30 protein-coding genes, 3 tRNA genes and 2 pseudogenes are annotated in these 55,065 nt (G+C 36.3%); 17 read left to right on the top strand and 18 right to left on the bottom strand.

Annotated features, from left to right (window positions below):
- Window positions 1–150: 150 nt before the first annotated feature.
- The 5 genes from ACFILZ_RS01265 to ACFILZ_RS01245 form a co-directional block, all read right to left on the bottom strand.
- A complete protein-coding gene (locus ACFILZ_RS01265) occupies window positions 151–4,569 on the bottom strand; it encodes a Vomp family autotransporter (protein WP_375682327.1) in 4,419 nt (1,472 codons plus the stop codon).
- Window positions 4,570–5,008: 439 nt separating this feature from the next.
- Window positions 5,009–5,614 (bottom strand): hypothetical protein, encoded by a 606-nt coding sequence (locus tag ACFILZ_RS01260; protein ID WP_375610050.1) that lies wholly within the window; start codon window positions 5,612–5,614, stop codon window positions 5,009–5,011.
- A gap of 679 nt (window positions 5,615–6,293) precedes the next feature.
- On the bottom strand, window positions 6,294–10,235 hold the full coding sequence (locus ACFILZ_RS01255) for a YadA-like family protein (RefSeq protein WP_375610049.1): 3,942 nt from the start codon (window positions 10,233–10,235) through the stop codon (window positions 6,294–6,296).
- Between the two features lie 624 nt (window positions 10,236–10,859).
- Entirely contained in the window at window positions 10,860–16,868 is a 6,009-nt protein-coding gene (locus ACFILZ_RS01250; RefSeq protein WP_375610048.1) for a Vomp family autotransporter, read from the bottom strand.
- A 1,066-nt stretch (window positions 16,869–17,934) separates the two neighbouring features.
- Complete coding sequence (locus tag ACFILZ_RS01245; protein ID WP_375610047.1) at window positions 17,935–18,441, bottom strand: helix-turn-helix domain-containing protein; 507 nt, start codon at window positions 18,439–18,441, stop codon at window positions 17,935–17,937.
- Between the two features lie 494 nt (window positions 18,442–18,935).
- Between ACFILZ_RS01245 and ACFILZ_RS01240 the strand changes: the two genes are divergently transcribed.
- Window positions 18,936–19,382 carry a hypothetical protein gene (locus ACFILZ_RS01240; protein WP_375608751.1) on the top strand — a complete coding sequence of 149 codons (447 nt, stop codon included), beginning with the start codon at window positions 18,936–18,938 and terminating at the stop codon, window positions 19,380–19,382.
- A 2-nt stretch (window positions 19,383–19,384) separates the two neighbouring features.
- Complete coding sequence (locus ACFILZ_RS01235) at window positions 19,385–19,654, top strand: hypothetical protein (protein ID WP_012754562.1); 270 nt, start codon at window positions 19,385–19,387, stop codon at window positions 19,652–19,654.
- Between the two features lie 317 nt (window positions 19,655–19,971).
- On the opposite strand, the gene ACFILZ_RS01230 is transcribed toward ACFILZ_RS01235, so the two are convergent.
- Both ACFILZ_RS01230 and ACFILZ_RS01225 read right to left on the bottom strand, forming a co-directional pair.
- Complete coding sequence (locus tag ACFILZ_RS01230; protein ID WP_375610046.1) at window positions 19,972–21,183, bottom strand: MFS transporter; 1,212 nt, start codon at window positions 21,181–21,183, stop codon at window positions 19,972–19,974.
- Between the two features lie 450 nt (window positions 21,184–21,633).
- Window positions 21,634–21,840, bottom strand: a pseudogene (locus ACFILZ_RS01225) (hypothetical protein); the annotation flags it as partial.
- Between the two features lie 1,338 nt (window positions 21,841–23,178).
- On the opposite strand from ACFILZ_RS01225, the gene ACFILZ_RS01220 reads away from it, so the two are divergent.
- From ACFILZ_RS01220 to ACFILZ_RS01195, 6 genes are all read left to right on the top strand, one after another.
- Window positions 23,179–24,369: a hypothetical protein gene (locus ACFILZ_RS01220; protein ID WP_375606231.1), complete on the top strand. Its 1,191-nt coding sequence runs from the start codon at window positions 23,179–23,181 to the stop codon at window positions 24,367–24,369.
- Window positions 24,366–25,571, top strand: a complete 1,206-nt coding sequence (locus ACFILZ_RS01215) for an ATP-grasp domain-containing protein (RefSeq protein ID WP_375610045.1) — start codon at window positions 24,366–24,368, stop codon at window positions 25,569–25,571. Before ACFILZ_RS01220 ends, ACFILZ_RS01215 begins: the two co-directional genes overlap by 4 nt.
- A 165-nt stretch (window positions 25,572–25,736) precedes the next feature.
- Window positions 25,737–25,997: a hypothetical protein gene (locus ACFILZ_RS01210; protein WP_375606208.1), complete on the top strand. Its 261-nt coding sequence runs from the start codon at window positions 25,737–25,739 to the stop codon at window positions 25,995–25,997.
- On the top strand, window positions 25,963–26,052 hold the full coding sequence (locus tag ACFILZ_RS01205; protein ID WP_375606207.1) for a YqcI/YcgG family protein: 90 nt from the start codon (window positions 25,963–25,965) through the stop codon (window positions 26,050–26,052). The genes ACFILZ_RS01210 and ACFILZ_RS01205 overlap by 35 nt, the downstream gene beginning before the upstream one ends.
- Before the next feature lie 68 nt (window positions 26,053–26,120).
- Window positions 26,121–26,291, top strand: coding sequence for a YqcI/YcgG family protein (locus ACFILZ_RS01200; protein ID WP_375606230.1), 171 nt, complete (start codon window positions 26,121–26,123; stop codon window positions 26,289–26,291).
- A gap of 1,365 nt (window positions 26,292–27,656) precedes the next feature.
- Window positions 27,657–28,877, top strand: a complete 1,221-nt coding sequence (locus ACFILZ_RS01195; RefSeq protein WP_375608754.1) for an MFS transporter — start codon at window positions 27,657–27,659, stop codon at window positions 28,875–28,877.
- A 474-nt stretch (window positions 28,878–29,351) separates the two neighbouring features.
- Here ACFILZ_RS01195 and ACFILZ_RS01190 read toward each other — a convergent pair.
- The 4 genes from ACFILZ_RS01190 to rplU all read right to left on the bottom strand — a co-directional run bounded on the left by ACFILZ_RS01190 (window position 29,352) and on the right by rplU (window position 35,755).
- A tRNA-Ser gene (locus ACFILZ_RS01190) sits at window positions 29,352–29,441 on the bottom strand.
- 1,614 nt (window positions 29,442–31,055) lie between these two features.
- Window positions 31,056–33,587 (bottom strand): phosphoenolpyruvate--protein phosphotransferase, encoded by a 2,532-nt coding sequence (gene ptsP / locus ACFILZ_RS01185; protein ID WP_375610044.1) that lies wholly within the window; start codon window positions 33,585–33,587, stop codon window positions 31,056–31,058.
- Window positions 33,588–34,996: 1,409 nt separating this feature from the next.
- Entirely contained in the window at window positions 34,997–35,266 is a 270-nt protein-coding gene (rpmA, locus tag ACFILZ_RS01180; protein ID WP_273723965.1) for a 50S ribosomal protein L27, read from the bottom strand.
- Window positions 35,267–35,278: 12 nt separating this feature from the next.
- Complete coding sequence (gene rplU / locus ACFILZ_RS01175) at window positions 35,279–35,755, bottom strand: 50S ribosomal protein L21 (RefSeq protein WP_375606203.1); 477 nt, start codon at window positions 35,753–35,755, stop codon at window positions 35,279–35,281.
- 285 nt (window positions 35,756–36,040) lie between these two features.
- Between rplU and ACFILZ_RS01170 the strand changes: the two genes are divergently transcribed.
- Window positions 36,041–36,130, top strand: a tRNA-Ser gene (locus tag ACFILZ_RS01170).
- Window positions 36,131–36,484: 354 nt separating this feature from the next.
- On the opposite strand, the gene pgi is transcribed toward ACFILZ_RS01170, so the two are convergent.
- The 3 genes from pgi to ACFILZ_RS01155 form a co-directional block, all read right to left on the bottom strand.
- Window positions 36,485–38,149, bottom strand: a complete 1,665-nt coding sequence (gene pgi / locus ACFILZ_RS01165) for a glucose-6-phosphate isomerase (RefSeq protein ID WP_375610043.1) — start codon at window positions 38,147–38,149, stop codon at window positions 36,485–36,487.
- Between the two features lie 187 nt (window positions 38,150–38,336).
- Window positions 38,337–41,471 carry an efflux RND transporter permease subunit gene (locus ACFILZ_RS01160; RefSeq protein WP_375610042.1) on the bottom strand — a complete coding sequence of 1,045 codons (3,135 nt, stop codon included), beginning with the start codon at window positions 41,469–41,471 and terminating at the stop codon, window positions 38,337–38,339.
- On the bottom strand, window positions 41,468–42,607 hold the full coding sequence (locus ACFILZ_RS01155; RefSeq protein ID WP_375606200.1) for an efflux RND transporter periplasmic adaptor subunit: 1,140 nt from the start codon (window positions 42,605–42,607) through the stop codon (window positions 41,468–41,470). The genes ACFILZ_RS01160 and ACFILZ_RS01155 overlap by 4 nt, the downstream gene beginning before the upstream one ends.
- A 366-nt stretch (window positions 42,608–42,973) precedes the next feature.
- Between ACFILZ_RS01155 and ACFILZ_RS01150 the strand changes: the two genes are divergently transcribed.
- Window positions 42,974–43,050, top strand: a tRNA-Arg gene (locus tag ACFILZ_RS01150).
- Window positions 43,051–43,524: 474 nt separating this feature from the next.
- Here the strand turns inward: ACFILZ_RS01150 and ACFILZ_RS01145 are convergent.
- Window positions 43,525–43,710 (bottom strand): hypothetical protein, encoded by a 186-nt coding sequence (locus ACFILZ_RS01145; protein WP_375682326.1) that lies wholly within the window; start codon window positions 43,708–43,710, stop codon window positions 43,525–43,527.
- A gap of 108 nt (window positions 43,711–43,818) precedes the next feature.
- Between ACFILZ_RS01145 and ACFILZ_RS01140 the strand changes: the two genes are divergently transcribed.
- From ACFILZ_RS01140 to ACFILZ_RS01130, 3 genes are all read left to right on the top strand, one after another.
- Window positions 43,819–45,492 (top strand): formate--tetrahydrofolate ligase, encoded by a 1,674-nt coding sequence (locus tag ACFILZ_RS01140; protein WP_375610041.1) that lies wholly within the window; start codon window positions 43,819–43,821, stop codon window positions 45,490–45,492.
- A gap of 185 nt (window positions 45,493–45,677) precedes the next feature.
- Window positions 45,678–45,911, top strand: a complete 234-nt coding sequence (gene rpsU, locus ACFILZ_RS01135; RefSeq protein ID WP_273717519.1) for a 30S ribosomal protein S21 — start codon at window positions 45,678–45,680, stop codon at window positions 45,909–45,911.
- 1,608 nt (window positions 45,912–47,519) lie between these two features.
- Complete coding sequence (locus ACFILZ_RS01130) at window positions 47,520–48,080, top strand: SH3 domain-containing protein (RefSeq protein WP_375606198.1); 561 nt, start codon at window positions 47,520–47,522, stop codon at window positions 48,078–48,080.
- A gap of 46 nt (window positions 48,081–48,126) precedes the next feature.
- Here the strand turns inward: ACFILZ_RS01130 and irrA are convergent, their stop codons facing one another.
- Entirely contained in the window at window positions 48,127–48,639 is a 513-nt protein-coding gene (gene irrA / locus ACFILZ_RS01125; protein ID WP_375610040.1) for an iron response transcriptional regulator IrrA, read from the bottom strand.
- Window positions 48,640–48,871: 232 nt separating this feature from the next.
- Here irrA and fabA point away from each other — a divergent pair, with 232 nt between their 5' ends.
- The 4 genes from fabA to ACFILZ_RS01105 all read left to right on the top strand — a co-directional run bounded on the left by fabA (window position 48,872) and on the right by ACFILZ_RS01105 (window position 52,817).
- Window positions 48,872–49,381 (top strand): 3-hydroxyacyl-[acyl-carrier-protein] dehydratase FabA, encoded by a 510-nt coding sequence (gene fabA / locus ACFILZ_RS01120; protein WP_375606196.1) that lies wholly within the window; start codon window positions 48,872–48,874, stop codon window positions 49,379–49,381.
- A 57-nt stretch (window positions 49,382–49,438) separates the two neighbouring features.
- Window positions 49,439–50,659, top strand: a complete 1,221-nt coding sequence (gene fabB, locus ACFILZ_RS01115) for a beta-ketoacyl-ACP synthase I (protein ID WP_375610039.1) — start codon at window positions 49,439–49,441, stop codon at window positions 50,657–50,659.
- A gap of 48 nt (window positions 50,660–50,707) precedes the next feature.
- Entirely contained in the window at window positions 50,708–51,526 is an 819-nt protein-coding gene (gene fabI, locus ACFILZ_RS01110; RefSeq protein WP_375610038.1) for an enoyl-ACP reductase FabI, read from the top strand.
- Window positions 51,527–52,625: 1,099 nt separating this feature from the next.
- A complete protein-coding gene (locus ACFILZ_RS01105; RefSeq protein ID WP_375682325.1) occupies window positions 52,626–52,817 on the top strand; it encodes a hypothetical protein in 192 nt (63 codons plus the stop codon).
- 648 nt (window positions 52,818–53,465) lie between these two features.
- Here the strand turns inward: ACFILZ_RS01105 and gpsA are convergent.
- Together gpsA and ACFILZ_RS01095 are read right to left on the bottom strand one after the other, a co-directional pair.
- Window positions 53,466–54,473, bottom strand: a complete 1,008-nt coding sequence (gpsA, locus tag ACFILZ_RS01100; RefSeq protein WP_375610037.1) for an NAD(P)H-dependent glycerol-3-phosphate dehydrogenase — start codon at window positions 54,471–54,473, stop codon at window positions 53,466–53,468.
- Between the two features lie 403 nt (window positions 54,474–54,876).
- Window positions 54,877–55,065, bottom strand: a pseudogene (locus ACFILZ_RS01095) (cytochrome o ubiquinol oxidase subunit IV); the annotation flags it as partial.

The raw sequence follows: 55,065 nt of genomic DNA, 5'->3' as shown, positions 1-55,065 counted from the left end.
TATAGAAAAACCTTCTATAAAACCTCAAAATTTATAGTGTCATCAAATATTATGCTTATCTCTAGATAAATACTGTGCATCTGTAAAAAAATATCCACCCTCATTTTAATAAATAAGGGTGGATATTTTGTTCTGTTTTCGTTGTTCGTATTATTTTATTTTCAGAGTAATTGCACCACCTATTCCCCAATGACCACCAGCACTCGTGGCAGAGAGATTAGAGCGGATTTTCCCGTTTTCAGATGTATAACCAGCACCAAGAGCAAATGCGGATTGTCCACGCCATGCGCCGCTACCAAATGAGACACTCAAAGATCCTGGCTCGTCGAAGTAACGTAGGTTGGATACTGCTAGACCAACGGCGGCTGCTTGCCTTGCCTCTTTGCGTACGCTCTTAATATCATAACTTAAAATATTAAACTTCATATCTGTATATTGGTTAGCCCGATCAACAGCACCATCAATAGCATCAATCCTGATATTATTTATCCGTTGATCTGTGTAGTGCTTCGATTCATCGAGAACAATTTTCATCTGTTCTTGGGTATAGTCATGGAGCTGACCGCCATTAACAGCTTCTTTCGAACCTTGTTCAATGCGACCATTGGCAACATTATCAATCATAACAGGTTCACTTTCATTCCCACCTTGTAGAGTGATCTTATTGGCCTTTTTACCATCAGCATCTTTATCATAGTTAACTGCCCCATCAGCAAGATTATTAACCGTGTTCTCAATATTATCAACTCTGTCTTCAATATTGAAAACCGTTTCACCAATATTCGTAACCGTAGTGGAAATATTGTCGACTCTGCTTTCAATATGTTTAATATCTTTTTCAACGCCAGTGATACGTTCGTTGGTCTCCCAAAGCTGTCCACCATTGACTGCATCTTTTGAACCTTCTGCAATTTTACCATCTGCTACATTGATAATCTTACTTGGTTGACCATCATGGCTAGCGTCATAAGCTTTTTTCTGCTCATTCCAATTTAAACCATTGGACGAGACATTGTTTTCAACATTTTGAATGCGGTCGTTTATCTTAGACATACTCTCACTTACGCCGTCAAAAGCACTGACAACGTCATGATAATCCTTCTTTTCACTAGAGCTCCCGTCAGCCTTGAATTGTGCTATCTTGAAAGTAGGAGCAGTCCATTCTCCATTATTATAGCCAGCGCCACCACCAAAATACGCAGCCAATTGGTTGCTCATAAGATAAAGTTGCGAACCATTTACTGCATCGGTTGAATCTTCAGAAATGTCTCCATTGGCAAGAAATTTAATTTTGCTATTGGCTTTTCCCTCTCCATGCTGTGCCACAAATGCCTGCTCATCATTACTCCACAATAGAGAATCTTTAGAAACACCCTCTATTTTCTGAGTAAATTCATTGGCTACATGTGTTAAGCGGCTATTCACATTGTTGATATTGTCATCAAGCCCTATCAAAGCGTCACCAACATTATTATGGTCTTTAGATACTGCTACGCCATCTTCAGAAATGCGCGATAAATGATAGAGCGGACCGAATAAAATACCGTCGCTAAATTCTGCATTCCCACCCAAAATGTTTGCTACATCTCGAGATATTTTTTCAATCTGCCTACCATTGATCGCATCATGCGAATCTTCAGCAATTTTTCCATCTTTAACATTATGGAGGGAAACTGGTGCTGTAGTCTTATCACCACCCAAAGTTATGCTATTATAATTAACGGTATCGTTTTCTTTATCATAAAGAACTGCAGCAGCACTTGTAAGATTAATATCATTAGAAATCTTCTCTATACTTTTATCAAGCTGAGCTTTGTTAACAGCTTCATTACCATTCACAGCTGTCTTTACGCCAGAAATTATCCTATCGTTGCCTGCATTATTTGCAACATTAATTTCTGTACCCCCCGTTGTCACACCAACGGTAATAGTACCTGCATCTCCTTCCTGCTTAACAAGGCTGTTTTTTGTCGCATTCGTAATCTGATTTTGGATATTCGTGATAGAAGTATCAACAGCATTAAAAGCAGAACCAACATCATTATGAGAATTACCCTGAATTGTGTAAGTTGGTGCTTTACCATTAGATACATCTGTACCACCACCAAAATATTGTGATGTATTTTGAGAAATTGTTGAGAGATTATTCGTAACAGTGATAACATTCTGATTAGTAGCAAAGAGCTGAGAACCATTTACTGCATCGGTTGAATCTTCAGAAATGTCTCCATTGGCAAGAAATTTAATTTTGCTATTGGCTTTTCCCTCTCCATGCTGTGCCACAAATGCCTGCTCATCATTACTCCACAATAGAGAATCTTTAGAAACACCCTCTATTTTCTGAGTAAATTCATTGGCTACATGTGTTAAGCGGCTATTCACATTGTTGATATTGTCATCAAGCCCTATCAAAGCGTCACCAACATTATTATGGTCTTTAGATACTGCTACGCCATCTTCAGAAATGCGCGATAAATGATAGAGCGGACCGAATAAAATACCGTCGCTAAATTCTGCATTCCCACCCAAAATGTTTGCTACATCTCGAGATATTTTTTCAATCTGCCTACCATTGATCGCATCATGCGAATCTTCAGCAATTTTTCCATCTTTAACATTATGGAGGGAAACTGGTGCTGTAGTCTTATCACCACCCAAAGTTATGCTATTATAATTAACGGTATCGTTTTCTTTATCATAAAGAACTGCAGCAGCACTTGTAAGATTAATATCATTAGAAATCTTCTCTATACTTTTATCAAGCTGAGCTTTGTTAACAGCTTCATTACCATTCACAGCTGTCTTTACGCCAGAAATTATCCTATCGTTGCCTGCATTATTTGCAACATTAATTTCTGTACCCCCCGTTGTCACACCAACGGTAATAGTACCTGCATCTCCTTCCTGCTTAACAAGGCTGTTTTTTGTCGCATTCGTAATCTGATTTTGGATATTCGTGATAGAAGTATCAACAGCATTAAAAGCAGAACCAACATCATTATGAGAATTACCCTGAATTGTGTAAGTTGGTACTTTACCATTAGATACATCTGCACCACCACCAAAATATTGTGATATATTTTGACTTACACCTGCAACGTCGCGATTAACCTGCTCCAACTGAGCAAAATTCACTGCATCATCAGGTTCTTCCCCAGCTGCCACTCCTGTAATCTGCTTATTGCCAGCATCAATGCCATCCACAGTTATTTTAGCCCCATCAGCAAACAAAATGCCATCATCACTGATAGAGCTTCTCCCAGCGGTAACTCGTTCCACTGTAATATTATTAGCTAGATCAAATGTTACATTATTGTTTTCCTCACCTTTTGTAATCTTAAGATTGTCACTTGCAGCCGACAAATCTACAGTATCTTGTACACCAACAGCTTTAGCATTTTTACCCCCAACAGATAGTGTCCAACCTTGGTCTACGTATTTTTGCAATGATTTTAACTGTGCAACATTAACGGCATCAGTGTCGCCACTACCAGCTGCCACTCCTACAATCTGGCGCGTTTTTTCTGATTTAGCATCACCAACACTTACTGCACCTAGTGTACTCGCCCATATCATGTCGTCAGAATCTGAAGGGCCTTTAGTTAAAGAATTATAACCGATAGCGCCCGCAGCAACATCAGCCACAGACTCGCTCCCAAGAGCAACGCCTAAATTTATCGTCGTTTTTGAATAAGCACCAAAAGCTATAGATTCCTCACTGTCCGCCTTAGCACGATGTCCAATAGCAATTGATTCTTCGCCCGTCGCTATTGTACGGCCCTCAGTAGGAATCGGCTTACTACCACTTCTACCTTCACCACCTATTGCGATACTTTTTTTACCTACAGCGTACGCCAAATGACCTACAGCAACAGTAAAGCTATTATCCACCTGCGCGCCATAACCAACAGCAACCGAATCTGGAGCGTTTACTATTATCTTGGCACCAAGAGCAACAATATCACTCTTTCCATGGAGTTTTTCAGCCTTTGTTATATCATTACCAAATATGACATTAGTACCCTCTACGTCACGTTGCAGTCCGGTATCGCGCTGCATTCTAGTCATAGAGTCATTACGCAAAGGATTCAATGCATCAATAATCGCTGTATTCTCACCATTCTGTACACTGATAATCGATTTTTTATATTGCCAGCCTGCATCTAATGTCCTTTCAGATGAATTTTTACCATCTGCCCTCAAAACATTCACAATAGGATCATCATTACTTATAGCAGAAAGGGTTTTGGTTAAAAAATTTACATAGTTATCGGAAGCGTTAACTTTTGGCATCATTGCTACATTCAATGCTGTTAAATAATTTTCCTTATCACCATCATAGTAATCATACGCAGAGATAATGCTTTGCGGATAAACCACGGCAGCATTCTTCACATTTTCAAGAGATGCTTTTGTTAAATCGAAATTTGCTGAAAAAACAGGAGCAGCATTCGATAAAAACAAGGCAACCGCAGTTCCCAACGAAGCTACTTTAAACAATGATGATCGACGATGTGAGCGAGAAAAACTCAAATCACGCAGATTTTGTGTAGTATATAATTTTTTCATAATACCCCCCTTCATAATAATAGATTAAAAACACAAAAAAGGTATGATCTAGAGCTCTAAAGCTTTCCTATTTCCCTTGCGTGTTCCTGCTTTTACAGCGTGTTTTAGGACATCAATAAAATTAAGACGTAAGCTTTTGTTTCTGCAGCGACTTTAAAGAGTAATTAGGGGTAGGTTCATGAAAATCAATTTAAGGAAGGTAAAAAAATACTTAATATTAGAATAGCTTTCGTTTTTTCTATCAAAGGTTGTGTATCGTTTTTTAGCTTTGATCTCTTTGAAAGAGATATAATTTTTGTGCCTATTGATCATCCGCTTAGGCATCAGTTTATTTTTCGTGAATAAGATTTTTTTATTTCATTAGAGGATTTATGAAAGCTTTTTACTAAAATGCCCCATCTATATCCTTACTAATGGTAATGTGTCTCGTTGCTGTATCCTATTTTACAAAAATACTCACTGCTACTTGTTCTTTTATTCCCTTCAGTTGTGAAAAATTCACTGCATCAGTATTGCTAGTTCCTTCTGCAACATTTGTTACTTTTTTACTTGCCGCATTAATATTACCGGTGGTTATTTGCGGGACATCAGTAATTACTAAGCCTGTTGCATCGACTTTTCTTTTCTCTCCTAATGTTATGCTTTTCAATGATATATCATTAGCCAAACCAAATATGAGCTTATTTTCATCGTCCTCATCTCTTTTAACCGTGAAGTTACTTCCTCCAGATGAAAAATTTATTGTACTATCTAGCACCCATATCTTTAGCTTCCTCACCAGAAATAGACAGTTTCCAACCTTTTTTCTTACGACTTCTTCTAAATCCTGCAATTGTCTAAGGTTCATTGCATCGGCAGGTTTGCTACCAGCTGCTACACCTATAATTTGTCGCGTTATGTTCTTACTAGGAACACCAATACTTATTGCAACTTTCATACTTTTCCATTGAGATTCAGTGTTTTTAGCCGGTCCTTGCAGAAGAGACGTATACCCAAAAACGCCATCAGCCCTACCGGACACAGAGTTGTCTCCAATAGCCCCCATCAACCGTCACTTTAGAATAGGAATCTAAAGCGATACTTCCAACCCCATTTGCTTTTGAATAGAAACCCATAGAAATAGCTTCTTGAGCAAATGCATATACACGGGTGACCAAGTGAAATCGAACCATATTCTAAAGTTTTAGAAACAGTTCCCACTACTGTTGAATAATCACTCTTCGCAAGTTGTATAATCATTTTCCCCGTATTCGCTCTTCTTATTATATTCACCACCTATTGCGATCTGCTTTTCTCTAAAGCGTGAGCCATATTGCATACAGCAACGCTCCATTCTTTTTCCGTTTGCGCTCCACTATCTAAAGCAATACTTATGTTTGGAGTACGTTGCATATCTGTAGATCGTTTCATTATAAAGCATACGTTTAAAACTATACGAAAATAAAAGCTAAAACTGTCTCATTTTATAAAGGGTATATTCGTATTTACATTGCGTGAAGCATTTTAACAAATAAAAATAATAGCAATCAATTTTTTGAATCTTTACCACTAAGGTCTTTTATTCTCAACAAAAGTTGTCATAGGCTTTTTATATTCGGATTTTATATAATTACGGGTGTTTTATACATTTAGAATAGCTTTAGAGAGCTCTGGAAGAAAGTAAAATTTTTGCCCTTTTCTTAAATAAGAAAAAGGCAAATCAATTTTATGGATTTAGTCGTTTATTAGTTGAGTATCACATTAACCCCTGCACTTATACCCCAGTGACCTCCAGAAGTGGTAATTGACAAGTTGGAACCAATATAACCGTTCTCTGAAGTATAACCTGTACCAAAAGCAAAAGCAGATTGACTACGCCATAAACCACTACCAAATGCGATAGTTAATTTTCCAGGGATATCACTATAGCGTAAACTAGATACCGCTAAACCAACAGCTGCTGCTTGTCTTGCCTCTTTTCGAACATCCTCAACAACATAACTTAATGTCGAAACCTTCATATCCGTATATGAATTAGCCCCACTAACTCCATCTTTTACAAGATGAGAAATTTGCTCATCCGTATACTTATTGGCACTTTCAAGAACAAAATCCATCTTATCTTTTAATTGACCGCCATTAACCGCTTCTTTCGAATCTTTTTCAATCTTTCCATCGGCTACATTGTCTATTAATACTGGAGAACTGTCATCTACACCAACTAATGTAACTTTATTGGTCTTTTTGCCCGTTTTTTTATCTTTATCATATTGTACAGATCCCTCCGTAACTTTATTTTCAATATCCTTTACCTGATCCGTAATCATCTGCTGAGTTTCCCAAAGCTGTCCTCCATTCACTGCTTCTTTTGAATCTCTGTCTACCTTACCATTCACTACATTGATAATCTTACTTGGACTCTTAACACCCTGAGAATCAACATGAGATGCATCATAGCTTCCTTTTTCTTTATTCCAATTCAGACTATTCGAAGAGGTATCCTTTTCAACTTCTTTTATACGATCGTTGATATTGCTCATGCTGTCATTAACAACATCAAATGCTTCAGAGACACTATTACGCTCCTCTTTATCACCTTTCGTACCATCCTTATTAAAGACCTGAACGTAGAATTTTGGTCCTTGCCAGTTTCCTTCCTTATCATAACCAGATCCTCCACCAAAATATGAGGCAAATGTCTGTTGAAGAGTATAAATCTGACCACCATTAATTGCATCCGTAGAATCTTCTGATATCTTTCCTTTCGCAAGGAACGTGATCTTGCTGTTTTCCTTTTTACCTTCTTCTTCATGCTGTGCTACAAACGCACCTGCATTATCACTCCACAACAACGCATTTTGCTCAATGTTGTCTGAAATCTCATTATGAAGATTCTTGAAAACCTTATTTACACCGGCAAACGCGGCTGCAATGCTATCATAATCTTCCTCTACAAAGCTTCCATCTTCTTGAAAAGTCATTATCTTGAAACCTGGAAGAACCCAGCCATCACCATCATACTTAGCATCACCACCAAAATACTTTGCTAGCGACTGATTCAGATCATAAATCTGCCCGCCATTAACCGCATCACTCGAGCCTGATACTATAGAGCCAGCCGCAAGTGATGTGATCTTGCTTGCTTTTCTGTCATCACCTTCCCCATGCAGAGCGACAAAAGCTTTTTCACCATCGCTCCAAGATAAAGAATCTTGTGCAACTCCCTCTGAGACCTCCTTAATGCGAGCGTTCACATTTTTGATATTCTCATCAAGCCCTTTAAAAGCAGAACCAACATCGCTATGCGGTTTATCTGTTACTTCACCACCTTTATCAATGCTGGATAAATTATAAGTTGGCCCTTTAAAAGCACCATCCTTAAATTCAGCATCTCCACCCAACAATTTTGCTATATCCATTGAAAGGATGTGAACCTGTCCTCCATTGATAACATCCGTTGAGTTGTCCGCAATCGATCCGGAGGCTACATTATGGAGCGCAACTGGTGTAGAATCCTTCCCTTTACCAAAAGTTACATTTGTATAATCAGTTTGATTATCTGTTGTTTTATCGTAAAGAACAACAGATGAACTATCCGACAGAAGGGTATCAGAAAGATCCTTCAAACCTTTATCAAATTGTTTTTTGTTCACAGCTTCATTGTCTTTTTCTGCTGCCTTCACACCAGAAAGGGTTCGATCCTTACCACTCTTGTTTGCGATATTGATTTCACTACCTTCTACTCCTTTACCAATGTTGATAACATCTTCATTTTTCGTAACAAGAAGATTACTGATTACATCGCTGATCGCAGTTTGAACCTTTGTGAAAAGTTTACCCACACCTGAAAATGCATCTGATACATTCTTATAGCTTGATTCAGCTTCAGTGCCATCATCATTGATAATTTTTAGCTTAAAATCAGGAACTTTCAATTCCCCATCCTTATATTCAGCGTCATCAGAGAAATATTTTGCAACCTTATCGCCCAGTGAATAAAGTTGAGAACCATTTACGGCGTCCATTGATTCTTTCGTAATATCTCCTACAGCAAGCGATGTGATTTTACTTGCTTTTCTGTCATCACCTTCCCCATGCAGAGCGACAAAAGCTTTTTCACCATCGCTCCAAGATAAAGAATCTTGTGCAACTCCCTCTGAGATCTCCTTAATGCGAGCGTTAACATTTTTGATATTCTCATCAAGCCCTTTAAAAGCAGAACCAACATCGCTATGCGGTTTATCTGTTACAACACCTTTTTCATCAATATTCGATAATTTATACTCTGGTACTTTAAAGTTTTTTCCATCAAAGGATACATTTCCACCTAAAATTTTTGATAAATCCTCAGTGATTGTATGAATCTGACTACCATTAACAGCATCTGTCGAACTTGTGCTAAGATCACCAGATGTAACACCCGTTACCTTTTTATTTCCAGCATCAATACCACCGGTGGTTATTTTCGGACCATCAGTAATTACTAAGCCCGTGGCATCGAAGGTATTTTTACCTATCTTTACGCTCTCCAGTGCAATATCCTTAGCTAGATCAAATTTTATATTATTGTCATCTCCGCCCTTTGTAATATTTAGGTTGCTACTTCCAGCAGAAAAATCTACTCCGCTATTCATGAGAACAGTGGTAGCATTTTTATCTCCAACAGAGAGTTTCCAACCGTTTTGTCTTACAACTTTTTCTAAGTCCTGCAACTGTCTAAGGTTCACTGCATCGGTAATATTAGAACCAGCAGCTACGCCTGTAATTTGTCTGGTTATACCCTTACTATAATCACCAACACTAACTGAGCCCCGCGTACTTTTCCATTGCGCCTCGATGTTTGTTGCAGGCCCCTGTAACAAAGAAGTGTAGCCAAACTCACCAGCAGCCCTATCGGATATAGAATCGCTTCCTAGAGCAACACCTCCCGCAACCGTCACATTAGAGCTAGCGCCTATAGCAACTCCCTGCAGCGCCTGCTCCTTTGCGTATGCATTGTATCCCATAGCAATCGCTTCATTTGCATAACTATGTGCTTTACTACCGAAGGCTATTGAAAAATCACCAAATGAAACTGTTCTCTCTTTTTCATCAGAACTATCGGTTAGAGAAGAGCCTATTGCAATGCTATTTTTAGTATTTCTACTACTACCAGCTAAAGCAGTTAAGCCGATAGCAATCCCTTGGTCAGCCTTCGTCTGCGCTACCTGCCCGAAAACAATAGCATCATGCGCTTCTCCCTGAGCTCGTACACCATAAACAAGAGGATTACCCAAATCCTGCTTGCTAGTTATCTGATCTCCCTTTACAACTCTTGGAGTTAAATCTGCTCTTGTTATTTTTTTACTTCCAGCATTCATATCAATTGAACGTATCGAATTGCTGGCTTCTGGTAAAACATTCACTATAGGACTATAATCACTTACACCAGTAAGAGTTTTGGTTAAAAAATTTGCATAGTCTTCAGAATTATTCAAACCAGCAACAGAGAGAATGCTTTGTAGATAAGACACGCCGGCACTTTTTACACCTTCAAGAAACGTGTTTCTAAAATCAGGATTTGCTGAAAAAACAGGTGTAACATTCGATAAGAATGTAGCCGCTGTAGCCAACGAAAGAACTTTAACAAAAGAAAAATGAGAAAATTTTAAATCGCTCCCTGCTAATTTTGTATATAATTTTTTCATAGTGAACTCCCCAATGAAAGAAATAACTATAAACACAAAAAAGACACATTTAAACGCTATACAGTCTTTCAAAGTTGTTTTTTCTAAACGTATTCAAAAAATTTAGTACCTGACTGAAAAGATAAAGAAGTTGTTTTTTAAGATTAATACGTTTTGCTCTTTTACATTTTCTAAGAAAGTAAATTTTTGGTGACTGGTTTTTTAATCTTTAAACTTATTGGTTGTTTTTTGCAAGGGGTAGAGTTAATTTAGCGTATTGTTTTATAACTTCTTCCAGTAAAGTTGAAATACATTTGAATGTATAATTTTATCTTAGTAGAAAACTTTTTAATAGATTTGTAGAGAGCAAAAGTTTTTTATCTGTAGAGTGCTACAGATTTTTCAGATTTAAAAATTAAAGAAGAAAATAATGAACTTATAATTTATGAAAGAACTCATTATCTTATTTTGAAATAAGAAGTTCATTTTGTTGAAAGTGTATAGGTTTTTTCTGTTTTTTAAACCTGTATTTATTATTATAGCGCTTATCAATTTGTATACATGTATTTTTACATACGTAACAACAATTCACCCCTGCCTCATGAGACAGGGGTGAAAAGGAATTTTTATATATTTTGTTTATTATCAATTCAATGTCATATTGAATCCCGCCCCTACACCCCAGTGACCTCCAGAAGTTGTTGCGGATATGTTAGAGCGGTATTTTCCATTTTCTGAGGTGTAACCTGCACCAAAGGCAAATGCAGATTGACTACGCCATAAACCAGTACCAAATCCAACGCTTAATTTTCCAGGTGTATCATTGTAGCGTAAGTTAGACACCGCAAGACCAATAGCCGCTGCTTGTCTAGCCTCTTTTTTCACACTCTCAATACTATAGTTTAAAACATCAAACTTCATATCTGTATATTGCTTAGCCCGATCAACAGCATCATCAATAGCATCAATCACAATATTATTAACCCGTTGATCTGTATACTGCTTGGATTGATCAAGAATAATCTTCATCTGTTCTTGAGTATAATCATGGAGTTGACCACCATTTACAGCCTCTTTCGAACCTTTTTCAATTTTACCATCAGAGACATTATCAATCAGAACAGGTTCACTGGCATCCCCCCCCGCTAATGTGATTTTATTGGTTTTTTTGCCGTTTTCATCTCTATCATAACGAACAGCATCCTCTTCAATGTTGTCAACTCTATTATTGATGTTATCAACTTTGGCATCAATATTGATAACTGTATCACCAATATCAGCAATCGTATTGGAAATGTTATCAACTCTGTTGGTAAGATGCTGAACATCTTTTTCAACACCAGTGATACGTTCATTGGTTTCCCAAAGTTGTCCACCATTAACCGCATCTTTCGAACCTTTTTCAACTTTACCATCGGCTACATTGATAATCTTACTTGGTTGACCATCATGGTTAGCGTCATAGGCTCCTTTTTCCTTATTCCAGTGTAGAACATCTGAATCAACCTTGTTGATGACATCATTAATACGGTTATTTATGTTTACCATACCGCCATTAACACCACCAATCGCCTCAGCAACATTATGGTGCTCTTTCTCAACAGTTGTACCATCAGCATTGACTTGAACAATCTTAAAAGTAGGATCTGTCCATTTGCCATTCTCATATTTGGCACCGCCACCAAAATAATTAGCAAGCTTGTTGCTCATGAGATAAAGCTGGTTCCCTGTAATGGCATCCGTTGAACCTTCGGCAATCTCACCATCCAAAAGATATTTCAATTTGCTCTTTGTTTTCTGCCCATCTTTTTCATGACGTGCAACAAATGCTTCTTCATCATCATCCCACAGTAAAGCATCTTTAGAGAAATCTTCAATTTTCTGATTAAACTCATTGGATACATTCGTTAAGCGTTGATTCACATCTTGAACATTTTTATCAAGACCTGTTAAAGCATCACCAACATTGTAAAAATTAGCCTTCCCTACTTCACCACCTACAATAGCGGATAAAGTATATTTCAGCCCTTCAAAAGCACCGTTAATAAACTTTGCACCACCGCCAAAAAACTTTGCAATATCTGCTGATATTTTATTAATCTGACTACCATTGATTGCATCGTTGGAATTTTCAGAAATGCTACCATTTTTCACGTTACGAAGAGCAACTGGTCCGTTGTTCTTATCGCCGCCCAAAGTTACACTACCGTAATTAACACTATTATCGTCATTCTTATCATAAAGAACCGCAGTAGCAGTTACTGTCTCAATATCTTTCGTAATATCCTTTATGCTTTTATCCAGTTGGTCTTTGTTAACAGCTTCATCGCCCTTCTCTGCTGCCTTAACACCAGAAATAGAACGCGCTACACCAGCATATCCCGCAATATTGATCTCAGTACCAGCCGTTTTAGCACCGATAGTGATAATATTTGACGCTTTGTCTTGTTGGACAAGATTATTTTCTTTCATTTCAATAATCTTATTATCAAGATTTGTAATAGAAACATTCACACCCGTAAACGCATCTGTAACATTATTATATACCTTATCCTGAATAAGGAAAGCTGGTTCTATACCTGCAAGCACATCCGTACTACCACCAAAATATTTCGATGTATTTTGAGCAACCTTTTTTAAATCACCTGTTACATCGTTAACATTTTGATTAGTAGCAAAAAGCTGTGAACCATTTACCGCTTGCGTTGATGTTTGAGAAAGTTCTCCATCTTTCACACCGGAAAGTGTTCTTTCTTGATTATCTTTATTTACAAGGCTGATTTCAGTACCACCTGTCGCCTTACCAACGGTAATAAGACCTTCAGAACCTCCTTCTTGTTTCACAAGACTATTTTCTGTTACATTGGTAATCTGACTATAAATATCCGTAATAGAAGCATCAACAGCATTAAAAGCAGAACCAACATCATTATGTGTATTGCCTTGAATTGTATAAGTTGGTGCTATACCGTTAACCACATCCGCATTACCACCAAAATAATTTGATATATTCGTACTTATATTATCAAAATTATCATAGAGATCTTGGATTGCACCATTGGTCTCAAAAAGCTGAGCACCATTCACCGCCTCAGTTGAATCTTCAGTAATCTTCCCACCTGAAACACCAGAAATAATACGAACACTACCTTCATTATTTATGATACTGATTACACTACCACCTGTTTTCGCACCAATGGTGATAGAACCATTCTCTTCTTCTTGCTTAACAAGACTATTTTCTGTCACATTGTTAATTTGATTATAAATATCCGTGATAGAAGCATCGACTCCTTCAAAAGCATTGGCAACATCCTTATACCTCTTCTCAACAATATTACCATCAGCATTGTGCTGAGAAACTTTGAATTTAGGCCCCGTCCATTCTCCATTCTCATATTTAGCACCACCGCCAAAATAATTAGCAATATGATCACCCATCGAATGAAGCTGAGAACCATTTACAGCATCAGTGGAGTCTTCAGTAATGTCGCCATTCAAAAGATAGGTAATCTTACTGTCTGTCTTACGCCCGTCCTTTTCATGGCGTGCAACAAACGCTTGCTTACCTTCATCCCACAATAAGGCATCCTGAGAAAATTTATCAAATTTATTGTCTACATATGTTAGTCGACTATTCACATTTTTGACATTTGCATCAATTCCTGTCAAAGCATCACCAACATTTTCAAAAGTTTTCTGTTTTACCTTACCATCTGCAGAAACGGTAGATAAATTATACTGTGGTCCAATAAAAACACCATTTTCAAATGAAGTACCACCACCAAAGAAACTCGCGATATCTCCAGATATTTTATTAATTTGGCTGCCATTAATTGCATCTGTTGATTCTTCGTGAATTTCCCCATTCATAAGATAGCTAATCTTACTTTTTGTTTTATTACCCTCCCCACCATGCCGTGCAACAAACGCTTGTTCTTCTTCACTCCAAAGTAACGCATCTTGAGAGAGAGTATCAAATCTCTGAGTAAATTCATTAGTAACATTGGCCAAACGATTATTCACACTTTTGACATTCCCATCAAGTCCTTTCAATGCAGAACCAACATCACGATAATTAGCATTTTCTATCGTACCATCTTCAACAATAACAGATAAACTATATTTTGGTCCTTTAAAAGCACCGCCTTCAAACGCTGCATCTCCACCAAAAAATTTCGCTACATCTTGAGAGATCTTATTAATTTGGCTGCCATTGATTGCATCATGCGAATTATCAGCAATTTTACCATCTTTGACATTCAAAAGAGCAACGGAACCATCACTCTTATCTCCACCCAAAGTTACACTGTTATAATTAATACTGCCATCTTCATTCTTATCATAACGAACTGCAAAAGCACTGTCTATCTTAATATTGTTAACAATATCAGTAATATCTGCAATCTGACCATCAAGTTGTTCTTTATTAACAGCTTCATCAGGGCTTACCGCTGCTTTTACACCAGAAATTGTCCGAGCATCACCCGATTTATTTGCAATATTAATTGTTGTGCCACCTCTTTCTTTACCCACAGTAATAGGAGCATTCTCCCCATCTTGTTTCACAAGAATGTTAAGTTTAATACTTTCAGCTGTCTCTCTTATAGTGTCTTCGAGTTGCTTTTTATTAACGGCATCATTATCCTCCACTGCTGCTTTTACACCCGAGATAGTTCTGTCTCCTTCACTGCCTGTAATATCAATTTTCGTGCCATCTTTTTCCTTACCAATGGTGATAAATTTCTTCTCTTCGTCCCATTTAACAAGACTATTTCCTGCCATTTCATTTTTGATTTCGTTCAGTTGTGCAAAATTTACTGCATCGGCATCTTCAGTTCCCCTTGCCACTTTTGTAATCTTTTGATTGCCAGCATCAATACCATTAACAGTTATGCTTGGTCCATTACCATCAGTAAACATAAAGCCATCAGCAGTCATTACGCTTTTTCCTGCTGTAACACTCTTTACACTAATATTATCAGACAAACCAAATTCCACAGTGTTGTCACTGTTTTTGGTAATTTGGATATTCGGGTTACTTTCGCGACCAGCTGATTGTAAATTTACCGCACCGTTTGGACCAATATGCGTAGCATCTTCACCATTAACAGAAAGTTGCCAACTTGTTTTAAAACCATCTTTTACTTCCTTCAGCTGTTTATAATTCACTGCCTCGTCATCTTCAGTTGCGTCTGCGACTCCGGTAATCTGTTGATTGCCAGCATCAATACCATCTATAGTTATTTTTGCCCCATTAGTAATTATAAAACCATCGTCACTCATAGAGCTTTGTCCTGTAGTGACTTTTGTCAATTTAAGAGTATCACTCAAAGTAAATTCAATTTTATGCTTATTATCTGCAGTTTCTCTTTTAATCTTTAAGTTATCTTTTCCTACTCTTGTATCTTTCACTGAAAAATCTATCGTACTACCTGGATTCACGTCTGTAGGATTTGCATCATTAGCAGAAAGTTTCCAAGCTCCTGAAACTAAATCTTTCATGGCTTTTAGTTGCGCCACGTTTACCGCATCGGTATCTTCACTTCCAGCAGCGACCCCTGTAATTTGTCGTGTTAGCGTACCATTACCAGTACCACCAACTTCACCAACGCTGAAAGCGCCTGTAGTGCTTTTCCATGCTATATCGGTTTTTGTCGAATTACCATTCGAGCTAGGGTCATAACCAACAGTCCCCTTTTTTCTATCAGAGATAGATCCTCCACCTACAGCAACACCATCCTTAACAAGCACCTGTGAATTTACACCAATGGCAACCGAATCTTCTGTTTCAGCATAAGCTTGCGTACCTATAGCAATCGCATTTTCAGCATTCGCGATTACTTTTCTGTTAGGATTATTTTCTTCAGTTCTGTCAGAGCGCCTGACCCCTATTGCAATAGAACCTGAAGCTTTAGCTTCAGCATCTGTACCTATAGCAATCGCATAATTACTTTCTGCCTTCACCTTTGTACCTAAAGCAATACTACTGTCACCAGAAGCAGTTGCAAGTCCTCCAATAGCAACAGCAGATTTCCCCGATGCCTCTGAACCAACACCCATAGCAACACTTGCTATACCACTTGCAAGTGCGGAAACACCAAAGGCTTGTGCACCCCCTGCCTTTGTAGTTGCGCCAGCACCAAACGCTGTTGAATAATTCCCCGTTGCAGAAGAACCACATCCAGTTGCAAAAGAATAAATACCAAAAGCCTCAGGTATAGCATTAACACTACCAAAAGTTGGCGCCCCCATATAAGCACCATTATTACTTGTAACTCCGTCACCAACCCAAACAGCCTTTTCTGTAGTCGTACCATAAGGACTACGACCTCCAAAAGTTTTCTCATCAACAAATCTTTCATATTGTTCTTCTGCAGTTATTCGTTGATTATCAGAAACTCCTTCTTGTTGCTTGCCACCACGTCCCTTAACATTATCCGCACCACAGAAGTCATCATCACCAGCAAAAACAATACTTCCATGACTACCATATATGTAAGGAACATCACCAAGATTCGAACTCTGAACAGTCGCTCCTCTAATGGAAAGACCGGCAGCGAAAACAGGAGAAACACTCGATAAGAGTGTCGCCATTACCGTACTAAGAGAGACAACTTTAATTAAATTTGGTGTGGAATATTTTTTCTTCATAAGAACCTCCTCCAACAGAGTTCAACATCATTACAACGCGCGGAAACACTCATGGCAAAACCCTCAGTTTGCGCACTTCAAAAACCAATAAATCAAGACAAAACCCTCCCCCTACGATACCGCTATTTTTACGGCATCGCCCTAAAATCTTTGCAACAACATCGAATCTAGAAAAGTCCCCAACCCTTTTAGCTAGAGGGATTCAAGCTAAAAAATAAATAAAAACACAAAACTTTGAAAATATACCGTTCTCTCCATTCAAAAATACTGCGATTTATCTCTTAACAAAAATAGTTTCACTAAAGAGCAATTCTACTTTTCAAATAAAGCGCATCAGAAGAATGGCAAGAGTGTAAAAATTATTTTTTATAAATTTATAAAAATACTTCTCAATAAATTAGCTGTTCTTATAAGCACAAATTTATGATTTTTTAACTTATAGCATAATGTAATAATGACGATTATCATGATAATCTCACTTTTTGTTGCGAGGTAAACTGTTTCAATATATTATATATCTCTTTGAAAGAAATCTGTCTTAAATATAATGATGCACGCTCTGTAAAAAGTTTTAACGTGCTCATCTTATCATCTTCATAAAAAGACAAAAGCGCGCCTATAAATAGTCTTTCGTTCTTCTCTCTTATATATCTGTTACCCTTCTATAGGAACAAAACATCGTCATTGTATTTTCACTGTTGTATAAATTTTTTAATATCACAAACCGAAAAGAAGCTGTTTTCTAAACTCTTTCCTCTCACATAACCCACTGTATTTTCACTGTTGTCCGTATCTTTTCTTCAACCAACAAATATTTCAGGAATGGCACTATATTAGCTTCTTTTTGAAGAAATTTTGTTTGTATCACTACTCGTCATTCTTTTTATGAACCATTTTATCTTTAATCAGAGAAATATATTGATTTATAATGATAGTTTCTCGTTTTTTAGGTTGAATAAGAGACTCGAAAATCCTGAGATTTTCACATTCCAAACTTGGTTATACAGCAGAAAATAAAAAAAGTTTTATTTTTTTAAAGGCTGTTCATTCGTATCTTATGAAATTTCTAGATGTGCTTTTCAGTTTCGATTTTACGCTTTAAATGTAATTTTAAAAGTGGCAAAGTGGCTTCGACTTCTTCTATATCATTGAGGTTTTGAATAAGCTCTTGCAATCTTCCATAAAGCTCTGCTGCTAATTCCGCAACATCTTCAGGAGAAAGTGTTATTTTTGCATCATGATAGGTCGTATAAACTAAATGTCCCAGCTTTTTCATCAGCCCAGTAGGAATCGCCTGCGGTTTAAAACCAGCTGCTTTCGCCTTTGCCACATCTGAAAACATCTCGCCATTTCCCGTTACTAGCCAATCTAATGAAACACCACAAATTTCTTGATATTTGGAGAGCGCAGAGGCTGTAGGCTCACTTATACCAGTTTCATAAGTTCCTATAGAGCCAGCAGTGATACCAAGATGTTCAGCAAACTGCTTACGCTCTGTAAAACCAAGAGCGTGACGCACTTTACGAAAACGTTTTGCCAACTCAGTTTTAGGTTTTGCTTCCGGACGAGCCAAAAAAAACACTCCAAAATCAATATAATTGTTGACTAAATAATTATATTGATTTATATCTATCATTACTGCCCCTTAAGAAGAGCAGTTATCACATACATAACCCCACAAAAACGGATGTTACAGCATCCATTTAAGCAGGAGCGAAAATTATGACAATTACAAAAAAATGCAATCGCCGTGGTATTTTTCTGAGCTGCGCCCCTGTAATATAACCTCGAAAAAACTCAAGCCTATCAGAGGCTATTTTCCAGAGTCAAAAACATTTGGACACAGGCCAATGAAAAAACTAAATGCGCCACTGCCAACTCTATCAGTTTGCATGCCAAGCCAATTCTTGCCAACTGCTTTCTCAAAAGTTGCAGTCATATTCTTTCAAAAGCAAAAAGCCTAATACGATTCTCTTCATTTCATGCTGTGCAATATACCACTGAAATCTTATTACAAAAATATGCAAACGCATTTCCCATAGGTTTTATAAGGTAAAAAGTTTATCAATGTCTAAAAATCAATATAAAATAGGCAAAATAATTGGTATTCTACAAAAAATGAGATTATCACTCGTTATTAAAAAGTTAGACGTTTACAAACCCTGTTTGCTTATTTTATATATTAATGGCACTGATTTAGCTGTAACTGGCAATAGAGATTTCAGGGTGTTTGGTTTATCGTCAGAATACTCTTCCTCTACGCATATTAAAAGCCTTTTGGCAATGTATTTTAAATGCTATAAATTCTATAGTAAACACATTGCCATCCATATTTACAATTGGGCGCTTCAAAATCTTGGAGTAATAAAATCTTTAATAGGCTTTGATTTAAAAGCGCGTATTTTGCAGAAAATTGACAAAACCATGAGGTTCGTATACATGGCAATTTTAAGTGATGATAGTGGAGTGATACTTAAAAAAGCTGCATGGAAACCCGCAACGTTGAGGAATTAAGCATGACCTCTTTATGCGATAAAGAATTATCTGATACACTGGTTGGTCTTTATGACGACTATCAACGCGGTTTCGACATTGGAGAAGAGCTTAAACTGTGCGTGGATTTAGCATTATCTCTTGAATTGGAACTCAGTATTCACCGTTTAAGTGAAACAGATGCTGTTTTAAAAAAAGAGATTGTGCAAACCTTGCATCGTCGTAGAAACACCCATTCCAATGAAGATGAAATTGATACAATTTTTCATATGGATTTTGAAAAACAAAAATAATGCAATACTCTCCTCGTATGATAAGATATTACCTCATCGCTTTACTTTCTGCTACGCTTAGACAAAAAACTTTCAAGAAGATTTAAAGTGTTACGTTTTCGTCTTCTTAACAGCACTGAGGTGAATTAAAGAAACGCATCAATTCTTTTGGATCATTATCAAAAAGTGAAGGGTATTCTCTAGCATACATCAATTTATGCTTTATTTATTAAGCACCAACTTTCCATTTGCTCACCACCCCTTTAAAAACAAAATGTGAAATGTGCTGCAGCGTAAATATTTATAAAATAGCGTATTTTACCACACTTAAAGCCAATTTATTGTTTTTCATGTTTATAAAACAGTACAATGAGAATTCCAACAAACGCAACAATGCTTTGAAAAAAATATATCGATTGAGGTGATATGCTACTGTTATCGCTTGCCATAATGAGATAGAATCCGAGGATCAAGCATCCAGAGATACCATTAAAACTTGCCTGCAATCTTCCTTGGTATTCAGGATCACAAGAGAGTTGTGATAAAGAAATCGAAAGAGCCCAACTCGAAAGTCCAAACCCAATTATAAAGTAAACAGGAAAAACAACAAAATTGTGTGTATTAACAGATAAAATAGCGAGGCCAATAGCCATAAAAGCTAATAAAATGGCTAATGTTTTCCTTATCGATAAAACTTTACAAAGAAGTGGTGAAAAAAACGCACCTGTCAATACGCCCATAGAATAAAGCACCTCAAATATTGCAAAGGTCCTGTTATCAGCATGTAAAACCTCTTGTATATAAGGAACGAGAATAACAGGAATGGTCATCAAAAGAGTCATAATAATCATCTGGCTTATATAAGGTACAAAAAGAGCCGGATTCTGTTTAAAATAATGAAGGGATGCTGTATAATTTTCCCACCAATTTTGCTGGTTTTGTTTTTTAGATCTTCGGTTTTTAGGTACCTTCATTACAAAATTAAATAAACCAGCAATGATAAAGAATATACCACCTATTAGAAGAGTTCCTTTTGTTCCTGCATAGGATAGTATAAATCCACTTAAGCCCATACCTACGATAGTGCCAAGTTCATAAACCATATCGATGGTTGCATTTGCATTGATGAGCTGTTCCTTCAGCACAATACTTTGAATTAAAGAAATAGCTGATGGCATATAAAAAGGGATAAAAATACCCAAAAGAGCAGATAAGACCATCAATTCAATTTTTATACCCAAATGCCAAAGCATTACCCAGCTTACGATTACCAAACCTCTCACAAGATTTGAAATAATAATCTGCGTTTTACGGTTATATTTATCTGCCAATATGCCAAAAATAGGCGCAAAAATAATGCCAGGCGTCCAAAGAAAAAGCATCATCAACGCTACACCACGGATTGAGCCCGTCTGATTGTAAGCGAGCCACGACAATGTAATATAATTTAGTCCACTTCCAAATGTAGCAAATAAGCCACTCAAAGTAAAATAGAGAAAAGTTCTATTTTCAAATAAAGCAATGCGTTCCTTCAAATTTGAAGTGAACATAAATTATCCTCTAAAATGAATCCCAGTCGATATGCATGATACATCCTGCTTAAAAACAGGCATTCTTACAATTTTCATTTTAGATCATTAAATTTAAGAAAGCAAAATTTCTTTTTTGAGGCTTTTACAATCTTTGTGCTGTTGTATGATTAATTCTTCTATGAAAACAGAACATTTATGGACAAAAACAAATTTAATATTTTATGTGCGTTTTATTCAGAAGCTACACCTTTATACATATGTGAAACAATTTTACGGTATGGAAGCTGCACTCACATCATTGCCCTTATTATTCCGTGCATTAAAATATGCTCGAGTATACTCCTCCATGTCGTTCTTCTATCATCACACTTTGGCTCTAAAAGAATAAACACACTATTATCCTCACGATAAATATTGATAACTTTTCTATTCCTCTTCTCTAAATCTTTTAAAACAAGCCCATTACAGTTAGCTTTCCAAATAAATTTTTTCAATAAAAGAGAGTTTTTCTTCGTATTTTAAGTTTAAACCATCCCTTTTCTGCAACCGTTCCAGTATAGTAATGGGCGGTAAATGAAGATAAAATGTAATATGAGGTCTTAGAATAGATTGATTTAATTTAAAGGCACTTTCAACAGAAAGCTCTCGAGCATAAAAATAAGCAAGACTAGAATAAACATATCGATCCTAATTAATAAATTTTACGATGACGTTAAGGAAGGTTCAATAATTTCAAGCGTATGTTTGCGTCTATCTGTCGCTGATAAGAGTGCTAAAAGCAACGGATCAATTGCTTTTCCATTAGTCTAAGTAATCTCTAATTTCTGGATTATTTCTATACCAATAACTGGGTTGAAAAGTTTGTATTATATGTTTTTCTGTTGAGTAATGGCGAGAAATTTCTTTGAAGACCACATGGAATTATAAACTTTTTTATCAAAATACATTTTGTCTATATACTTTCCATAAGTTAAATTGTTTTATGTCTGAAATCTCTTAATGTTTAATAAGGTGTTTTTTTTACTCGTCTCTAAACAGAAAAACACAATACTCCCGCATTTTGTATAACTTATTAACTTTATGATAAATGGCGGTATATCGACTTAGTTTTAAGATAAGGTTATATTTTAGACAACTTAAAATGAGATTAAATATTTGTAAAAAATATATTTTTTGATCACACTCCATAACCTGCCATTTTTTAACGAATTCTAGTAGAGTTTCCGAGGATTACTCCTATAGCGTCGTGTAAGTGTAGAGAAATGAGTTCGATCTCAGTATTTATTGTCCCTAAGAGCTGGTAGTAGATTCCGCTACATAGGAATCTAATGAAATCAACTCTATCTTTTCTCAAACCACTACCCTCGCTATAAGAATTTGATATCCGATTCCGTCAAAAAGCAGCAGAGCAATTCTTGGAAAACATCGCTGAGATATTGAAATATGCCTAGCAAAAGCTTTTGAATCAAATGTTTCGCTATATTCATAAACTGAAACTAAGAATATTATAATAAGCCCTCAAACAACGACGACGCCAAAATCAGCCGTAATAAAGCCTCCTAAAACTGAACCAATAATACCTTCTCTCTATAAAAAGACTACTATGTAAAGGTTTTAATACAATACCTTAGCGCTAATGCCATAAATGTTTCTGATAGATAACGAAGTTTATTGTCACAACAACATCTAACAACGGTCAATAGAAAAACCTCAACCTTGAGTATAAACAAAATCAACTTGAAAGTGCAAAATATATCTCTAGGACATAGTCCCTTATTGGCAAGCCCCCTGCCAAGAAACACAGTAAAAATACCAGCCTCCATCCTACTCATTCTCCTGAAAATAAGCTATCTCTACCATAAACATCAGCGTTCAATTTTTCCTACCGAAAAAACTTGACATGCACAGCAATACATGTACACGTTTATAGTTTTTGAACATGTATGCTGATTTATAATACTGTGTGTTTTGAAGAGATTCTGAAATGGGGGGGATAATGTGCACAAACAACTGATGTTTCGGTTTTATGGGCTTGTTGTCCTGCTGTATCTTTCTGATATGGTTTTATTTTTAAGTAATCTTTGGAATGCTTATCGCATAACATCCTCATCGGTTTTCCTAGGCGTAACCATGGCTTTAGGCACCCTTATGCCCTATCTTTTGAAAAAAAGCGGACTTGTGCACATTAAAGCCTCACTGCGGTTGATCGATTTATACAAAAGGCGGATCATTATCTATAGCCTTCTTTTATTGATTGCTCTTTTCCATTACGCTGATTCCCCCTTTGGTTTTATCGCTGTCTCTATCTCTATCGGCTATCTCTCTTTGATTACCTTAAGCACACTCGAGACTTATAATACTAAACTAGCACTTAGTGGTTATATTAGCGCCCAAAAGGCTTCCCGAATTATGCAAACAGTGGTGCAAATTGGCGCTTTTTTGGGAGCAGCACTAAGTGGTTATCTCTTAGAAGCGACCAGCCCTCGAGGGGCAGCGGCTGAAATCGGTTATAATGGTTTGATTGTGACACTTTGTGTGTTTGACATCATTATAAGCCTTATAGCCGGATATATTATATTTTGCGATGAATACAACGCTACAGATACCACAGCACTTGCAACAGGTAAGAAGCCAGCACCTACACCGCAAGCGGATGGACTCTCCCGTGAGCTTAAACTTTTATGCGTCTGCATAGGACTTATTGGCTTTCATATTTGCGCTTATAATACGCTGGCAACCATTCTTTTTCAGAGTGTGAAAAATTTTGGCTCTGAATACTATGGGCTTTGCAGTGCGGTTGCGGGCATGGGCGCTTTTTTGGCTGCTTTTATCAAAATCCCTCGTTTTGAATTTATTCTCCCAGCCCTTATGTTGAGCGTAGCTGATCTTATTTTTAGCACCACACAATCGCCCTATTTAGCTGTGGCCTTTTGCTTTTTTATTGGTTTTTCAATGAATACCATGCGAATTAATGCCCGCAAACATACGATTGAAGCCACCAAAACAGAGGCTCAAGCAGAGCTGGTGGGAAGCTATAGCGGCATGCTTTATACTCTCTCCCAGTCGGCAGGTTATGTTATCCTTGGTCTTCTTACAAGCTCTGCCCTTATGGGTCCTCAAGCAGCTGTTTATCTTCTGCCCCTTATAGGATTGATAATCTTTATTTATGTTCTTTTCCTTTTATCACAGCGGAACAAAGTATGAGAAAACCTATTCTTATTGTCGACCCTTTCTCCACGGGTGCCCTCTATGGCCCTGCTTTGCAAAAATTAGGCTATGCTTGTTATGGTGTTGTCTCTCAAGCAGCATCTTTTTCACACTTTATGCTTTCTTATCAGGGAAAGGGCATGGCAGAAACGAAGCTTCATAGTGTAGATGAGATAAAGAAACGCTTTCCTATCGGCACGATAGAGGCTGTAATAGCGGGTGCCGAAAGAGGTATCTATTGTGCAGAGCAATTGGCGGCTTATTATGGTTGTCTTGGGAATAACCCCTTGACTACCGATTGGCGACGGAAAAAAGCAGCGATGCAAAAACGCCTTTGTGAAAATGGTTTATCTTACATCCGATCAAAGATTCTTACAAAAAACGATTGTACTTTCGATGGTTTTGAAAGCCACAGCGGCTATGTGGTAAAGCCAAATGATTCTGCAGGGAGTGATGGTGTTTTATTTTTCTCTAATCTTGAGGAAGTAGTAATGTGGACCTCTGAAATAGACTGGAAGAAAAAAAATATTTTTGGCGCACCTAACGAGGCCTATTTGCTCCAAGAAAGATTGGAGGGAGAAGAATACATCGTCGATGCCGTTGTAAAGGGAGAGGCTATAAAAATATGTAGTTTGTCACGATATAAAAAAGGTATTCATAATGGAAGTACTTTTGTTTATGAAACACTTGATGTGCTTGATTCTCAAGATCCCTCTTATGCCCCTCTTATCTCTTATGCAAAACAATGCATTCGCGCGCTGGGGATTGAATATGGACCTGCGCATATGGAAATCATGCAAACAGCTCGTGGTCCAGTGATGATCGAAGTAGGAGCCCGCCTCCACGGAGGAATTGCACCCACCTTGTTCGCGCATTGCTATGAAGATGGTTTACTTGAAAGCTCCGTTAACCTTATTGCAGGCGTGTTTTCGCAAACACCAAGTCACTTTAAGAAAAAAGGGCGTATTATCTTCCTTATCAACGAGATCGACGGTCATATTATAAAAGATGTTAACGTATGGCGGCAAAAGCTTTATTCCTGGGAAAATGTGGTTCATTTTATGCTCTTTTTTAAAGAAAACGAGCCCCTCCCCCTAACAATCGATTTAAATACCTGCCCAGCTATTATAGCAATTTGGGGACACAGTGATGATGAATTATCAGCTTTGGAGAGGATCATTCGTAGCAATTTCTTATAAAATACAGCAATGGGGAGGAAAACATGGATTCAGAAGCGCAAATAATTGAAAATATAGACAAATATTAAAAATGGAAGCAAGTCATTTTTAAAGAATTCAATGCAACCATGAATAACACAATTAGGCCTTTTCTGCCTATTTGGTGTAAATGGATACTCAAAAAATATGCTTAGATTTGGGTTCTACAACAAGCTAACCTCAAAAAATATGATGGAAGACCTGATAACTTATTGCGATAATTATAAAAGTTTTGGAAAGAACACATCTTTTATTGCATTCGAGGAGCCAGCCCCATACAAAGTATCGAAGTTTATAGAGAAAAATTCTGATCTATGCTTAAAAATTTGCGAGATTTTGACAACCGAGAATGACCTAAGTATATACAAAAAATATGTACAATCGTCTATGGGAGTTCTGCTTTCATAGCGAACCTATATTCATAGTTTGCAATACCCCGTCTTATATAAACAGAATTAAGTAAGTTCTATATTTATGTTAACTTTCCAGCTTAAGTGTTTTTTCTGATCTTCTCTCTACAGAACAAAATGCATTCTCGTTATAGGAAAAAAGCTTGAACCTTTTGATATTATCACAAAATCTCCTTTTTTAGGAAAATATGGCGAACCCCAAAATAGAGAATGGACGCAGTATTTTCTGCAAAACAACACTATTGAATCCCTACCTTACTCATATCATTTAATGAAACACGATAATGACTAAGTTTTCTAAAATTAAATTAAATAAAAATATTTATGATATATTAAAAATTATGCTGCCAAAACAAGGCTCTATAAAGATACAAAGGGATTTTCCAAAAAAATACGCGATTGACATATTCACAAGGTCGATGAAATTCTCTTGAATTATAGAGGGAGATATATGATTGTTTTTCGAATTGTGACAGCACACAAATTTCGTGATTTATTTTGCCCATTAGAAAATATTGGTTAGTTGAGTAAGTTTTAAAATACATAGCATTCCGTATAATGTAGTGTGTATGTATAAAACTTCTCAGGATGATCGTGTTAATAGCAATGTTTAAGGGGGCTTTTTTTGGAAAGATTTTACAGCAATTACGAGTATCTCTAGAATGAAAAGCGCTGATTTTTAGAACAGAGAGAAACATTGATTATAACAGTTTATTAGGCTAAACGCAGAATATTTATCCTAATGATTGATGGTTAATTGTAACGGAATAGTTTTTTGATAATCATAAAGAAAAAGGTATAGAGCGTGTTTCTTTTAGTTAAGGAAGAGTATTGCTCATTTTTCTTTCTAAAAGTAAGCAAATTCAAAGATAATTTTTTGTTCTTGTAGTGGTGAGAAAATAATTGTTGAAGTCAGTGAAGGGGAGATTCCTATAGATTGTTACAAAGTTTAATAAAAGTTGGAATACTTAAAAATTCTCAGTTCCTATAATGATTTAAGAATACCAGATTAGGATACGGAGAATTCAAGAGCTCAAAACTTTGTGATAATATTGGTTTAGAATTACATCTTGTTCATTCAGACGAGATGAGCTCGTTATTATATGTCACAGAAACATAGATGTGGAGAATTTTAAAAAAGCTTATTCAGAATCTGACTTAAAGGTTATTGGAACTTTAACAGTAAGATTGGTTTTGTCTCATGTTGCTCAAAAATTAGCAACCAATCTTGTTGTGACTAGACTAAATTTGGAAGATCTGCTCACTGAACGTTTTTATAATATTATGAAATGATAAAATATTAATATTTCTTCTTGTACCGTACATGAAGCCGGTGCTATTTGTATTTATTATCCGTTGCACCATTGTCCGAAATATATTTTAAGTGGTTGTCACTTGAAATATGCCTTGGGAAATTATTTGGCAAGAGAGCGTACCTATATGTATTGGAAAGTAATTTCCTATTATTTGTCTCAATCTATGCGTACAACGTTACCAAGTATAGAATTCATGCTGACAGATGACTTGCGAAAAATAAGTGCCTATAACGCATTTAGACTAAAATTTTACGAAAAACTGGAATTTAGTCCCGAACCATATTTGATAATGGAGAAAATCATAAAATGGCTTGAGTCTCTATTTAAGAGGGAAGAGGCTATTGCGTAATTCTGTGTTTCTTATGATTGTGATTGGTTGTTTGACGAGTTTTTGTGCTAGTGGTGTATTATCTATTGGCCTTTCTTTGTTACAATTCCAAGATACAACGGGAAAAGCGTCTGCTACTTTAAATGTCGTTAATTTAATCGCAATTGGAATTGCTGGTTTATGTTTGGGAAATGTGTTGGCGCACTATCAAGGCTTTATAATTGGGTTTTATAGTCAAATTATTTGCGCTTGTTTATTGTCTTTCTTATTATTTATGAACAATCCGGTGCTTATTTTATTTGTATTTTTTTTACTTTCTCTCTTGATGGGGGCTGATAATCCAAATAACAATAGTGCCTTGAATCTGCTGGTTCCAGCTCCCAAACAAAAAGCTGGAATTTTTGCATTTTATACTAGTTGCTGTCAGTTTTTTGTTATTATATCCCCGTTGCTTATATATTTTATAATTGCGCATTTGGGGCACAAAATAGCCATAGCCTTTATTGTATTTATCTATCTTTTGAATGCCAGCTTATGGTTTCGTATAAAGTCTATACAACACCTAAATAGAGTAAAAGAGCTATTAAAAAAGCCATCTCAAAAGGCTTATGGAGTTGGTTTTAGATGCCTTTGGCGGATTTCTGCGTTGCGGTTTTTAACGATTAATCGTATTTTGAATAATTCTCTCTATACGGGGCCTATTGTTTTATTGCCACTTGCTCTTGCTTCTATAACATCAGATAACATAAAATTTACAGCTATTCAAAATTCTATTTTTGCTTTGTCAGCACTGGGTTTTGTGATCAATGGTCTTATCTCATCTTATTATTTACGGAAATTTCCATCTTTAATTCGTTTTTTTGTATGGGGGGCACCGGCTTTTGCCGTGATCGCAATCTCTTTTGTTTTATATTTAAATTTTACTCAATATTCCCTTTATATTATGGGGTTTTTATTAGGTATTGGGCAATTTTATTTTAGGGTATCGGGAATAACAATTGGACAAGCTATCACACCTAGTGAAAATTTAGCCGAGGTTATTTTGGCAGGCGATGCCAGTGTGCGCATTATAACAGCTTTATTCTCTATTGTGCTTTTATATGCAGGAAAATTTTTTTCATTTTCTATATTATACGTCCTGTGTGTATTTATAGGCTTTTGCGCCCCTTTATTTATTTTGCACGGACTATCTATTTACATACAAAGCTTAGAGATAAAAGAAAGTGCCGCATGAATGATGTTCAATTATTATATTACGTCAGCCTTTTTTTGATTATCGTATAGATAAAAATTTTGTACAAATATTCATGACATTAATTTTAAATGAGCACATTACGTGAGAAAAGCTGAGGTATTCGTTATCTCTCATGTGGATAAAACGCATTTAGCCCGTTAATCAACAAAATTGCAAATAGCACTATGATCACCATTAATTCTAAAAGCTCTACCAGAAGTTAGTGATAATGGCAAAAATCCTTTAATGATATTTGAAGAGATCGTTTATGCTAGATCAGGTTATCTAAAGATCGAGAGAAGAGGAGCTTAGAAATTATAAAATTGATGAAAATTCAATAGTAATTTCTAAGTGTACATAATGACAGGCATAGATCGGCGCGAACTAGTCAATTTCAAACAATAAAAAATCCTGCAAATGCTGAGCTTTTTAAACTATGTCATATCAAGCATATGAAAGTTCGTTTTAAATTAATGGCGGAGAGAGAGGGATTCGAACCCTCGATATGGTTTCCCATATACACGCGTTCCAGGCGTGCGCCTTCAACCACTCGGCCACCTCTCCAGAAGTTTGCACTATACCCAGAAAGAAATAACGTGCAAGTCTAAACTATACATTCAAAACCCAAAAAACAAATTCATTTATTAAAATAAGAGCTTTTATCTGTTGAATAACAAGCACATCTCTTCTTTTTAAGAAAAAACTTTTTTCGTGGATAGGTTTGTAGAATACAATAATGGGAATAAAAAGATTGTCACCAGTTATAAACTTTCATGCTCATTTACGCACTTTCTGCTTCACAAAAAAATACTTCTCTTAAAATTGGCATACAGTCCATGGTTTTACGCAACCAAATAATTAAATATTTCTCGCTTCACAGCATTGATTACCCTAATAATAAATAGAATAATAACGATATGAACTTCTTATATCCCTAATATTAAAATTGTTTATTCAGATAATAAATTTCATTTCAATAAAATCATTCTCGACCTCCTTCTTGCCTCCAAGGATGAAAATCCTTAATCACTATAACTTTGATTACAAACAACTCTCTCTTGAAATGAGATCTACCAGCTAATCACTTTTATGTTTCAGACAATATATAACATATTGATTTATAATGATGAACCATCGTTTACACATCATAAAAACCTCGAATATCGTAATTTTTTCTCACCATAACTCCTTTCATATTGAATTAATTAAAATCACTTGCTTAATAGGAAGGGATGGTATGTGGGGGGAGAACATTTTAAGAGAGGATAAGTGGCTCTTATGCATTTTCTTAAATAGCACGAATTTTTGCAACATTGAGAGCTGTAAAATAGTGTGACGGTGTCAGTTTTCTCTTTCATAGGATCCATAATAAGCCCTACTCTAAATCCTCTACTCAATTTCACACTTCTATATTTAGTTGATACTAAAGAAAATAAAATTCAGACAAAAAACTTTGCATTTTTAATTTAATATGTATGAATATATCTTATTTTCTGAAATGAAAAAATAGTCTCGTTTTGATCAAATACAAAATCATAAAAATGCAAACCTGTTTTCATTTTTACCATATACTTTTAAATTCAGCTTTACAGTTTTCAAAATATCTAAAGTAATCTCAATTATTTAAAAGAGATTACGTATTACTTCATACTTTTAATTATCGCATTCTTTAAGCGTGATATGGTCTCATCACAAAACAGAATACTCTAAAAATACTATTTTCTTTCTCATCCACACGTTTGTTAAAAAACATCTCTTAAAGCTTGTCACATCTACCTCATACGGTGTCTATGAATGGTATAAAATCTATTGGATAGCATCATCTTTCCTTAAATAAAAAGAAAAGCCAAGTAACATCACGCTATTTATCGCCTAATGTTACAATATCTATTGCTATTTGAGAGAATGCATAAAAGGAATTTATTCTTTCTTAGAGTGTTTTTATCTATACATTACTCCTCTTTGTAATGTATAAAAGAATAATTTTTATTAATTTAATATAGAGAAATTTAAAACGAGAAAACCCTACAATATTCAGGGTTCTCATTATGTAAAACGATAAATTACCATTATAAATTAATATGCTGCCTATAATCGTCCTAAAGGATAATGTTTTACAGCACTAAAAATCTGATTAGTCTGCAAAATGAGCTCGTTCTTTCCCCTTAATGTTTTTTATCACCTTATATCCTTGCTTAGAGCACGTACAGCTCGTGCAGTTTCACATTGTAATGCTTTTTGTGCTAAAATTTTCATATCTTCAAAACTATGAGTCTGTAAATACGCCTTTACTGGAGAAATATCGCAAGATATCATAGAAAGCTCATTAATTCCCAATCCAGTCAAAATCATTGCACCAAAAGGATCTCCAGCCATACCACCACATACACTAACCCAACACTTATTTTGTGCAGCTCCCTGAATAGTCTGATAAATCATACGCAAAACTGCCGGATCAAGGCTATCAGCTTCAGACACAAGGTACGGATTTTGCCGATCAACAGCCATTGTATACTGTGTTAGGTCATTGGTTCCAATTGAAAAAAAATCAACATGGGCGCTCAATACATCTGCCATAATGGCCGCTGCTGGAACTTCGATCATAATACCAAGTTTTAATTTTGGTGCATCAATATCGTTGCGGATTTCCTCTGCAATCTTTTTTATAGCAACAATCTCTGAAACAGACATGACCATCGGAAACACAATCCATAGATCTCCACCCTCTTTTGCTGCTCGATATAAAGCACGTAATTGAGGCACCAAAAGATCACGTCGACGTAACAAAAGCCGCGTTCCTCGAACACCTAAAAAAGGATTGTCCTCTTTAGATAAATGTAAATGCGTAACCTGTTTATCTCCACCAATATCAAGTGCACGAATAATTAATGGCTTATCTCCTACAGCTGTAATCATCGCCCGATATATATTAAATTGTAGCTCTTCATCCGGAATATATGGATTCTCTAAAAACAAAAATTCCGTGCGCATAAGTCCAACACCTTCAGCCCCCAAATCAAGCGCAACAGGAACCTGATTTGCGTAGTTGACATTAGCCATGATACGAATTCTTTGACCATCTGTCGTTTGCGCTGGTAATCTACACGCACTTATTTCACTGACACGTTTTTGCGCAACAGTATCAATATGCCTTTGAGCATCTTCAACGTCTTCAAGCGTAGGATCAAGGTAAATAAACCCGTTATCGCCATCAATAATAGCCTGAATATCAGACTGAATTGCTAAAATATCATCACCTGCAGCAACAACCATTGGAATACCAAGAGTACGCGCCAAAATAGCTGTATGAGATAACGGACCTCCCCATGCTGTTGCTAATCCTTTTACCCTTGTACAATCAAGTTGTGCTACATCAGAAGGAGAAAGGTCATTTGTAACCAGAATTACACCATGTGGAATATCATTTAAAAAGAACGATCTATAGGATGGATTGATTTCACCTAAAACACGTCGACCAACATCAACTAAATTAACAGCACGTGCTGCTAACAAAGGATTATCTACCTTAAAAAACATATCTGAAAATTGATGAACCGCTCTATCCCAAGACCAAGCAACACCATGACCTTCCGCTATAAAACGACAAGCTTGAGCTATTAAATTTTCATCTTCAAGCAAAACCATTTGCGCAGAAAAAATCGCAGCAGAATCTGCTCCCATACGCACTGTAATATCAGAAATCACAGATGCCATTTTATGTTTTGTTTTTGTAAGAGCATTTTCAAGACATGCTGCACCAGCTGCAAAATCAATTGGCTGATCTATTATGGAAATATCATTTTGCTTTAAAACAAAAATCTTACCAAATGCTAATCCTGAACTCGCTCCAACACCAGAAATGCCTTTTTGCATAGAGCGTGGATACCAACCATGAAAAGCCTTTGTTTGAGATTCCATTGCTCTCATCAGACATTTTTCGCTAATACTCACTTTTTTTGCAATAGCAATGGCATCATTGAGAAGTTGTGCTCCTTCTGCAGCATCTGTAGAAAAAATCAGAACATCACCGTTTTTTGCTCCTAATTGCAATAAACCAACTAAATTTTTCATTTCAACGGTATATTGACCATGGCGAACTCTGATAGAGCTTTGAGCCTTTTTCGCAAAATCAACCCAAAGAGAAGCTGGTCGTGCATGAAGACCACTTGGATAATCTAAAATCCATTCCTGACACACCGAAAGGTCACCAATAAAAGTTTTTTCTATCTTCATATTTTTGTCAAACAAAGTTGTAACAATTTGCTGTTTGTCCATAGTTGTTGCAAGTACTTCAAGCTGTTTTTTATCAAATAAAAGAGACGTCAATTTTTTACAAATTTCTCTATAGCGATCTGGACACGCTGCAATGGCAATAACCAAATATGCTTTCTTGCCATCCTGCCACTCAACACCAGCAGGAACCTGTATAACAGCAACAGCATCCTTGATAATTAAATCACGATTTTCAGCCATACCATGAGGAATGGCTATACCATTTCCAAGCCAAGTATTGGTTGTTTCTTCACGTGCCAGCATACTTGCCAGATAACATTTATCAACGGCACCAACCTGCACAAGCAATTCAGCAGCAGCATAAATTGCATCATTTTTATGATCAAAAGCAGCTGCAAGTTTTACAGATCTTATAGACAAGATTTCACCATCAGTAAAATCTACATTCATTGCTTCTGCTTTCTCATATCTCATCATGAATTCAAATTGCCTCACATTTGAACACCAATATCTCTGATAAATTCCTTTTCAAAGCTGCATTTCCCAAAATACAAGCTATAAATACCACCACAGCTTTATTTATATTTTACGGAATATAGCTAAGTGAGGTGCTTAAATACCTCAATGTAACAGATAAAACAATTGGATATTATTATCTAGCCAAGTGCTTAAAATCATCATAAGCAAGTCTGCCTCTTACTCTTTTACTTTACAAAGACAAAAAAACCGTTTTTTACAGCACCAATCACCTGAAAAACTATGCTTTCAAAACGTTCTCATTATCCTAAGTTATTCAACATAACTTTCCATTATTCTCCCTACAAGAAAGTATCTTTCCCAATCATCCGTAACTTCAGCTAATATTTTAATTGATTCCTCAAAGTTTATTTAACCTATTATCCCTCTTTATAAATTCATTACATAATTACAAATTGCTCCATGCAACTTATCATCTTTAAAATTCCGTGCTGCCCATCTTATGATATCAAACCCTCGATATATAATATTTATATATTTTAAGCTACACCTTTACTTCAATCAATATCGCAAATACACAATACCCTCTGTCGCACATTTGCAAAGTACGAACATCCCCCCCCAAGCACCATCATCAATTACTAAAATAAAGAAAAACTCTACAAATAAGATAAATAAAGTAAAAAATGAAACGCAATGATTGCCTTAACCCTAGCTCTTATGCTTATTTACTTTCAACAATACACAATAATAGTGAAATCAGAAAAAATATTCTTGAAGGGCGCTGATTGCACGTTAGTTATTTTTATATCTTTAAACACCGTCCTCCTTAAAAATATAATTTCACTCTCGATTTACCGAAAATTCCTTAATACACGTCACTTTCAAAGTAGTTTTGACTGCCTTCTTATGGATTTTTTATCCCTATGTCTTTTTAAATGAATAGCCACACCTATCCACACTACCACCTAAAAACAGTATGACAACTCATCAATACCACAATGCCGATAAAAAGACCCATCTTTATCAAAATGATTACATAAAGAATGCTCTCATTAAATTTCTCATAATTTTCTGAAAACAAACTGCTTCTCTTATAAGAAATCACTAGACACTTCTTCATGCATAAAAAGAAAGTCTCTCTCACTATTATTATACAGAAATTTATCAACAAATTCTATCATAATATCAATATGTTCAGGACTAAATACTAACATAACATCGCACAAACTCTTCCCCTCATTGAGAAAAGCCATTTCCTCAATTGTACCTTTTTCGTATATCTTCTACATTTATTATAGTACCAACGCAAAAAGGGAAAGATAAGACTCTATCTTTCCCTTTTAATACTTATAAAACCACAACTATAATTCAATGAAATCCTGTTGATTGCTAGAGAGTGTTACAGATTACTCTGCTGCCTCCACCATAGGAATGACTGAAACATAGGAACGATTACCCGCTTTGCGTTGAAAAGAAACCTTTCCATTTGATAATGCAAAAAGCGTATGGTCTTTTCCAATGCCGACATTGTTTCCAGGATGCCAACGTGTACCACGCTGGCGAATAATAATATTTCCGGCAATAACGGTTTCACCACCAAATTTTTTAACGCCTAGACGTTTCGATTCTGAATCACGACCATTACGCGAGGAACCACCAGCTTTTTTATGTGCCATAGACGCTCTCCTTTAATCTTTCTTACTCTTTGATGCTACAGATACTTTCTTCTGCGACGCAGTCTTTTTTTCAACCGTTTTTTTAGCCGTCTTCTCAACAGAAGCAGAAGCTTTTGTTTCTTTTGGTGTAGTTTCTTCTTTTATAGGTTTCTCAGCAACTTTTTTAGGTTTTGAACCACCCATTAAAATTTCTAAAACACGAAGCCTCGTAAATTCTTGACGATGGCCACGCGTGCGTTTAGAATTTTGACGACGGCGCTTCTTAAATGCGATAACCTTGCGCCCACGTGCCTGTTCTAAAATCTCAGCTGTCACCAATGCATCAGCAACGACAGGGGTACCAATAACCGCATTACCTTCTTGCCCAACCATTAATATGTCATTGAATTCAACTACATCACCCGCATTTCCACTAACTTTTTCAACTTTTACCACTTGATTAGCAACAATGCGGTATTGCTTACCACCAGTTTTAATGACTGCGAACATTTTTTATCCTTCCGTTCACTCCAGCTCTTATTTAATTTCTGCCTTGAAATAAGGGAAAATAGGCTGCTTTTTATCAGTCGTAATAGATCCCAAAGAAGGATAAAACCTTCTTCAACACAAATATGCGCAGATTTCCCCACGCTTATATTTTGTATATATGAAGGAATTTCTATTCTCTGTCAATAAAGTCCCATAAAAAAGAAAAAAAGGTTGTACCAAAAACAATTGAAGGTTATCTACCACTTATACACTCAAATAGTGCCGATTTTTGTTTCACTTTATTATGGAGAGATGGCTGAGTGGTTGAAAGCACCGCACTCGAAATGCGGCATAGGGGTAACTCTATCGGGGGTTCAAATCCCTCTCTCTCCGCCACAGTTTATAAAGCGATATTATTAAAACTGTCTTTAATCGTAGCTTTCCGGTTGTAGCTTGTCAGCAGTGTAGCTTGCCAGCGGGTTTTGTATATTTTGCCACTAGGTTTTGTACCAATTTATTTTTTTCGAAGGATTTTAAGGGGGGGCTCAAAGGGTCTTCAAAGACCTCTCAAAGGTCTTATCGTTTTTGCGAATAAATTCTCATTTTTACAATTTTTGCACTTTTTTGATTTTCTGTTACATAAATCTAATCCAGATAATAAGAGAAGGCATAGTAAAATTAAAGAATTATCTCATATTTCTCTCTCATTCTACTTTTGCTAGTTAGTACAAAACCTACTGTAAAATTATATTATTTTGCACGTCTTGCTTGAATATGTGCTAGCAACCCTAATGTTGAACTATCACGATTATCCGCTTTACTTTCTCCACGAAGAATTGGTAGTAACTCGTTTGCTAATTCTTTACCAAGTTCAACACCCCATTGATCAAATGAATTAATATTCATTAAAATCCCTTCAACAAAAGTGCGATGTTCATAAAGCGCAATAAGACGACCGAGTGCAAAAGGTGTTAATGAATCTTGAACCAGCGTAATGCTGGGACGGTTTCCTTTAAAACTTCTATGACGTGCTAAATGGTCTGCTTCACCCTCATCAACTCCATTTTTTATCAAGATATGCCGAGCATCTTCAAGACTACGCCCCTTCATCAAGGCTTTTGATTGTGCTAAACAGTTTGCTAGCAACATCTCATACATAGAATGTAAATTTTTCTCATGCCCTTTTATAAATAAAATAAATTCTACAGGAATAACATCTGTTCCTTGATGCAGAAGCTGAAAAAAAGCATGTTGACTATTTGTTCCTGAATCCCCCCAAACAATTGGACCACTTGAAAAACTTAATGGTTTTCCATCCAGCGAGACTTGCTTACCATTTGATTCCATATCAAGCTGTTGTAAATAAGCTGGAAAATGTATTAAACGCTGTGCATAAGGAATGATCGAACGTGATGAATAACCACAAATAACACGATGCCAGAATCCTAAAAGAGCAAAACGAATAGGAATATTTTTATGCAAAGGCATAGTTTTAAAATGTTGATCCATTTGCAAAGCACCATTGAGAAATTGGCGAAAATTTCCACCACCTATTGCAAACATAACAACAAGTCCAATGGCTGACCAAATTGAATAACGTCCTCCAACCCAATTCCAAAATTTAAAAACTCTTGTGGAATCTATGCCAAATTCTGCCACTTTATCAAGCGCACTTGAAACAGCAACAAAATGCGTACAAACGGCTTCTTCTCCTAAATGTGAACAAATCCACTGACGTGCAACTTGAGCATTGACCATTGTTTCAGCCGTTGTAAAAGTTTTAGAAGCAATGACAAACAGCGTTGTTGCTGGATTCAAAATAGAGAGAGTATCAGAAATATGAGCACTGTCAGCGTTAGAAACAAAATGACAACGTGGACCATCATGATAAGGTTTTAAAGCATATGTAACCATTGCAGGACCAAGATCAGATCCACCAATACCAATGTTTACAATATCACTTATTCTCTCTCCATTGCTTCCCTTGTAGCTTCCATCACGTACCTTTTCAGAAAATCTTTCCATGTCTTCAAGAACATCTTGAATATCGCGAATAAGATCATGGCCATCCAACATGAAAATTTCGTCAGCAGGTAAACGTAATGCAATATGAAGAACCGAGCGTTTTTCAGTTGTATTAATCGCTTGACCAGAAAACATTGCATCACGCCGTCCTAACACATCTGCTGCAACAGCTAAATCATCTAAAAGTTGCAATGTTTTAAATGTTACCCCACATTTTGAAAAATCGAAAAGAAGATCATCAAGTCTGAGAGAAAAATGGGAAAAACGCTGTTCATCTGCTAAAAAATGTCGACGAATATCATAGACCCCATCCTTTGCGGCATGGCTCCTTAAAGCACTTAATGCGGCTTCAAAAGCCTTTTCATTTCGAATCGAAAAGCTATCTCCCATAAGCTTATCCTATACAGTTATTGACAATGAAATCTATGCCCAAACAATAACAAAGCAGAAAGCATCTCCTTTATTGCTCCCTATCTTTACTGTTCACATAAAAACTAAGGAATATAAAAGTAAAAAATAAGATTCGAAGATGATATTTTTACAAGAATAAACTTTTAAATCTTTTCCACTCGATACATCATTTAACTTTATTGAGTTCTTTTGTTAATAATATAGCTTCTTCTGCTTTTGGTCTTATAAAACGCCCTAAAAAAAGATAAACAACCGGTGTAACATAAAGCGTAAAAATAGTTGCTAAACCTAAACCACCAACGATAACCCAACCTAAAGCTATACGCGCCTCTGCGCCAGCACCTTTGGCTAAAACCAAAGGAATACCTCCTAAAATGGCACAAATCATTGTCATGCAAACTGGACGAAGGCGAATGTTTGCTGCTTCTTCTACGGCTTCACGCACGCTTCTTCCCTGATCACGTAATTGATCTGCAAATTCAACAATAAGAATACCATTTTTCGCCATAACGCCAATTAACAAAATTAATCCAATTTGGCTGTAAATATTAAGACTCACACCACTCAATAGCATAGCAATTACAGCACAACCAATCCCTAATGGGACAGTGGCCATGATAATAAATCCTGAAATAAAGCTTTCAAACTGAGCAGCCAAAATCAATAAAATAATCAAAAAGGCAATGCCAAAAACAATCATAAAACTGGAGGATGTTTCATTAAGCGTTTCAGCTTCCCCTAAGGGAACTATATAGGTCCCTTTCGATAACAAAGGAGAAGCAATTTTCTGTACCGTTTGGTAAGCTTCCCCTAAAGCAATACCTGGAGCAAGATTTGCGCTTAAAATAACAGCACTCATGCGTTTTTCCCGTTTTAATTGGGGAGAGATAGCTTTTTCATGTAAACGTGCAATAACCGATAAAGGAACATATCGATTGTCTTTGGTCTTTAAAAAAATGTTTTCTAAATCACTAGGACTCTTCATAGAATTTTTACGCGACATCAATTTAACATCGTAAGAATGATCATCCACGTTAATGGAACCAATCTTTTTACCATCCAACATTGCTTGTAATGTATCGCCCAAATTGGTGATATCAATCCCTAAATCGGAGGCTTTTTTTCGATTGATTTCAATGAAAAATTGCGGTTGTGTTGCATCAACAGTAAGACGTGGACGAATAAAACGCGGATCATCTTGTAAAGTACTCACCAGCTTATCAGCAATGGGTTGTAATGTTGCATAATCATTGCCAAGAATTGCAAATTGTAATCCTTGCCCAGTTCCTCTCACACCCAAAGAATTTCCCTGCGCAGCAAACACAAAAACTGCGGGAAACTGTTTAACCTTTTCATTAATATCTTTCACGATTTCTTGCTGACTCCGTAAACGTTTATCCCAAGATGAAAGCAATAAAATCAAAAAAGCAGTATTGGGTGAACCGCCAGCACCTGCAATAGAGTAACTGTTAGCAATCTCCCCTGCATCACGTAATGGCTGTAGACTTGCTTCAATTTGCTCTACTTGCTCGTTCAAATATTGTGTTGAAATACCTTGTGGTCCATTAATAACCAAAAAGATCACAGCTCTGTCTTCTGCTGGCGTTAATTCCTGTTGTAGCTTCGTATAGCCTCCAACACAAAGACCCGCAAAAATAAGTGAAGCAAAAACAACAGCCCAAGGCTTTTCTAAACACTTATGCAAACTGTAAGTATATGCCTTATGAAAAAAAGTACCTAATTTATATAAAAAAGCAAAATGATGGGACTCTTCCTCTTTCTCCTCAATATGTTCTTTGAGAAAACGCGAAGCCAACATGGGACAAAGCGTTAAGGCAACAACTGAAGAAAGCAAAATAGAAATTGCCAAAACAAAACCAAATTCTCTAAAAAGACCTCCAACTTGCCCAGGAAGAAAGGAAATAGGAACAAACACAGCCACTAAAGTCAATGTTGTTGCTAAAACAGCAAAAAATACTTCACGTGTTCCTATCACCGCCGCAGCCCTAGACCCTAAACCCATGTTGCGCCACCGAACAATATTCTCAAGAACAACAATAGCATCATCCACAACAAGCCCTGTTGCTAAAACAAGTCCTAAAAATGTGAGAATATTTAATGAAAATCCTACAAGATAAATAGCTGCAATGGTACCAATCAAAGCGACAGGAAGAGATACAGCAGGTATCAGCGTTACACGAATGTCTCTGAGAAAAAGAAAAATGACCAAGATAACACTCAAAATAGCAATAACCAACGCAACTTCAACCTCATGAAGAGCGCTTTTAATAAAAACTGCATCGTCATTAATAACGTCTATATGTACAGAAGAAGGAACAATACTTTTGAGATTATCAACAACGGTTCTCACTCCTTCAGAAATATTAAGAGTGTTGGATTGTGCTTTACGCACAACTCCTAATCCAATACCTGTCTTTCCATTGATACGGAGAATAACCTTTTCTATATCCGGCGATAAAGTGACATGCGCAACATCACCAAGATGTACATGAGGTTTTAAAACAACTTGTTCAAAAGATTCTGGTGTTGTTAAACGTGCAGTAGCACGCACAACTAAATTTTGCGTAGAATTGCGTAATGATCCTACTGGCACATCCGTTGTCATATCAGCAAGAACACGAGAAACATCTGCTACGGTTAATCCATAACTGGCAAGTTTTGCTTGATCTATATCAATCTGAAAAATCTTTGTGCGAGCGCTATCAACCTGTACATCACCAACACCATCAACAGCGGAAATTGCATCAACAATCTGATCGTCTACAATCGTGGTTAAATCATCAACACTCATTGTTGGTGACGTCACAACCAAATACATCATGGCAGCAGCATTGGAATCTGCTTTAATAATCAAAGGCGAATCCGCATCTTTCGGTAAAGTATACGTAATGCGAGACAGGGCATCACGAATATCAGATGCTGCAACATTCAAATCAACACCAACATTAAAATTAATCTGCACACGGGAGCGCCCAAAAGAAGACGTTGAAGAAATCGTCTTAACACCTGAAACACGAGAAACAGCATCTTCTATAATTTTTGTAACTTCACGATCAATTGTTTCTGCCGACGCACCAGAAAACACCGTCACAATCGTTGTTACGGGAGTATCAACATCAGGTAATTCTCTTACATCAACATTTAACCATGCTGCAAATCCTGCAATGATGATCATAGCATTTAAAACAAAAGTAAAAACCGGTCTGCGAATAAATAAGGTAATGAGACCACCTTGCTCGACCTGTGACATCGGCTGTTTTGTGCTCAATTCTTGGCTCATTGTATATCCGTTCCGTAAACTGCTGGTAATTGCTGTTGATGAGACTTTGGATCATCAATCGTTACTTTACTTCCTGGATAAAGCATTTGTACTCCTTGAATGACAACTTGATCACCATTTTCTAGGGGTGCTTTTACGAAAACTTGATCTGCTTTATGCTGAATAATTGATACGGGTATAGCCTCTACTTTCCCTTCTCTCACACGCCAAACAAATGACCCTTTACTGTTCCATTGAACCGCAAGAGGATTAACGACAGGGAAAGAACCACTATGAAATTGCAAGGCAACAGAAAAAGACATACCAGACATAAGCGTATCTTTTTCATTATTAATTTCAACCTGAGCATGAAGTGTGCGACTTTCTGGATCAACGATATTATCAATCGCATAAATATGACCAACAAAAGATTTGTCTGGCTGCGCAGTTAATGTTGCCGTTACCTCATCTCCTTTATGGATGCGCGACACATATCGTTCAGGAGCCCATATGTCGACCAAAATACGTTCTCTATTCTCAATACGGCCTATTACAGTATTAAGGGTCACGTTATTCCCCGCATCAACAGGCAAAATACCAACAACTCCAGGAATCGGTGCACGAATTGTTCGCCGATCGAGATCTAATTCAGCATTACGCAAAACTAAATTTGCATTATCCAACTCTAAGCGTGCTGTAATTTCTTGAACTTCTGTTGCTGTATTGCTAGCACGTAATTTAAGAATGCGCGAAAGCGTTAACGCATTATTATCACGTTGTACTTTTGCTTTTGCAGCCGCTATTTCCTCTTTTTTAGAATCAAGCTTTGCAATCACATCACCTACTTGTACTTTTGTACCAGCTGACACAAAAAGCTTATCAATAACACCTGGAGATAAAGGGGTGAGCTCGACTTCTGCAAGTGCTTGTCCACTCCCTAGAACGTTAAGTTGTTCATAAAAATCTTGATTTTTTACAAGATCAACGACAACCTTTACCGGTGGTTTTCTCATTTTTCCATTTGAATCTTTATACGATACTCTTGTTTTATCCACCATAGAAATGGGTTGGTCTGCACTCTTTTTTCCAACCCAATAAGTAACCGTTAAAACAACGATTAAAAACACTAATGGAAAGATCTTTTTTAATAACGCCATACATCCGCCCTTGCTGTGTCATGTTCATCTGAAATAGTTTTCAACAGTAATATCGGCGTTTTACACAAAAACCCAACAGCGGGTGTATATATCTTACCCCACCGCAAAAAACACATCTCATCTCTGCTTGACTATCTTTCATAGATTAAAACGTCAAGTTAACTATCGTTCATATTGCTTTGTATGGTCATGACAAAAAAATGTTCATATCAAAACCAACTGAAGCCATAATATATTATATCCTTTTTTAAAATATATCATAAAAAAAAGAGATTTTTTTTATGACGACTCAAGTTTCACTTGCATTTCTTTAATGAAACGATTAGGAACCCTTTGTCTTAGGCAATGTAAAAAATTGAAATGTATGCACCCGTAGCTCAGCTGGATAGAGCACCAGACTACGAATCTGGGGGTCAGGAGTTCGAATCTCTTCGGGTGCGCCATCTATCAATATCTTACTTATCATCTATCAATATCTTACTTATAAAGTCAGACTTTTTAAATTCTTTATTTTGTGATCTATTATTTTGTATTTTGTTATTTCATTCTGTTGTGGGGCGTTTCTTTAGCCATTTTGCTAGAATAAAATGTTATGAGTCCTTCAATTCAGCTCTAAGGTGCTTTTATTAGCTTATAATCGTAGCGATTACATAAGTAGCGTATGTTGTTGTTTTCTTTTTTCAATCTATGCGCTTGTTTTTGGTCTCTTCCGGATTATACTCTCTACTCAGTTAGGTAATTTTTACGTGCTTATTTCTAATTGTTCCATAACTGAATGTTTCTAGATATTTTATTCCTAGCAGTCCCATCTTAAGAAGGATTTCAGATGTGCCGCCATAAATTCCGGTTTACCACCATGTGAAGCTTTTTCAGTGTGTTGTTGGAAAGAATAAATAAACTACTTCTCGAACATACTACTATGAAACACTTATGGTATCCATTAATATCATCAGCATTTGTTGCAAACCAAAGCTTCTTTTCGCAATATTTTTAATTGAATTAAACGTATTTTTACTGCTTAAAAGCAAAAAGATTCTTTTTCCTAAAAAACAATAAAACTCTTCTTGTGCTTCTTTAGCATTATCTCTTGCATGGCATATCATCGATTTCTATGATATCTTAATATTTTTCTGTTCTCTATGAATTTTTCTAATTAATCCATGGGTACAGATTTCAAACATTAATAAAAGCTGAATTTAAAGAATTTTTCCATGCCTAAAACTGATATTGAAATTGCTCGCACTGCTAAAAAGCAACATATTATTGAAATTGCACAAAAAATTGGTATCTCACATGAAAATCTCATTCCCTATGGCCATGATAAAGCTAAAATTTCTTCTGAATACATAAAATCGCTTAATAAAAATCCAGATGGTAAACTTATCCTTGTCACAGCTATCAATCCCACAACTGCCGGAGAAGGCAAAACAACAACAACAGTTGGACTAAGTGATGCTCTTAATCTTATTGGTAAAAAAACAATAGCTACCTTGAGAGAACCATCTTTAGGTCCCTGTTTTGGTGTAAAAGGCGGTGCTGCTGGTGGTGGTTATGCGCAAGTCATTCCAATGGATGACCTTAATTTACATTTTACCGGTGATTTTCATGCTATTACAGCTGCTCATAATCTTCTTGCCGCAATGATAGATAATCATCTTTATTGGGGAAATACTCTAAACATTGATCCACGTCGCATTGTTTGGAAACGCGTTCTTGATATGAATGATCGTGCATTGCGCGATATTGTCATTTCATTGGGGGGCATAACAAATGGTTTTCCACGCCAAACAGGTTTTGATATTACTGTTGCATCAGAAATTATGGCGCTTCTTTGTCTCTCTGAAAATTTAGAAAACCTTACACAAAGACTCAAGAAAATTATTGTTGCTTATCGTTATGATAAAACGCCCATCACCGTTTCTGATCTCAATGCGGAAGGTGCAATGGCAGTTCTTCTCAAAGATGCTATACAACCCAATCTCGTACAGACAATTGAAAATAATCCCGTTCTCGTTCATGGAGGACCTTTTGCTAATATTGCTCATGGCTGCAACTCAGTTATAGCAACAAAAACTGCTTTAAAACTCGCTGATTATGTTGTCACAGAAGCAGGATTTGGAGCCGATCTTGGAGCAGAAAAGTTTTTCGACATCAAATGTCGGCAAGCAGGTATTGTACCAAATGCTACCGTGATCGTCGCAACTATTCGTGCATTAAAAATGAATGGTGGTGTAGATAAAAATAACCTGACAGAAGAAAATATCACCGCTTTAGAAAAAGGAGCAGCCAATCTTTTACGACACATAAAAAATATGAAGCACTACGGTATTCCTTGTGTTGTGGCTATCAATCATTTTGACAGCGATAGCGATGCTGAAATAAAAACATTACAAAAAATAGTTGCAACAACTGGACACAAAGCTATTATCTGTAAGCATTGGGAACAAGGTGGAAAAGGCGCTATAGAACTTGCACAAGAACTCGTTACCTTGATTGAAAAGCACGATTCTGATTTTAAAGTTCTCTATCAAGATGATATTCCCCTCGTTCAAAAAATTAATTGTATTATAACAAAGCTATACGGTGGACGTGGCGCCATTATCTCAGCCCCTATTCTCAAACAACTTGAATCTTGGGAAAAAGAAGGTTTTGGCGCCTACCCTATTTGTATGGCAAAAACACCTTATTCTTTTTCTGCTGACCCCAAGCAATATGGTGCGCCTGTTGATTTTGAAATTCCCGTACGAGAAGTTCGTCTCTGTGCGGGAGCCGGCTTTATCGTTGTCATTTGTGGAGATGTTATGACCATGCCTGGACTACCCCATTATCCCACGGCCGAAAAAATTCATCTTGATGAAAATGATCAAATACAAGGACTTTCATAAGTTTATAAGCATGAACTCTATCATTTATTATAAAAAGCATTTTATTACAAAAAAAATAGAATTTTTAAAAGCAATATAGACAAATGTCTTATTTATATGATATAAGCGCTTGTTCTTTTGGATATGCCTTTAAAAGGACGTAGGTTTTCCTATTATTTGTGACACTGAAAAAAGCAGGATAAATAGTGCAAGTACTCGTTCGTGATAATAATGTTGATCAAGCGCTCCGCGCGTTGAAGAAAAAGATGCAGCGTGAAGGTATCTTCCGTGAAATGAAAATGCGTAGTTATTATGAGAAGCCATCTGAGAGGCGTGCTCGTGAAAAAGCTGAGGCTATTCGTCGTACACGTAAGCTTGCTCGTAAGCGTGCACAAAGAGAAGGTTTTGTTAGTAACGGACGAACTGTTGCAGTGAAGTAATATGCTTTTGTGTATGCGTTATCAAAATGGCATGAATTGTAGTGTAAATAGGCTATCAGAAATTTTGTACTTATAGAATATTGTAAATGAGTTTTTCTCATAAGGCGTGTGTTATAGTATTTAGAATTATCTGAGCATAATGGGTGTTTTGGGTCTATAAATGTAGTGATTTTTACTCCACTCTTCGGCATTTCAAGCACTGCATAACAAGCTGCAGTTCGGTTCTTTAAATCGACTTATTGCTGTACAAAATTAAGGAGAGAGTACTGGATATTTTGTAATGGCATTTTGCTATAGTTTTTCATCTCTCAAATAGCTCTTTCTTATGTACCGCTCACGTGCTGGTTTTCTTTTTTTCTATTAAAATATTCTGCATCTTTCGAAAATTCTAGATTATATTGCAAAGCACAAATCACTATTGCAATATGCGATTATGTATGTGTAGAGATATGATATCAAATACATAATCCTCGTTCCCTTCACTTATATAACGAAATGATTCCATAATTTTCGATATCTCTTGATTTTATCCCTTTACAAAGGGAAGAATTTTAACCACTGCATTACAGCTTGGTTTTTCTTGATAAATTTCTTCCCCTCATCAATTATGTTATTCACCTCATAGCGTATCGAGCAAACCTTCCCCTGAATATTTCATTTAATTTTCTTTTTCTCTAACTCAGTATAAAAGAAAATTGACAATAAACAAAGAAACCACTGTGATTTTAATATGTGTGAATATGTGCCTTATCTTATCATTTTTTATGAAAATATTTTTACAATTTAAATAACGATTAAAATGTATAACATATTGATTTATTATTATAAATAAGCGTTTTTCATATTAAATAATAACTATGAATACCGTAAAGCTCTCATCATACACCCTCTCATATTGAATCAATCAAGATTATCTTCTTGTACATCATAAGCGGGATTCGTATGCAAATAGAATAAAAGCTATTTAAGAAAAAACAAAAAGGCTTCTTATGAACACCATAAATAATAGGAACTGCATAACATTGAAAGCTGGTAAATAGAACGATGGAGCCAGCTTATCTACCATACGAATAAGCATTATCATGGCATAAAATTATAATGTAGCAAATTTTATAAAGTGGATTATCACGAAAAAGTATCCTGTTAGCCCTTCATATATCAATCTACTCTACAATGCTGCTCATATTTTTACGCTTAACTGTTTTTATTTACCGTATTATTTTGTTCATTCAAAACTCTTTTCAAGCCACACAATAATCCCTTTACTGAACAGCTCTTTGTTCATAATATGCATACATGCACTTTTACTTCGAGAAACAAACTTAGAAAAGAGATGCAATACTTTAGCCCTAATTTCCTGTACACTTTACTGTTTTATCACGCGCACAGCTACATAAAAATCCAATGTTTATTTATATCTACCCCCTCATAAACAAGATAAGCACTAAGAAATACAAACCTTTTGTTTTCCTTATTTTGATATTTTTGTAGCAATTTTTTCATCGTTTAGATCTCTTTAACGAGCAGTGTGTCATACTTTTTATCAGTTTCCAGTCTTATCTTTCAGATTTTAAATTTCCAATATATGATGAAATAAAGGAGTTCGGTGTGCAAAGTTCTCGTTGGTTTCGCGTTTCAATACTCGCATCATGTATCTTAATAGCAACAGTCATTGTATTAGTTTCACCTCATTTGTTGCATGCACAAACATTTAATCAAAATTTAGGGCCCAGTGGTTTACCACTTCCGCGATTTGCTTCGATTAAACCTACCCGTGTTAATGTACGCGTCGGACCAGGAAGCAACTATTCTATCATTTTTACCTACCAAAAGAAGGGGTTACCTATTGAAATCATCCAAGAATATGATCAATGGCGCAAAATTCGTGATGCAGAAGGCGATGAGGGGTGGGTGTATCAATCGCTTTTATCGGGAAAGCGAACTGCTATAACTATTCCATGGCAAAAAGATAAAACAAAAAGGCTGATGCTACGAAAAAAACCCACCGACAACGCAGAACTTGTGGCGGAAGTAGAACCTAACGTCATTGGTAATATCCGCCAATGTGATGGACAATGGTGCGAACTAAACATTAATAATACACGCGGATGGCTTCAACAACCCCAGTTATGGGGAATCTATCCTGATGAAAAAGTAAAAGGCTGGTGAATGCTCAAACTCAACAAGTTTAATTTTTATTCCTCATTGAATATCCTCACTGCCTATCACAAGATTGATTTTTTGGTTTCAATCGCACGATTAAATCAACATGTGAAATTTCCATACCTTCTGGTGGCTTAGGCAAATTTCTAATAATGGGAGCTTCTTCCAAATTATAAGGAATATCAAGAATACGATTTTCGCCTTCTATATAAAAATGGTAGTGATCAGAGGTATTGGTATCAAACCAAGTTTTTGAGCCTTCTACGGCAATAATCCGTAATAATCCCGCTTCCGTAAATTGATGAAGTGTATTATAAACCGTTGCTAAAGACACAGGTACACCTGCCCTCACCGCTTCCTCATAGAGCTCTTCAGCAGTAATATGACGATTTCCTTGAGAAAAAATCATATGTGCAAGTTCCAACCGCTGACGTGTTGGACGCAGACCATTTTGACGCAAACGTTTTTCTAACATAGAAATGGAATAATATTGCACAATTTTTCCACACTCTTTTGTGAACTGCTGCTCTTCATTCATATCTAAATTGTCTGCACTCACTGACATATTACAAACTCAAATATATTCCTGCTAAATAAGATCAAAATACAAAAAAATGGGAATAGTATGGTGTAATCTTGTATTCCATTTTTAAATAATTACCTATGTAGAATACATAAAAAAAGGCTTTTGTCATTAAAAATGATATAAAACCATTTCCCTCTCTTTAAAATTTGCTCTAAAAGTAGGTTGGGAAAAGCGCAGAAATTAAAGATATATGCAAATAAATGGAGTAACAATGGCTGAACAAAAGTCTCGCTACACGTATGAAGAGCTTCTAAGCTGCGCTCGCGGCGAAATGTTTGGTAGAGGTAATGCGCAATTGCCAGCACCGCCAATGTTGATGATTCATCGAATCACTCAAATTAGTGAAACTGGAGGTAAATACGATAAAGGAATGGTTCGCGCCGAATTTGACATTACACCAGACATGTGGTTCTTTAATTGTCACTTTATAGGCGATCCCGTTATGCCAGGATGTCTCGGACTGGATGGTATGTGGCAATTAACAGGTTTTTTTCTTGGTTGGCTAAACGAACCAGGAAAAGGGAGAGCGATATCAACAGGTGAAGTAAAGTTATCAGGGATGGTAACTCCACAAACCAAAATTCTTGAATATGAAATAGATTTTAAGCGTATTCGACGTGGAAATTTAGTCTTAGGAATAGCTGATGGGTGGCTAAAAGCAGATGGAGAGACTATTTATAAGGCAAACGATTTACGCGTTGCTTTATTCAAAGAAGATTGAACATTGTTTCCGTCAGAAAAAACTTTTCACTATTCTGTATGGAACGAGGAGGTATGAATGCGTCGAGTTGTTGTAACCGGAATGGGAATTGTCTCCGCAATTGGAAATAATCCTGGAGCTGTTTTAACTAGTTTACGTGAAGCAAAATCCGGAATTTCTTACGCACCTCAATATGCTGAATTAGGCTTTCGTAGCAGAGTTTATGGCAAACCTGATATTAATATAGAAGAACTCGTAGATCGACGTGCTCTCCGTTTTCATGGGCGTGGAACAGCATGGAATCACATCGCTATGGATCAAGCAATTGCTGATGCAGGTCTAGAACCGCATGAAGTATCGAACGAACACACGGGTATTATTATGGGTTCTGGAGGTGCTTCAACACATTCAATCGTAGAAGCTGCTGACATTACACGCCAAAAAGGTCCAAAACGTATTGGACCTTTTGTTGTCCCTAAAGCGATGAGTTCTACAGCATCTGCAACATTAGCAACTTTCTTTAAAATAAAAGGGATCAATTATTCAATCTCTTCAGCTTGTGCTACCTCCAATCATTGTATTGGTAATGCTTACGAAATAATTCAATATGGTAAACAGAAGCGCATCTTTGCTGGTGGCTGCGAAGATTTGGATTGGACACTCTCTGTTTTATTCGATGCCATGGGCGCTATGTCCAGCAGATATAATGACACCCCTCACAAAGCTTCACGCGCTTATGATGTTAATCGTGATGGTTTTGTCATTGCTGGAGGGGCTGGTGTTTTAGTTCTTGAAGATTTAGAACTTGCTAAAGCACGTGGTGCAAAAATCTACGGAGAAATCGTTGGATACGGTGCAACATCCGATGGACATGATATGGTTGCCCCATCAGGAGAGGGAGCAGAACGATGCATGCGCATGGCCCTTGCAACAGTCAATAATAAAATTGATTATATCAATCCCCATGCGACAGCAACTCCTGTTGGTGACCCTCCTGAGATAAAAGCTATCCGTCGTGTCTTTGGAGCTGGTGATCAATGCCCCCCTATTTCCGCTACCAAATCTCTAACAGGACATTCCCTGGGAGCAGCAGGTGTTCACGAAGCAATCTATACATTGTTAATGATGAATCATAATTTTATTTGTGAAAGTGCCCATATTGAAGAACTTGATCCAGCTTTTGCTGATATGCCTATCGTTCGTGAACGACTTGATCATCAACAACTGAATACCGTATTGTCAAATACTTTTGGCTTTGGCGGTACCAATGCAACGCTTGTTTTCCAACGTTATGTATAAACAAAAGTTCTTAGTAATTGAAAAAAGTACGGTCTTACGGAGAATAATATGAAAGGTTTGATGGAGGGCAAACGCGGCCTTATTATGGGAATTGCGAATGACCATTCAATTGCTTGGGGCATTGCCTGTCAGCTCGCACAAGCAGGAGCGGAATTAGCGTTGACTTATCAAGGAAATGCTTTTGGAAAACGTGTTCATCCCCTAGCAGATAAACTTGGCTGCAAATTAGTGCTAGAGTGTGACGTTGAAAAAAGTGAAAATATTGATTACGTCTTTGAGCAACTTGAAAAAGAATGGAAAACAATTGATTTTATTGTCCATGCCATTGGTTTTTCAGATAAAACTCAGCTAAAAGGGCGTTACGTTGATGTTACAACACGTGAAAACTTTCAACGCACGATGGTTATTTCAGCTTATTCCTTTACTGAAATTGCCCAGCGCGCGGGTAAGCTTATGCCCAATGGAGGAACACTTTTAACTCTTACCTATGGTGCTTCACAGCAAGTTGTGCCTAATTATAACATCATGGGTGTTGCTAAAGCAGCTTTAGAAGCTATGGTACGTTATTTAGCAGCGGACTTTGGTCCTCAAAATATTCGTGTCAATGCGATTTCCGCTGGTCCTGTTAGAACTTTAGCAGGTAATGGTATTGCAGCTGCACGGGCAATATTTTCACATCAACGCCGTAATGCCCCATTACGGCGTACCGTAGATATTCATGAAATTGGAAAATCTGCTCTTTATCTACTCTCTGACTTATCATCAGGTGTTACAGGTGAAATCCATTATGTTGATTCAGGCTATAACATCATGTCTATGCCAATACTTGAAGAACTGAAAAAAAGTGACGATTCCCAAGAAGAATAAAATTTATTTCATTGCACTAAAAAAGAAAATCAATCATGTACATAGTGCTTTAATCGGGTATTGAGTACTTTCTCAGCTATATAATAGTGTATTGACTTATAATAATATGACGTAAGGAATATGTGCAAATGTTTGTAAGAATAAGTCAATACAAAACCAGATGTACGATGCCTTGTTTCGCAAAATATTTTATAAAAGCCGGAATATTTCTTCAATCCATGGTTGATAAAGTGTGTATTTTATGACGTTATTTACCTTACTAAAGCATACGCTTTTGCCATTGCTTATAAATCAATATCCAACCCTCATGCCACCGCAGTTTGAAACAGAGATTAGAGAATTATTAAAACCCTTAGTTTCAGCTTTTGTGTAGCAAATTGAAAAAAATATTCCTACCGTTTGATTTATTCTTGAAACGCAAATACAATCTAATTTAGGATGAATATGAAGGCGTAAAGAAATCAATCATTAATCTTACTATTATTCTTTAATGAGGCTTTACGATTTTAAAAGCATCTATATCAATGTTTTTTTAATAATGGAGGTTACGCTTTACCTCACACCTTTATTTTTCTCATTCTTTAATGAAAGCATTTCTTCTAATGTATCAGTTAAAATAGAACGCCTAAAAATACTATAGCTGTTGCTCTTTCATGCATTTTTTTTAAAGATATCTCTCAATGCACGCCATTCCATTTCACAATGGTACCTGTAAAACATATAAAAATCCCTGTGAAGTACATAAAATCCTTTTTTCACCACCATTTTAATGTTTATACAGATGACAAACTGACACTGTCATTTTACTTGCCATGTTCTAATGTTGAAACAACCCTTGACACTTGAGATGATTCATTAGAAGTATTTTTAATAATTTTTATCCACATACTAACCCACTTGTGATAAGCAAACACATATTTTTAATTAACTCAATACAAAAATAAAATGAATTATTCATATAAATCAATTTTTTATCTTTATAATCACATTATTTTTCAGCTTAAATGACAGCCACAAACAAGTACAATAATATTTTTTTCAATCTTAGACTTTCAAAGTTATAATTCCAAAAATCATTTCTTGCATATAAAAAACAAAATTGACATGTGAGAGAATAAAAGGCTTAAATATCTCTACTGAACAGCTTCAAGTGCCAAGAGCTGTCTCAACATTGGGAGGTGTAATGATGCTCGTCTTCCTCCTTCATAAACGTAAAGATGGGGATGCGCACAATAGCTTTATCGTTACACTATTCACGGTCACCGTCGCAAATTGGACTTGGGAATTTTAAGAGAGGTCTCTTTAAAACAAGCACGTGAGTATGCAACAGCAATCGTGTTTTTTTGGCGTTCTATTTTACCTGATACATCAGAGAAATGCTTTCATTAGAAAATGAGAAAATAAAGGTGTGAGATAATCTCCATTATTTAAAAGATATTGCTTTAAGATAGCATAAAACTGAATTTAAAAATGATTGTAGAAATGGGAACTGATTTTCAGCTTTAAAATTTCATCTTCTTCCCAAATTAGATTGTCTTCTTGTTTTAAAAAATTACAAAAACAGAGATTCACAATATCCCTTCCCCAATATTCTTAGCTTATACGTTACATAAATAAGATGCTTCTACCTAATGAGTCTTGTATTATTCTGTTTGCAAATATCATTGTGAGATGAATTTAAGAGACAATAAAAGTATCTTGTTCATTACATTACATAAACATGTGTAAGTGGAAACGATAATTTATCTTAAAAGAGATAGCTCTTAGACAAAAGCAAAAACTTTTATATTTCAGCCATGTTTCATAAAGAATCGAATGATATGAATCTATAATTTGCTGGAATATGACTGCCTTATACAACCATTAATACAATCTATTTTATATGTCTATCATAGCATGTTTCTATTTTTTACGATTGGAATTATTAATAAACAGGATATCATTGTATTTCGTCCTTGAGGGCGCGGCCTAGTAATGTGTTTGCCGCTTCAGTTATGTTTTTACCACAATAGAGAATTTGATAAATTTGTTCTACAATGGGCATTTCTACCCCAATACGCTGCGCCAACGTATGTACTTCCTTGGTATTTAAGTATCCTTCCACAACCTGACCAATTTGTTTTTCTGCTTCTTTTATATCTATTCCTTTACCAAGAAGTATTCCAAAACGGCGATTACGCGACTGATTATCAGTACATGTCAAAACCAGATCACCTAAGCCTGTCATTCCCATAAATGTGGCAAGCTCAGCACCCATAGCCCCCCCTAAACGACTGATTTCAGCTAGTCCTCGTGTGATAAGAGCTATTCGTGCATTTGCCCCAAAACCTATGCCATCTGATATTCCTGCACCAATAGCAATAACATTTTTGACTGCCCCCCCTAATTGAACACCAATCATATCTGAACTTTTATAAACTCTAAAACTTTTGTCACAATGAAAAAGTTGCTGCAATTCTTTACCAAACTCAACATCAGAAGCTGCTATCGTCATTGCAGTAGGCCAACCAATAGCTAGTTCTTGAGCAAAAGTTGGTCCAGAAAAAACAGCTAAAGGAATTTTTTCACCTAAAATCTCACGAGCAACCTCTTGTAAGAAACGTCCAGTCCCATGTTCTAAACCTTTTGTAGCCCAAATAACGCGTGAATGCTGATCTAAATAAGGCTGAATATTATACAAGACTTGATGAAATACATGGCTTGGAACAGCGATTAATATATTGTGACTTGCCGTTATTGCAGTTTCAAGGGAAGCTTCAAGTAATAAATTTTCAGGAAATCGAACATCGGGTAAATATACTTGATTACAACGTTGTTCCTGTAATTCTTTGATATGTTGAGGACTATATCCCCAAAGTAAAACATTATGACCATTACGGGCAAGAGCTATCGCTAATGCAGTACCAAAAGAACCAGCACCTATAACTGTCATTGCAACGGTTTTCATTAAATTTTCTGATTATTCTCTAAATTTTTGATTTCAATTGCATATTATTATTATTACAAATAATTTTAATGCTATCTTTAATATAAATTCTTTAAATCTAAAAATATTACTGCTTCATAGCTTTTTTATCTCACACAATATAAAAACTTATTGCGCACATTCTCTTTCTTTGTAGTAAAATTTTACAAACATCACTTTTTGTATATTCTACAGATAGCTATTTGTCTCAAAAATTAAAGATTGACTAAATACCCCACAGACTTTCTCTTTTAAATTAAAAGTATATTCAAAATAATAATACTCATTCCACTGATATCTTGTACTTATCTCCTGCTTTATATCCTACGAATTTCTTCTACGGAGCTGATACATGCCGCATCAGCTCCGTAGATATTTCTAACAACTACTCCACAGGAAACTGCTGCGTATTTTGATCTTGCCCCATGGGCATTTCTGAACCAGGTGCTTGATTTACAGGAGTTTGCGTACCTAGACCCTGCCCCATGGGCATTTCTGAACCAGGTGCTTGATCTACAGGAGTTTGCGTACTTAGACCCTGCCCCGTGGGCATTTCTGAACCAGGTGCTTGATC

This window comes from Bartonella sp. AP40SXNS, assembly GCF_042195825.1.
GTDB lineage: Bacteria > Pseudomonadota > Alphaproteobacteria > Rhizobiales > Rhizobiaceae > Bartonella.
Note: the sequence above shows the minus strand (reverse complement) of the source record. Positions and strands in the feature narration are given on the sequence as shown.

Coding starts and splice junctions, on each gene's coding strand:
- rpmA (WP_273723965.1), bottom strand. CDS start 35,266: ATGGCACATAAAAAAGCTGGTGGTTCCTCGCGTAATGGTCGTGATTCA.
- fabB (WP_375610039.1), top strand. CDS start 49,439: ATGCGTCGAGTTGTTGTAACCGGAATGGGAATTGTCTCCGCAATTGGA.
- ACFILZ_RS01260 (WP_375610050.1), bottom strand. CDS start 5,614: ATGGGGGCTATTGGAGACAACTCTGTGTCCGGTAGGGCTGATGGCGTT.
- ACFILZ_RS01265 (WP_375682327.1), bottom strand. CDS start 4,569: ATGAAAAAATTATATACTACACAAAATCTGCGTGATTTGAGTTTTTCT.
- gpsA (WP_375610037.1), bottom strand. CDS start 54,473: ATGAAAACCGTTGCAATGACAGTTATAGGTGCTGGTTCTTTTGGTACT.
- ACFILZ_RS01145 (WP_375682326.1), bottom strand. CDS start 43,710: ATGATATGCCATGCAAGAGATAATGCTAAAGAAGCACAAGAAGAGTTT.
- ACFILZ_RS01155 (WP_375606200.1), bottom strand. CDS start 42,607: ATGGCGTTATTAAAAAAGATCTTTCCATTAGTGTTTTTAATCGTTGTT.
- ACFILZ_RS01235 (WP_012754562.1), top strand. CDS start 19,385: ATGACCTCTTTATGCGATAAAGAATTATCTGATACACTGGTTGGTCTT.
- ACFILZ_RS01240 (WP_375608751.1), top strand. CDS start 18,936: ATGTCTAAAAATCAATATAAAATAGGCAAAATAATTGGTATTCTACAA.
- irrA (WP_375610040.1), bottom strand. CDS start 48,639: ATGTCAGTGAGTGCAGACAATTTAGATATGAATGAAGAGCAGCAGTTC.
- ACFILZ_RS01210 (WP_375606208.1), top strand. CDS start 25,737: ATGCTTAGATTTGGGTTCTACAACAAGCTAACCTCAAAAAATATGATG.
- ACFILZ_RS01160 (WP_375610042.1), bottom strand. CDS start 41,471: ATGAGCCAAGAATTGAGCACAAAACAGCCGATGTCACAGGTCGAGCAA.
- ACFILZ_RS01255 (WP_375610049.1), bottom strand. CDS start 10,235: ATGAAAAAATTATATACAAAATTAGCAGGGAGCGATTTAAAATTTTCT.
- ACFILZ_RS01220 (WP_375606231.1), top strand. CDS start 23,179: ATGTTTCGGTTTTATGGGCTTGTTGTCCTGCTGTATCTTTCTGATATG.
- ACFILZ_RS01230 (WP_375610046.1), bottom strand. CDS start 21,183: ATGTTCACTTCAAATTTGAAGGAACGCATTGCTTTATTTGAAAATAGA.
- fabI (WP_375610038.1), top strand. CDS start 50,708: ATGAAAGGTTTGATGGAGGGCAAACGCGGCCTTATTATGGGAATTGCG.
- ACFILZ_RS01215 (WP_375610045.1), top strand. CDS start 24,366: ATGAGAAAACCTATTCTTATTGTCGACCCTTTCTCCACGGGTGCCCTC.
- ACFILZ_RS01140 (WP_375610041.1), top strand. CDS start 43,819: ATGCCTAAAACTGATATTGAAATTGCTCGCACTGCTAAAAAGCAACAT.
- ptsP (WP_375610044.1), bottom strand. CDS start 33,587: ATGATGAGATATGAGAAAGCAGAAGCAATGAATGTAGATTTTACTGAT.
- rplU (WP_375606203.1), bottom strand. CDS start 35,755: ATGTTCGCAGTCATTAAAACTGGTGGTAAGCAATACCGCATTGTTGCT.
- ACFILZ_RS01250 (WP_375610048.1), bottom strand. CDS start 16,868: ATGAAGAAAAAATATTCCACACCAAATTTAATTAAAGTTGTCTCTCTT.
- pgi (WP_375610043.1), bottom strand. CDS start 38,149: ATGGGAGATAGCTTTTCGATTCGAAATGAAAAGGCTTTTGAAGCCGCA.
- ACFILZ_RS01205 (WP_375606207.1), top strand. CDS start 25,963: ATGTACAATCGTCTATGGGAGTTCTGCTTTCATAGCGAACCTATATTC.
- fabA (WP_375606196.1), top strand. CDS start 48,872: ATGGCTGAACAAAAGTCTCGCTACACGTATGAAGAGCTTCTAAGCTGC.